General features: G+C 64.9%; 45 protein-coding genes (1 of these 45 only partly in view). 19 read left to right on the top strand and 26 right to left on the bottom strand.

Annotation, left to right across the window (positions count from 1 at the left end; all coding sequences use genetic code 11):
- Positions 1-19, bottom strand: partial view of a GMC family oxidoreductase gene (locus FFS49_RS05715; RefSeq protein WP_039356901.1) — the start only. The gene continues 1,760 nt to the left of window position 1, outside the view; 19 of the gene's 1,779 nt are visible here — the first part of the coding sequence; its start codon is at positions 17-19; its stop codon lies beyond the left edge, outside the window.
- The gene (locus tag FFS49_RS05710; RefSeq protein ID WP_039356908.1) at positions 19-756 is read right to left on the bottom strand and encodes a gluconate 2-dehydrogenase subunit 3 family protein; all 738 of its coding nucleotides are present in this window, start codon (positions 754-756) and stop codon (positions 19-21) included. The genes FFS49_RS05715 and FFS49_RS05710 overlap by 1 nt, the downstream gene beginning before the upstream one ends.
- A gap of 603 nt (positions 757-1,359) precedes the next feature.
- Here FFS49_RS05710 and FFS49_RS05700 point away from each other — a divergent pair.
- The gene (locus tag FFS49_RS05700) at positions 1,360-1,947 is read left to right on the top strand and encodes an RNA 2'-phosphotransferase (protein ID WP_105815343.1); all 588 of its coding nucleotides are present in this window, start codon (positions 1,360-1,362) and stop codon (positions 1,945-1,947) included.
- Between the two features lie 9 nt (positions 1,948-1,956).
- On the opposite strand, the gene FFS49_RS05695 is transcribed toward FFS49_RS05700, so the two are convergent.
- Complete coding sequence (locus tag FFS49_RS05695) at positions 1,957-2,373, bottom strand: DUF3995 domain-containing protein (protein WP_039356909.1); 417 nt, start codon at positions 2,371-2,373, stop codon at positions 1,957-1,959.
- A 339-nt stretch (positions 2,374-2,712) separates the two neighbouring features.
- Here FFS49_RS05695 and ald point away from each other — a divergent pair, with 339 nt between their 5' ends.
- Positions 2,713-3,828 (top strand): alanine dehydrogenase, encoded by a 1,116-nt coding sequence (ald, locus tag FFS49_RS05690; RefSeq protein ID WP_105815344.1) that lies wholly within the window; start codon positions 2,713-2,715, stop codon positions 3,826-3,828.
- Positions 3,829-3,882: 54 nt separating this feature from the next.
- Here ald and polX read toward each other — a convergent pair whose 3' ends face one another.
- The 5 genes from polX to FFS49_RS05665 form a co-directional block, all read right to left on the bottom strand.
- Complete coding sequence (gene polX, locus FFS49_RS05685) at positions 3,883-5,652, bottom strand: DNA polymerase/3'-5' exonuclease PolX (RefSeq protein ID WP_105815424.1); 1,770 nt, start codon at positions 5,650-5,652, stop codon at positions 3,883-3,885.
- 155 nt (positions 5,653-5,807) lie between these two features.
- Positions 5,808-6,200 (bottom strand): TraR/DksA family transcriptional regulator, encoded by a 393-nt coding sequence (locus FFS49_RS05680; RefSeq protein ID WP_039357354.1) that lies wholly within the window; start codon positions 6,198-6,200, stop codon positions 5,808-5,810.
- A 312-nt stretch (positions 6,201-6,512) separates the two neighbouring features.
- Positions 6,513-7,553 (bottom strand): glycosyltransferase family 1 protein, encoded by a 1,041-nt coding sequence (locus FFS49_RS05675; protein ID WP_224755739.1) that lies wholly within the window; start codon positions 7,551-7,553, stop codon positions 6,513-6,515.
- A gap of 283 nt (positions 7,554-7,836) precedes the next feature.
- Positions 7,837-9,222, bottom strand: a complete 1,386-nt coding sequence (locus FFS49_RS05670; protein WP_105815425.1) for an undecaprenyl-phosphate glucose phosphotransferase — start codon at positions 9,220-9,222, stop codon at positions 7,837-7,839.
- Positions 9,223-9,254: 32 nt separating this feature from the next.
- A complete protein-coding gene (locus FFS49_RS05665; protein ID WP_046547644.1) occupies positions 9,255-10,037 on the bottom strand; it encodes a Crp/Fnr family transcriptional regulator in 783 nt (260 codons plus the stop codon).
- A gap of 919 nt (positions 10,038-10,956) precedes the next feature.
- Here FFS49_RS05665 and FFS49_RS05660 point away from each other — a divergent pair.
- The 6 genes from FFS49_RS05660 to FFS49_RS05635 all read left to right on the top strand — a co-directional run bounded on the left by FFS49_RS05660 (position 10,957) and on the right by FFS49_RS05635 (position 17,879).
- Positions 10,957-11,739 carry a Crp/Fnr family transcriptional regulator gene (locus tag FFS49_RS05660; protein WP_039356917.1) on the top strand — a complete coding sequence of 261 codons (783 nt, stop codon included), beginning with the start codon at positions 10,957-10,959 and terminating at the stop codon, positions 11,737-11,739.
- A gap of 189 nt (positions 11,740-11,928) precedes the next feature.
- Positions 11,929-12,180 carry an acyl carrier protein gene (locus FFS49_RS05655; RefSeq protein WP_039356919.1) on the top strand — a complete coding sequence of 84 codons (252 nt, stop codon included), beginning with the start codon at positions 11,929-11,931 and terminating at the stop codon, positions 12,178-12,180.
- On the top strand, positions 12,177-13,373 hold the full coding sequence (locus FFS49_RS05650; RefSeq protein ID WP_039356921.1) for an acyl-CoA dehydrogenase family protein: 1,197 nt from the start codon (positions 12,177-12,179) through the stop codon (positions 13,371-13,373). The genes FFS49_RS05655 and FFS49_RS05650 overlap by 4 nt, the downstream gene beginning before the upstream one ends.
- Positions 13,370-14,344 (top strand): amino acid--[acyl-carrier-protein] ligase, encoded by a 975-nt coding sequence (locus FFS49_RS05645; protein WP_105815346.1) that lies wholly within the window; start codon positions 13,370-13,372, stop codon positions 14,342-14,344. The genes FFS49_RS05650 and FFS49_RS05645 overlap by 4 nt, the downstream gene beginning before the upstream one ends.
- The gene (locus FFS49_RS05640; protein WP_105815347.1) at positions 14,341-15,399 is read left to right on the top strand and encodes a DUF1839 family protein; all 1,059 of its coding nucleotides are present in this window, start codon (positions 14,341-14,343) and stop codon (positions 15,397-15,399) included. The genes FFS49_RS05645 and FFS49_RS05640 overlap by 4 nt, the downstream gene beginning before the upstream one ends.
- Positions 15,396-17,879 carry a glycoside hydrolase family 2 protein gene (locus tag FFS49_RS05635; protein ID WP_105815348.1) on the top strand — a complete coding sequence of 828 codons (2,484 nt, stop codon included), beginning with the start codon at positions 15,396-15,398 and terminating at the stop codon, positions 17,877-17,879. The genes FFS49_RS05640 and FFS49_RS05635 overlap by 4 nt, the downstream gene beginning before the upstream one ends.
- 52 nt (positions 17,880-17,931) lie before the next feature.
- Here FFS49_RS05635 and FFS49_RS05630 read toward each other — a convergent pair whose 3' ends face one another.
- Both FFS49_RS05630 and FFS49_RS05620 read right to left on the bottom strand, forming a co-directional pair.
- Complete coding sequence (locus FFS49_RS05630) at positions 17,932-19,323, bottom strand: sigma-54 dependent transcriptional regulator (protein WP_071332711.1); 1,392 nt, start codon at positions 19,321-19,323, stop codon at positions 17,932-17,934.
- A 690-nt stretch (positions 19,324-20,013) separates the two neighbouring features.
- On the bottom strand, positions 20,014-21,237 hold the full coding sequence (locus FFS49_RS05620) for a glycosyltransferase family 4 protein (protein ID WP_224755729.1): 1,224 nt from the start codon (positions 21,235-21,237) through the stop codon (positions 20,014-20,016).
- Positions 21,238-21,441: 204 nt separating this feature from the next.
- Between FFS49_RS05620 and FFS49_RS05615 the strand changes: the two genes are divergently transcribed.
- On the top strand, positions 21,442-22,104 hold the full coding sequence (locus FFS49_RS05615) for a drug:proton antiporter (RefSeq protein WP_105815352.1): 663 nt from the start codon (positions 21,442-21,444) through the stop codon (positions 22,102-22,104).
- Entirely contained in the window at positions 22,101-23,681 is a 1,581-nt protein-coding gene (locus FFS49_RS05610; RefSeq protein WP_105815353.1) for a mannose-1-phosphate guanylyltransferase/mannose-6-phosphate isomerase, read from the top strand. The genes FFS49_RS05615 and FFS49_RS05610 overlap by 4 nt, the downstream gene beginning before the upstream one ends.
- A gap of 51 nt (positions 23,682-23,732) precedes the next feature.
- On the opposite strand, the gene FFS49_RS05605 is transcribed toward FFS49_RS05610, so the two are convergent.
- The 4 genes from FFS49_RS05605 to FFS49_RS05590 all read right to left on the bottom strand — a co-directional run bounded on the left by FFS49_RS05605 (position 23,733) and on the right by FFS49_RS05590 (position 30,148).
- Positions 23,733-24,980, bottom strand: coding sequence for a right-handed parallel beta-helix repeat-containing protein (locus FFS49_RS05605; RefSeq protein ID WP_105815354.1), 1,248 nt, complete (start codon positions 24,978-24,980; stop codon positions 23,733-23,735).
- Positions 24,981-24,986: 6 nt separating this feature from the next.
- The gene (locus FFS49_RS05600) at positions 24,987-26,132 is read right to left on the bottom strand and encodes an acyltransferase (RefSeq protein ID WP_105815355.1); all 1,146 of its coding nucleotides are present in this window, start codon (positions 26,130-26,132) and stop codon (positions 24,987-24,989) included.
- 202 nt (positions 26,133-26,334) lie between these two features.
- On the bottom strand, positions 26,335-27,759 hold the full coding sequence (locus tag FFS49_RS05595) for a DUF6418 domain-containing protein (RefSeq protein ID WP_071332716.1): 1,425 nt from the start codon (positions 27,757-27,759) through the stop codon (positions 26,335-26,337).
- Positions 27,760-27,832: 73 nt separating this feature from the next.
- On the bottom strand, positions 27,833-30,148 hold the full coding sequence (locus FFS49_RS05590) for a GNVR domain-containing protein (protein ID WP_105815356.1): 2,316 nt from the start codon (positions 30,146-30,148) through the stop codon (positions 27,833-27,835).
- 569 nt (positions 30,149-30,717) lie between these two features.
- Here FFS49_RS05590 and FFS49_RS05585 point away from each other — a divergent pair.
- Entirely contained in the window at positions 30,718-31,899 is a 1,182-nt protein-coding gene (locus tag FFS49_RS05585; protein ID WP_105815357.1) for a polysaccharide biosynthesis/export family protein, read from the top strand.
- A gap of 127 nt (positions 31,900-32,026) precedes the next feature.
- On the opposite strand, the gene FFS49_RS05580 is transcribed toward FFS49_RS05585, so the two are convergent.
- The 3 genes from FFS49_RS05580 to FFS49_RS05570 form a co-directional block, all read right to left on the bottom strand.
- Positions 32,027-33,280 carry a flippase gene (locus FFS49_RS05580; protein WP_071332718.1) on the bottom strand — a complete coding sequence of 418 codons (1,254 nt, stop codon included), beginning with the start codon at positions 33,278-33,280 and terminating at the stop codon, positions 32,027-32,029.
- Positions 33,281-33,319: 39 nt separating this feature from the next.
- Entirely contained in the window at positions 33,320-34,510 is a 1,191-nt protein-coding gene (locus FFS49_RS05575; protein ID WP_071332719.1) for a glycosyltransferase, read from the bottom strand.
- Positions 34,511-34,934: 424 nt separating this feature from the next.
- Positions 34,935-36,710 (bottom strand): alpha/beta hydrolase, encoded by a 1,776-nt coding sequence (locus FFS49_RS05570; RefSeq protein WP_105815358.1) that lies wholly within the window; start codon positions 36,708-36,710, stop codon positions 34,935-34,937.
- A gap of 1,403 nt (positions 36,711-38,113) precedes the next feature.
- Here FFS49_RS05570 and FFS49_RS05565 point away from each other — a divergent pair.
- Positions 38,114-40,315: a glycoside hydrolase family 3 C-terminal domain-containing protein gene (locus FFS49_RS05565; protein ID WP_105815359.1), complete on the top strand. Its 2,202-nt coding sequence runs from the start codon at positions 38,114-38,116 to the stop codon at positions 40,313-40,315.
- A gap of 246 nt (positions 40,316-40,561) precedes the next feature.
- Here the strand turns inward: FFS49_RS05565 and FFS49_RS05560 are convergent, their stop codons facing one another.
- The gene (locus FFS49_RS05560) at positions 40,562-41,140 is read right to left on the bottom strand and encodes a DUF4865 family protein (protein WP_171026723.1); all 579 of its coding nucleotides are present in this window, start codon (positions 41,138-41,140) and stop codon (positions 40,562-40,564) included.
- A 127-nt stretch (positions 41,141-41,267) separates the two neighbouring features.
- Between FFS49_RS05560 and FFS49_RS05555 the strand changes: the two genes are divergently transcribed.
- From FFS49_RS05555 to FFS49_RS05545, 3 genes are all read left to right on the top strand, one after another.
- Positions 41,268-42,125, top strand: a complete 858-nt coding sequence (locus tag FFS49_RS05555) for a LysR family transcriptional regulator (protein WP_105815361.1) — start codon at positions 41,268-41,270, stop codon at positions 42,123-42,125.
- 254 nt (positions 42,126-42,379) lie between these two features.
- Positions 42,380-42,967, top strand: coding sequence for a YigZ family protein (locus FFS49_RS05550; RefSeq protein ID WP_105815362.1), 588 nt, complete (start codon positions 42,380-42,382; stop codon positions 42,965-42,967).
- Positions 42,968-43,233: 266 nt separating this feature from the next.
- Positions 43,234-43,524, top strand: coding sequence for an H-NS histone family protein (locus tag FFS49_RS05545; RefSeq protein ID WP_039356963.1), 291 nt, complete (start codon positions 43,234-43,236; stop codon positions 43,522-43,524).
- A gap of 55 nt (positions 43,525-43,579) precedes the next feature.
- On the opposite strand, the gene ppk2 is transcribed toward FFS49_RS05545, so the two are convergent.
- From ppk2 to FFS49_RS05530, 3 genes are all read right to left on the bottom strand, one after another.
- Positions 43,580-44,530, bottom strand: a complete 951-nt coding sequence (ppk2, locus tag FFS49_RS05540; RefSeq protein ID WP_039356966.1) for a polyphosphate kinase 2 — start codon at positions 44,528-44,530, stop codon at positions 43,580-43,582.
- A 14-nt stretch (positions 44,531-44,544) separates the two neighbouring features.
- A complete protein-coding gene (locus FFS49_RS42500; protein WP_224755730.1) occupies positions 44,545-44,751 on the bottom strand; it encodes a hypothetical protein in 207 nt (68 codons plus the stop codon).
- A gap of 67 nt (positions 44,752-44,818) precedes the next feature.
- Positions 44,819-45,268 carry a helix-turn-helix domain-containing protein gene (locus FFS49_RS05530; protein ID WP_105815363.1) on the bottom strand — a complete coding sequence of 150 codons (450 nt, stop codon included), beginning with the start codon at positions 45,266-45,268 and terminating at the stop codon, positions 44,819-44,821.
- Between the two features lie 352 nt (positions 45,269-45,620).
- Between FFS49_RS05530 and FFS49_RS05525 the strand changes: the two genes are divergently transcribed.
- Positions 45,621-46,544, top strand: a complete 924-nt coding sequence (locus FFS49_RS05525; protein WP_105815364.1) for an alpha/beta fold hydrolase — start codon at positions 45,621-45,623, stop codon at positions 46,542-46,544.
- Positions 46,545-46,631: 87 nt separating this feature from the next.
- Here FFS49_RS05525 and ggt read toward each other — a convergent pair whose 3' ends face one another.
- Positions 46,632-48,353: a gamma-glutamyltransferase gene (ggt, locus tag FFS49_RS05520; RefSeq protein WP_105815365.1), complete on the bottom strand. Its 1,722-nt coding sequence runs from the start codon at positions 48,351-48,353 to the stop codon at positions 46,632-46,634.
- A gap of 397 nt (positions 48,354-48,750) precedes the next feature.
- Here ggt and FFS49_RS05515 point away from each other — a divergent pair, with 397 nt between their 5' ends.
- From FFS49_RS05515 to FFS49_RS05505, 3 genes are all read left to right on the top strand, one after another.
- Positions 48,751-49,275: a metal-dependent hydrolase gene (locus FFS49_RS05515; protein WP_039356977.1), complete on the top strand. Its 525-nt coding sequence runs from the start codon at positions 48,751-48,753 to the stop codon at positions 49,273-49,275.
- A gap of 201 nt (positions 49,276-49,476) precedes the next feature.
- Entirely contained in the window at positions 49,477-53,997 is a 4,521-nt protein-coding gene (locus FFS49_RS05510) for a DEAD/DEAH box helicase (RefSeq protein ID WP_105815366.1), read from the top strand.
- A gap of 135 nt (positions 53,998-54,132) precedes the next feature.
- Positions 54,133-55,398, top strand: a complete 1,266-nt coding sequence (locus FFS49_RS05505) for an amino acid permease (protein WP_105815367.1) — start codon at positions 54,133-54,135, stop codon at positions 55,396-55,398.
- 219 nt (positions 55,399-55,617) lie between these two features.
- Here the strand turns inward: FFS49_RS05505 and FFS49_RS41890 are convergent, their stop codons facing one another.
- From FFS49_RS41890 to FFS49_RS05490, 4 genes are all read right to left on the bottom strand, one after another.
- Complete coding sequence (locus FFS49_RS41890) at positions 55,618-55,791, bottom strand: hypothetical protein (protein WP_171026722.1); 174 nt, start codon at positions 55,789-55,791, stop codon at positions 55,618-55,620.
- A gap of 5 nt (positions 55,792-55,796) precedes the next feature.
- On the bottom strand, positions 55,797-56,357 hold the full coding sequence (locus tag FFS49_RS05500) for a hypothetical protein (RefSeq protein WP_137909817.1): 561 nt from the start codon (positions 56,355-56,357) through the stop codon (positions 55,797-55,799).
- A 62-nt stretch (positions 56,358-56,419) separates the two neighbouring features.
- The gene (locus FFS49_RS05495; RefSeq protein ID WP_137909816.1) at positions 56,420-56,638 is read right to left on the bottom strand and encodes a hypothetical protein; all 219 of its coding nucleotides are present in this window, start codon (positions 56,636-56,638) and stop codon (positions 56,420-56,422) included.
- 184 nt (positions 56,639-56,822) lie between these two features.
- Positions 56,823-57,617 (bottom strand): hypothetical protein, encoded by a 795-nt coding sequence (locus tag FFS49_RS05490; protein WP_137909815.1) that lies wholly within the window; start codon positions 57,615-57,617, stop codon positions 56,823-56,825.
- Positions 57,618-57,671 lie beyond the last annotated feature (54 nt).

The raw sequence follows: 57,671 nt of genomic DNA, 5'->3' as shown, positions 1-57,671 counted from the left end.
GCTTTTTCTCTGCGGCCATCAGCTGCGCTCCCCGTTGATCGAGACGGGGCCGTACGGATACGACTTGCCGTTCTGGTTGACGAAATCCATGAAGTCCGCGCGCGCGCCCGGAAAGCCGATCATCTTCCACGCGGCCATGTCGTGATTGCCCCCATGCACCGGGTCGCAGAAGTAGCCTTCGCGCGTGTTCTGCAGCAACTGACCGAAGAACACGCCGGGCGGCACGTCGTCGATCTGTGCGCCGCCCTTTTCCAGCGCGCCGAGCACGGTGTCGCGCGTCGGCGCGTCGAGATCCGCGAACGCCTTGCCGTGGGTCTTCTCGCAATACCGGTTGACCGCCGCGATGCCGAGCCGGTAGATGTCGCGCGGCACCAGCTTCAGCTGGTAGCCGAGCTCGGGCACGCCTTGCTGGAATGGCCCCTGCATGTACCAGGTGGCGCCGTGCGCATACGGCGTCTCCATCTGGCGGTCGATGAATTCGGGCACGCCCGATTCGAGCGCGCCGGGACCTTCGGCGTCGGCCGGAATCAGCCGGTCGACGGCCGCCTGGACGAACGCCCACTCCTTCGCATCGAAAAAGGTCGGCTTGTACGGAGCGCGTTCGGCGTTGGCCGATGCGCCGGGCGCGTTGCCGGTCGTCGCGGAAGGCGACGACGAACGCAGGTCGCAGCCGGCGACCGACGCGATCGGCACGAGCGCGACCGACGTGCGCAGGAAACGGCGGCGCGAGTTGGGTTTGTCAGGTGGCGTGGACATGGTCGGATGTTGATCGTTGGGGATCGGGGCCCGGACGCGCGCACTCCGCATGCGGCATGCCCGGCATGGCAGCCATGCCGCATGCGGCTGGCCGTCCTGTTCTTTCGTCTGTTGCGAACAACCTCGCTGCAGGCGCCGCCCGTGCAACGCACGGCAGCGCGCTTCATGCAGCCGCGCATCGCGCCAATTCAGGTTGCGCTGCACGGATCGGCTTCTTTGCGAGCCTTATCGTCTGACAAATACCGGCATCTGCCGGCATCTGCCCCTCATCGCTCATGACCCTCATTCAACTTAGACGCCGCATTTGCCGACAGCAAGCGCGACGTGCACGACCCTCTTTCGGGTCCGGCGACAAAGTGCCGCGAATTATATATGGAACCGGTTCCATTAAGTGTCGCATCAATGCAATTCAATGCCTCGAAAATCGCAACAATTGAAAAATCCGGGAGTCGGAATCGACAAGGATCGCGTGATGACCGACTGATGCGGGCGTCAGGTAGACGATTGCGGTGTGGCGAGTCGCGCCGACGGATGTCTCTTTCCAGCTACACGGGGTACCCGGGACCGCCTGTTCGCGTGGCGCTCTGGTAGCCTCCGCCTCTCATGAAACCACACAAGAAGAATGAACCGCCGGCGACCGACGCGACCGGCATCAGCCGATATCTCAGCTACGTGCTGCGCCACGCGCCGCAGTCGATCGGGCTGCAACTCGACCCGGAAGGCTGGGCTTACATCGACGCACTGATCGCCGGTGCCGCTCGCCAGGGGCACCACCTCGATCGTGCGACGCTCGAAACCGTCTGCGCAACCAACGACAAGCAGCGCTTCGCCCTCTCCGACGACGGGCATCGCATCCGTGCGGTACAAGGCCATTCGACACCGGTCGTGCAGCGCCGCTATCCGGTCGCGCAGCCGCCCGAGCGCCTCTATCACGGCACTGCGACACGCTTCCTGGATTCGATTCGAGCGCAAGGGCTGAAACCTGGTGCCCGTCATCACGTGCATCTGTCGCCGGACATCCGCACGGCGCTGTCTGTCGGCACGCGCTACGGCGTGCCCGTGATACTCGAGGTCGATGCGCGGCGCATGCATCGGCAAGGCCACACGTTCTTCGTCGCTGAAAACGGCGTATGGCTGACCGACACCGTGCCGGCGGAATTCCTTGTAGAGATGGACGGCCCCGCGCGCTGAGACGCGCGCTCACCACGGCCAGAACATCGACGCGATGGACAGCGCCAGCGCCGCGCAGAGCGGCGAGTAACACAGCGTGTCCATGCGCGCGAAACGCGACCCGCGAATCCGCTTGAAGAAGCCGACGTATCGGAAATCGCCGACGGCACGCACCGCGAAGATCAGTGCGAACGCAACGACCGCGAACGAGATCGTACCGGGATACGTGTTCGGCCCCAGCCAGCCGGCACGCGCGGCAACCACGCACGCGCCGCCCAGCAACGCCACCGCGATCGCGAGCGTGCCGACGGCGGTCGGCCGCAATAGCGGCTCGCCGTCCTGCTCCGGAATGGCGGCCCCCTTGCCGCGCCGCCCGCCCAACGCCCAGTAGACGTGAACGAGCGCGATTGCGCAAAGCGTCGGCACGCTGAAATACGCTCCGGTCATGTCGGTCAATGCCCTCGTGTCTTTGTCTCGTCGTCTCGATGTGTTGGCGGCAGAGTGCCGGCACGCGGCCCCTATCCGCGCCACACGTGACGATACCGAAACCCGGCACCACGTGCATTGCGACCTCCGGTCGCAATCCGCCACCCGCGACGGCGCATGTTGCGATGCAGTGCGCGCGCCAGTGCACGCGGTCCGGCCGCTTGACTTCCCTCCGCGCGCTACTACGCTGTTACTCCAGTACTGCCGTCGATACGCCCCCTGCGCGATCGGCCGCACGTGCAATCGGTCGCCGCATGCGCACCTGCACGAAAACGATAACGAAGGCCATGGAGGCGACTCATGCTGATCGGTGTGCCGAAAGAGATCAAGAACCACGAATATCGCGTAGGCCTCACGCCGGCCGGCGCGCGCGAGCTGACGCGGCACGGCCATCGCGTACTGGTGCAGCGCGGCGCGGGCACGGCGATCGGCCTGCTCGACAACGACTACACGGCCGCGGGTGCATCGCTCTGCGACGGCGCCGACGAAGTCTTCGCGCGCGCCGACATGATCGTCAAGGTCAAGGAGCCGCAGCCGGCGGAATGCGCGATGCTGCGACGCGGCCAGATTCTCTACACGTACCTGCATCTCGCGCCCGATCCCGACCAGGCGGCCGCACTCATGAAGTCCGGCGCAGTCTGCATCGCGTACGAAACCGTGACGGGCCCGGGCGGCGGCCTGCCGCTGCTCGCGCCGATGAGCGAGGTGGCCGGGCGCATGTCGATCCAGGTCGCGGCGACCCACCTCGAAAGCCCGCGCGGCGGGCGTGGCCTGCTGATGGCCGGGGTGCCCGGCGTACCGGCCGCGCATGTCGTCGTGCTCGGCGCGGGCGTGGTGGGCACCGGCGCGCTGCAGATGGCAGTCGGCCTCGGCGCGCGCGTCACCGTGCTCGATACCAACGTGAACCGGCTGCGCCAGCTCGACCTCGTCTTCGCCAACCGGATCACGACCGTCTGCTCGAATGCACACACGATCGACGAAGCCGTGCGCGATGCCGACGTCGTGATCGGCGCCGTGCTCGTGCCAGGCGCATCGGCACCGCGGCTCGTCACGCGCGACATGATCGCGACGATGCGCACGGGAGCGGTCGTCGTCGACGTCGCGATCGACCAGGGCGGATGCTTCGAGACCTCGCATGCCACGACGCACGCGGCCCCCACCTTCGTCGTGGACGGCGTCGTGCACTACTGCGTCGCGAACATGCCCGGCGCCGTCGCGCGCACGTCGACCTTCGCGCTGAACAACGCGACGCTCACCCATGCGCTCGCGCTCGCCGACAAGGGCTGGAAGCAGGCAATGACCGACGATCCGCATCTGCGCGCGGGCCTGAACGTGTGCGACGGACACATCACGTACGAAGCCGTCGCGCTGGCGCTTGGCCTGCCCTATGTGCCGGCGACCGGCGTACTGGCATGAGGTGACCGCATTCATGACCGGCCAGCAACTGACGGCACGCGCCGCCGGCTGCGTTCACGCACCCTTCGAGCCGCCGCCACGCTTTAACGAGCCGCCCGCTCCCATCGTGCGTGCAAGCAGCGGCCTCAATTGCGCGAGCGTGCGCGTGTTCAGCACGTCGGGCCGCGTGAGCCAGCCGCGTCGCGCCTGATCGACGCCGTACGCAAGATTGTCGAGTTCGTCCGCACTGCGCGCATCCGAGCCGATCGCCACCGGCACGCCGGCCTTCGCGGCTTCGCGGCACCAGACGTCCGGCAGGTCGAGCCGCCGCGGCTGCGCATCGAGTTCGACGAAGCAACCGCGCGCCGCGGCATGCGCGATCACGCGCGGCACGTCGAGTTCGCAGGCATCGCGCTCGCCGAGCACGCGGCCCGTCGGGTGCGCGAGAATCGTGAAATGCGGGTGGTCCATCGCGCGCAGCATGCGCGCGGTCTGTGCGTCGCGCGACAGGTCGAAGCCGTCGCGTACCGCACCGACCACGAGGTCGAGCCGGCCGAGCATCGCATCGGGCACATCGAGGCTGCCGTCCTCGCGAATGCCCGCCTCCACGCCCTTGAGCAGCACGAACCCGTCGAACGACGCGTTGAGGCGATCGATCTCGTCGAGCTGCCGGGAAAGCCAGTCGAAGCCGCCGCGGCTACCGCCGGCATGCGGAGCCCGGTCGGTGATGGCCAGGTACGCGAACCCGCGTGCGCGCGCCGCATCGGCCATCGCACGCAGGCTGTCGCGGCCGGCCGACGCGTCGGTATGCGCATGCAGATCGCCGTGCACGTGCTTGCGCTCGACCAGCGCCGGCAGCGTGCCCGCGCGCGCGGCGTCGATCTCGCCGCGATCCTCGCGCAACTCGGGCGGCACGTCGTGCAACCCGATCGCCGCATAGACCGATGTCTCGGTCGCGCCGGCAATCCGTTCGTCGCCGCGAAACACGCCGTACTCGTTGATCTTCAGCCCGCCGGCCTGCGCGATCCTGCGCAACGCGATGTTGTGCGCCTTCGATCCGGTGAAGTAGACGAGCGCCGCGCCGAACGCATCGGCATCGACCACGCGCAGATCGACCTGCAATCCGCTGGCGAGCACGACGCTCGACTTCGTCCTGCCGTGCGCGAGCACGCGCGCCACCTCGCCATAACCGACGAACGCTTCGGCGACGGCGCCTGGATCACGTGCGGTGACGAGGATGTCGAGATCGCCGACCGTCTCGCGGCGGCGGCGGAAACTGCCGGCCGGCACGGCCTTGCCGACGCCCGCAATCGCACGCAGGCGTTCGAGCAGCGGCAGCAGCGAGTGCGCCGCATCCGGCAGCAGGAAGCGTTGAGGTTCGCGCTTCAGCCGGTCGTCGATCGCTTCGAGCAGATGCGCTTCGGTTTTCGCGCCGAAGCCCGGCAAGTCGCGCACGTGCCCGCTCTTCGCGGCCGCGCGAAGCTGCTCGAGCGAATCGACGTGCAGCGCGTCATGGAGCGCCTTCACACGCTTCGCGCCGAGCCCCGGCACGTCGAGCAGCTCGACGATCGCGCCAGGCAACGCGTGACGCAGCGTTTGCTGCAGTTCGCAGGTGCCGGTCGCCGCGATCTCGCGCAGCTTCGACGCGAGATCGGGCCCGATCGACGGAATCTTCCCGAGATCGTCGCCGTTCGCGATCATCGTCGGGATATCGCGCCCGTAGTCGCCAATCGTCCGTGCTGCGTTGCGATAGGCACGCACCCGGAACGGATTGGCGCCCTGGATCTCGAGCATGTCGGCAATCTCGGTGAACACGGCCGCACACTCGGCGTTGTGGATCGGCATGATCGGCGTGGCTCCCTTCCACGTGGATGGCGCCGCGCGCGTGCGCGACGGCGTCTGCCCGCCCGGCACCGCATGGTGACACCGCCGGGCGCCCGTTCATCATCGTACGCCGGCCGCGCCGCGTGTGCAGCGTCGTGATGGAGACGTTGTCGGCGTCAGAGGGAGGCGCGCGGCGTCGTGGCGTATTGCCGCTCGTAGATCGACTGGCAATGCGTGCAGCGTTCGGCGGCCGGGCGCGCCAGCAGGCGCTCGTAGCCGACCGAGCCGTCGCAGTCGATGCACTCGCCGTAGCTGCCGTCGCGCATCCGCTGCTGGGCGCGGCCGATCGCGCGCAGCTCGGTCAGTTTCATGCCGATCAACGCATGATCGACGTCGACGAACAGATCCGCATTGGCCTCGTCACCCTCGTCCGGCGCCGCGCCGGCGAGGTCTGCATAGGACTCCGACGCGCGCTGGTCTTCGCTGGTGCGGATCTCCGCACGCAACGTCTGCTCGCTCTCGTTCAGCCGCTGTTTCAGCGTCTGCCGTTGTTGTGGGTCGAGCGCCATGGCCGTCTCTCCTGTTCCGGGTTGCGCGCGGAGCATTGCGGCGCGCAGTATCGCGCCGGTGCGCGGCGGGCCGGCATCACCGCCTGCCACCGTGTCCGGATCTGCGCCCGGCAGCACGAAGTGCCGGATGCATTCGACGCAGGATAAACCCATTGAACGCGCGTGTGTTGACCGGAATCAGCGTGCACTGCAGCGCTCGGCCTACGCGCGCCGGAACTGGGGACGGACGCGAAATCGCGACGTCGTCGAATACGGTTATCGCAGATGCCACCGGGATCGCTCGCCCCGCGAGCACCATTGCCTCATCACGCGTCAAGCATCGGCACGGACGATGTCGAGCAACATGCGCGCCGAGCGCTGCCAGCTGTATCGCTGCGCGTGCTCGCGGCCCAGCGTGCGCAACCGTGCCCGCAGTTCGGGATCGTCCATCACGCGGGCGATCGCCGCGGCGATATCCGGCGGTGAATACGCATCGCAGAACAGCGCTGCACCGCCGCAGACTTCCGGAAGCGCCCCTTCGTTCGACACGATGACCGGGCAGCCACACCGCATCGCCTCGAGCGGCGGCAGCCCGAATCCTTCGTACAGCGACGGAAACACGAAGCAGCCAGCATGCTCGTACAACGCTTTCAGTTCGCCGTCGGTCACGTAACCGGCCCATGTGACGTACGGATCGTCTTCGCGCAGGCCGGCCGCCCGTGCACCGAAGATCTTCGCATTGGCGCCCCCCGCGATCACGAAACGCAACGTCGGGTGCGACTCGCGCATCAGCGCCACCGCGGCCAGTGCGCGCACGAGATTCTTGCCGGGTGCGAGGGACCCGACGAACAATACGTAGCGATCCGTCTCGAGATTCAGGCGCGACAGCACGCCGGGATCGGCATCGATGCGGTCGATATGATCGACCGCGCCCGGCACGACCGACAGGCGTGCAGGCGGCACGCCAAGCCGCGCGGCCAGCCGCGCCCGCGAAAAATGCGAGACCGTCACGATATGGCGCGCACGTCGCTTCATGATAGAGAACGCGAAGCGGTACCAGAGGCGAAACGCCATCGAATAGCCGGCCGGCAGATCGAAAATCGCCGCGTCATGAATCATCAGCAGTTGATCGCGCTTCACCAGCGGGCCGATGTTGCAAAGGCTCAGCAAGGTCCGGCCGCGCGTCGTGCGCGGCAGCGTCCATTGTTCCCACAGCGTGCCATGCCGGCGCCCGGACGTCTGCGACCGCGCGCCGGCAGGCATGGCCGCCGGATCGTGATCGGACGGCACGACGAGCGACGGTGCATCGTCGGCGCTCGCGATCCGCGCAAGTTCGGCCGTCAGTTCGAATGCCACGCGCTGAACGCCCGTCATGCGCTGCGCGGTGAATTTCCCGTTGATCGCGAGCCGGCACGGCCGCGCGGTATACGCGGCCGTGCCGGCGCCCCGCTCCGCGCGCGCTTCCTGCAGTACCGGTGCGCTTCGCTCTCGAATCGACGTTGACATGATCGTGACCATTCCGATGGCTGCGGCGCCTTCGCGCCGCCGGACATCCCGTTACACGGGATGCTGCTGTGCCGTCAGTGTGTTCGCCACCTGCGCTCCGGTCAGTACGTTCGATCGCACAACGCACCGCTTCCCGGATGATTCGTCATCCTCAAAAAGCATTGCGTCCGATGAATCCCCGCACGACCGTCAACAGGATGATCTTCATGTCGAACCAGAAGCTCCAGTTCTGCATGTAGAACAGATCGAATTTCACACGCGCTTCCATCGCCTCGACCTTGCGCGTCTCGCCGCGATAGCCGTTCACCTGCGCCCACCCGGTGATGCCCGGCCGTACGCGGTAGCGGTACATGTAGCAGTCGATCAGTTGCCGGTACAAGTCGTCGTGTTCGATCGCATGGGGGCGTGGGCCGACGACCGACATCTGCCCGAACAGCACGTTGAAGAACTGCGGCAGCTCGTCGAGCGACGTACGCCGCAGGAACGCACCGACGCGCGTGATCCGCGAATCGTTCCGCGACGCCTGTCGCAAGACGCCCGGTTGTACACGATGCACGCGCATCGTCCGGAACTTCAGAATGTCGAACTCCCGGCCGTCGACGCCCTTGCGGCGCTGCCTGAACAGCACGGGCCCCGGCGACGACAGCTTGACCGCGATCGCCAGCATCGACAGCAGCGGCAGCAACGGAATCAGCACGCCGAATGCAAAGAGCCGGTCGAACGCGAACTTCGCCCACAGCTCCGGCGCCGAGCGCGGCGTAGTCGCGAGGTTGATGGCCGGCATGCCGAGCACGTCGGTCGCCGAGCGATCGACCACCGCCATCTGCCGCACGTCGGGCAACAAACGCAGTTCCACGAACTCGTCGCGCAACTCGCGCACGATGCGCTGGATCCGCCACTCGTGCGACATCGGCAGCGTGAGCCATACCTCGTCGATCTCGCCGCCGCGAATCAGGTCGCGCAGCACGTTCCAGTCGTCGATCACCGGCACGCCGCCGATGCCGCCGGAGGCAGCCTGTGCGTCGTCGTCGAATACGCACGCCGCCACGAAAAGCCCCTGCGGCGCCAGCTGCATCCGCTCGACCGCGACACGCCCGTACGCCGTTGCGCCGACCACCGCGACGCGGCGCTGCCGCGCGCGCGGGTCGTCACGCGTCAGCGCGAGCGCCAGCAGCGCGGCGCGGCCGAGCAGCAACGCGGCGTCGCCTGCCAGCACCGTGCGCACGATCCAGTGTGTCGTGATCGTGCCGCCACGGTTCATGATCCACATCGCGGCAGTTACCGTCAGCACGCTCGCGCAAACGAGCGCCACCATCGTCTGCGTCAGTGCATGCGTGCCGCCTTGCGGCGCCACGCTGCCACGCACGGTGCGCAGGTAGCGCGGCAGCAAGGCCACGGTCAGCACGCACAGCAGCGCGATCGCGCCGCGCTGCGCGTCGGACAACTCGCGCCACGCGAGGCCCGATGCCGCCTGCGCGGCAAGCGCGCCTGCCAGCACGAGCACGGCGTCGGCAACTGCGATCACAGAACGCCGCATCGCATTCGTCCCACCGGACTTCGATTGCATCGTCACGCACCATGTGCCGGGAACCCGCGATGCGCGTCCGGCATGCGGGGCCGAACCGGTGTCGGCCTCGCCGTCCCGCGCGTGCCGAGCAGCCTGCGATAGTCCGCGCGAATCAGGTTGTAGCATTCACACGCGTGATGTTCGAGGCCGTCGCGGTCGAGCACCGTGATGCGGCCGCGACGCTGCCGGATCAGCCCGGCTTCCTGCAGGTTGCCCGCCGCTTCCGTCACGCCTTCGCGCCGCACGCCGAGCATGTTCGCGATCGTCTGCTGCGTGACGGCCAGTTCGTCACCGTCGATGCGGTCATGCGCAAGCAGCAGCCAGCGGCTGAGCTGCTCGCTGACCGAGTGATGCCGGTTGCACAGCGCGCTGCGCGAGATCTGCGCCATCGCCGCCTGGCAGTAGTTGAGCAGCAGCCGGTAGGTTGCGGGCGAGCGCTCGAATTCGGCGCGCATCACGCAGCTCGGCACGCGATAGGCCATCCCGCCGATACGGACCTCGACCCGGTGCGACGCCGCGGCGCCACCGACCAGCGTCGCGAGCCCGACCACGCCCTCGCGGCCGACCTGCGCCACCTCGACCATCGCACCGTCCTCCATCAGGTGCTGCACCGACATCATCGACGTCGTCGGGAAATGCACGTGGCGCATCGGCTCGCCGACCCGGTCGAGCATCCCGGCCTTGATCCTGACCAGTTCGAGATGCGGTGCGATGGTGCGGATGCTGTCCTCGGGGAGGGCATCGAGGATGGCGTTCGCCGAATAGCTCGAGTGAAGATGAAGCATGTCTGTATCCCTTTTATTGTCCGCGCCGCCTGCAGCCGCGTGCACGAAACTCGTTATCGCGATGCGCGCCCGGACTGATCGTGGTTGCGGCCCACAACCCTGATTCCGACCGACCGTCGGCTTATCGCCGCCGGATCGAGTCGACCGTTCCGTTTCAACACGCCAGCCCGAATAAGCGATTTACGTGCCAATACATGCCCATCCTTAATATATGAATCACACCTGATTTAGATCGACCGAATAACCAGCCAAAAAACAAAAAAAGCGTCTCATTTTCGGACACTCTTCCCGGGGGCGGACACTGCATGCGATTTGACTGATCAATTCACCTGCGTCGCACCGAGGCAGCCGCACCGGTGCTGCACGGCTTGTCGCTCATATACTTACAGTCGATTTTCAATTGTTTCCATGATGTGCCGGATAACATTCCGTTACGGCTGAGCGCCTCACATGGTTGTTTGAAACTGTCTCAAATCTGAATCGGCACACTAATTTTCGCCTCTGTCATCCATCGCACAATTCTCATGCAAGCCATTGATTATTTGAGACATTCTTGCGAACACCATTTATTTGCCAAACAATGTTCAATGCCCATCGGGCACTTTCCCCGTGCGATGCGCGCTGCCACCCGATTGATTCGCGGCCGACATGGAATGAATGCCCGAAGTTGCATTCAACTTCCGGATGATTAATTTCACGGAAATGAATCATTAAATCCGGATGACGTTTGCACCCGCCAAAATCGTCAAACTTTGTGAAATGACGCAATGTGCAATTGAACGATTTCAATGGCGTGCTAGCCTTTTCGCCAGTATCGTCACTCCATTTTTGACGAACACAAGTCCGCACGATCGTGCGAATTTCCCATTCCCGGGATATCGCCGAGACAACGCGTGACCGCCACCTACGAGGATGCGCCGTGACTCACCAGGCCCCTGACGCCGTCGCGTACGCGAACGGCATGATCGAGCTTTCCCACAGCTTCGATGCAAACCGCTTTCTCGCGGCCATCGACCGCGACGAGCTCGCAACGCTGGTTCCCCATCTTCAACTCGTCCACCTGAAATCCGGGCAAGTGCTCTGCGAGCCCGGCGAAATGCTCACCGCGGTCTACCTGCCCGTCACGACTGCAATTTCGCTGCAGTACGTGTCGTCCGGCGGCATGACGCTGGAAGTCGCCGAGATCGGCAGCGAGAGCGTGGTGTGCGACGACGTGATCGGCGGCAGCGGGCGGATGCCCTGCCGTGCCGTGGCCTGCCGCGACGGTTTCGTCTACCGGCTCGACCGGCGCGTATTCGCCGCCGCGTTCGACGCATCGCCGGTGATCCGCCATCTCGTGTTCGTCTGCGTGCGGCTGCTGATGGCGCAGGTCTCGCAGATCACATTCTGCAGCCGTCATCACGTGCTCAAACATCAGTTATGCAGATGGTTCCTGCTCGCGTACGACCGGACCCGCAGCATCGAGATCCAGGTGACGCACAGCATGCTGGCGCAGATGCTCGGCGTGCGGCGCGAAACGGTTACCGATGCCGCCGGCGAAATCCAGAAGCTGGGCCTGATCCGGCAGTACCGGAGTTCGATCGAGCTCGCCGACCTCGACGGCCTCGAAAAAATGTCGTGCGGCTGCCGCGCGATCGTGCGCGACGAGATGAAGCGCATCCTGTCGGCCGATTCGGGTGTGCCGGCCGCGTCGCGCGCCTGATCGGCGTGCCGCATCGGGACGGGGCGCCGCCGCGCGTGCCGTCCGCTGCCTGCCGGGTCAGTTGTTTGTAGGGTGGCGAACAGAACGCCGCGTCTGCCAATGGTCTACTGATGCCGGACTGCCGGGGGGACGTCAGCGCGTGTCGCGCGTCTGCCCGAGCGGACGACACCACGCACGCCGGAGCAGCACGTGAAAAACGAAATCAAAACCATCCTGAAGCACGTCGCCCATCTCGAAGCCGCGATCGATTCGATCGGCGACGGGGACGACCTCTACGAAGCCGGCCTTTCGTCACTCGACACGATCCAGCTGATGCTCGCGATCGAGAAGCAATTCAACATCGAGATTCCCGACGAGATGCTGAACCGCAACCTGTTCCGCAGCATCGACGCGCTCGCGGACACGATCACCACGCTGCAACGCACCGAGCATTCGGCATGAGCGCGCTGCTTCCCGAACTCGCGGCCGACAGCGATGCGCGTCGGCTCGACGAGGCCGCGCATGCCGTCGCGCAGATCGCCGCGCAGCACGCGGACGCGGTCGACCGCGACGCGCGCTGCCCCGTCGAGGCGATCGAGGCGATGCGCGCGCGCCGCCTGCTCGGCGCGATGGTGCCGACCCATCTCGGCGGTGTGGGCGCGTCGCTGGAAGACATCGCGTCGGCCTGCTCGATTCTCGGCCAGGCCTGCGCATCGTCGGCGATGGTGTTCGCGATGCACCAGATCCAGGTCGCCTGCATCGTCGATCACGCCGCCGACCAGGGCTGGCACAAGCTGTTCCTGCAACAGCTCGTGCGCCACCAGTGGCTGCTCGCATCGGCCACGTCGGAAGACGGCGTCGGCGGCAACCTGCGCGCGAGCCAGTGCGCGCTCGAAACCAGCGGCGGCGAATTCCGGCTGCGCAAATCTGCGCCGACGATCTCGTATGGCGACTATGCAGACGGCATCCTCGCGACCGCACGACGCGATGCGGACGCGCCGGCTTCCGAGCAGGTGCTCGTCACGCTGCTGCGCGACGGCTACACGCTCACGCGCCGCGGCGAATGGGACACGCTCGGGATGCGCGGCACCTGCAGCAACGGCTTCGAGCTCGATGCGCACGGCGCCGCCGTCCAGTGCCTGCCGGTACCGTTCGCGAAGATCGCCGAGGAAACGATGGTGCCGGTGTCGCACATCCTGTGGGCCGCGGTATGGATCGGTGTAGCCGGCGACGCGTTCCACCGCGCGCACCAGTTCTTCCGCGCCCAGGCCCGCCAGACCGACGGCGCACCGTCGCCCGCGTCGCGGCGCATCGCCGAATCGCTCGCGCTGATGCAGGCGATGCAGGCCCGCGTCGACAACGTGTTGCGCCTTCACGCGAACCCGGCGTCCCGCTCGTGGTCGGCCGGCATGGCCCGGGCCGCCGAGATCAACACGCTGAAGACCTACGTGTCGACGACCGCGCTGGAAGTCGCGCACCAGGCCATGATGATCTGCGGGATGGCCGGCTACAAGCAAGGCACGCCGTTCAGCATCGGCCGCCACATTCGCGACCTGCATGCGGCGCCGCTGATGATCAGCAACGACCGCATTGCCGTCAACACCTCGAACCTGCTGCTCGCGCTGCGTCCTGCGACGCTGGAGAAACATACGTGAACGATCGCCTTGCCGTGCCCTCCGCCGCCTCCGCTCCCGCCGATGCACCGATCGACCGCGCGGGCGTCAACCCGCTGCGCGACGAACTGATCGACGCGGGCCTGCTGGTCTCGACCGGCATCCAGGGTTTGTTCGGCCGCAGCGAACGGTTCGAGCGCGTCGTGGAAGCGCTCGACGCGTTCGTCACGCGCATCGGCGCCGACCAGCAGGCCGAAGTGCTGCGCTTCCCGCCGGCGATGAGCCGCACCGAGTTCGAGCGCAGCGAATACATGAAGAGCTTCCCGCAGCTCGCGGGCAGCGTGCATGCGTTCTGCGGCGACGAACACCAGCACCAGCGCGTACTGCAGTGCCTCGATCGCGGCGACGACTGGACGGAAAGCCAGAAGCCGACCTACGTCGTGATGACGCCCGCCGCGTGCTACCCGGTCTACCCTGTCGTCGCACGCGCGGGTAAGCTGCCGGCCGACGGCCGGATCGTCGACGTCTTCTCGTACTGCTTCCGCCACGAGCCGTCGCTCGACCCGACCCGCATGCAGCTGTTCCGGATGCGCGAGTACGTGCGGATCGGCACGCCCGAGCAGATCGTGTCGTTCCGCGAGACCTGGATCGAACGCGGCACGCGGATGATCGAGGCGCTGCGCCTGCCCAACGCGATCGACCTCGCGAACGACCCGTTCTTCGGGCGCGGCGGCAAGATCGTCGCGAACAGCCAGCGCGAGCAGAACCTGAAATTCGAGCTGCTGATCCCGATCGAGCACGACGATCGCCAGACCGCTTGCCTGAGCTTCAACTACCACATGGACCATTTCGGGCTGCTGTGGGACATCCGCACCGCGACGGGCGACGTCGCGCACACGGGCTGCGTCGGCTTCGGCCTCGAACGGCTCACGCTCGCACTGTTCCGCCATCACGGCTTCGACATCGACGCATGGCCGCGCGAAGTCCGCGACGTGCTGTGGGGCACGCCATGAGATTCGTGTCCCGCGACGGCGAAGACGCGTCGTTCGAGGATGTGCGCCACCGCGCGCGCCACTACCGCCCGCATCCGCTGCATAGCCAGGAGATGGTCTGGAAACAGACCAACTGCTACGTCGACATGTGGCTCGAGGTGCTCCGGTGGTGGGGCTTCAATCCGTACGCGGCGCTGCCGTTTACGATTGCGCTCGATTTCGAGGGCGACCAGTTCACGTTCTTCAAGTTTCCGCACGACGAACTCGAGCGGCTGTACGGCATCGTCGTGCAGGAACACTCGATCTACGAACCGCTCGACCAGCACATCGAGACGCAGGTTGCGCGCGGCCACCTGATGATCGTCGAGGTCGACGCGTGGTTCCTGCCCGATACGCGCGGCAGCAGCTACCGCACGCAGCACACGAAGACGACGATCGGCATCGATGCCATCGACCGCGCGAAACACCAGATCGGCTACTTCCACAACAGCGGGTATTACGTGGCCGAGGATTTCGACTACAACGGGCTCGTCGGCGGCAACTCGCCGATGACGCTGCCGCCTTACGTGGAATGCGCGAAGCGGCGGTTTGCGCCGCTCGACGAGCGCGAGCTGTGCGAAACGTCGCTCGCCGCGCTGCAGCGCCACCTGCGGCGCCTGCCGGTCGTCAACCCGATCGCCGCGTTCCGGCGGCAGTTGCAGACCGATGCGCGGACGCTCGCCGATTCGCCGCTCGAGCATTTCCATGCGTACTCGTTCAACTCGGTGCGGCAGCTCGGCGCAAATTTCGAGCTGTTCGGCCATTACGCGCGCTGGCTGCAGGCCAGCGGCTGCGTCGGGCCGTTCGCCGAGATCCGTGCCGCATGCGACCGCATCGCGTCCGAAGCGATGGTGCTCGAATTCCGGCTCGCACGCGCGTGCGCGCGCGGCAAGGAGGAGCGCGGCGACTCGACGCTCGAAGCGATCGAGGCCGCCTATACGGATGTGGTGGCGTGCGCGCGGCAGATCGCGTTGCCGCTGCGGCACATGAAGCCCGTGCGCAGCGACACGGCGGCACCCGTGCCGGCCATGCGGTGACGCGCACGCGTGCCCTGCCCGCGTGGTCGATGCTGGCGACGGCCGCGGGCGCCGCGCGGGAACCGCGCGATCTCCCGGCGGCCGGCGACGGCTGGATCCCGGCGACCGTGCCCGGCACGGTCGCGCAGTCGCTCGCGCTCGCGGGCCGGCTCGACGAAGCCGCATCGCTCGACGAGCGCGACCACTGGTACCGGATCGAACTGCGCGGACACGGGCCGCGCGTGCTGCGCTTTCACGGCCTCGCGACGCTCGCGCAAGCGTGGCTCGACGACACGCCGATCCTCCGCTCCGACAGCATGTTCGTCGCACACGACGTTTCCGTATCGCTCGACGGTACGCACCGGCTGACCGTCTGCTTCCGGGCGCTCGCCGCGCACCTGCGCGACACGCGCGCGCCGCGCCGCGCACGCTGGCGGACGCGGCTCGCGGAGCCGGCGGCGCTGCGCACGGTCCGCACGTCGCTGTTCGGACACATGCCGGGCTGGTTTCCGCCGCATGTGCCGACCGGCCCGTGGCGGCCCGTGGACGTGCTCGATCCCGCTGACGGGCCCGTGCTCGTCGATTGCGACCTGCACGCGCGCATCGAAGGCGACACGGGCTGGCTCGACGCGGAACTGACGTTCGCCGCGCCGCTGCCCGACGCGCTCGCCGCACGGCTGTCGTGCGGCAAGCACCACGCCACGCTCGAACGCGCCGGCCCCGACCGTCTGCGCGCGAGCGTCGCGGTGCCCAACGTGTGCCGCTGGTGGCCGCATACGCACGGCGAGCCGGTGCTGTACGACGTGGCCCTGCATCTCGGCGACGCATTGCGACCGCTCGGCGCAACCGGTTTCCGCACGATCGAAGTCGACGCCGGCGCCGACGGCAAGGGCTTCGAGCTGCGCATCAACGGCGTGCCCGTGTTCGCGCGCGGCGCATGCTGGAGCAGCGCCGCGCCGCGCACGCTGCACGCGGACGACGCCACCTACGCCCGCCTGCTCGGGCTTGCGCGCGACGCCGGCTTCAACATGATCCGCGTCGGTGGCACGATGACCTACGAGGCCGATGCCTTTCACGCGTGGTGCGACCGGCTCGGGCTGCTGGTCTGGCAGGATTTCATGTTCGCGAACTTCGACTATGCGCTCGACGATCCCGCATTCGCGGACAACGTCGATCGCGAAGTCCGTCAGTTCCTGTCGCGGCACAGCGCGTCGCCGTCGCTTGCCGTACTGTGCGGCGGCAGCGAGATCGCACAACAGGCCGCGATGTCCGGGCTCGGGCCGAAGCAGCGCTTCCTCGAGCTGACCGCCGACCGGCTGGCCGGCCACGCGGCCGCATGCCGACCCGACGTCCCGTACGTGCCCGATTCGCCCGACGGCGGCGTGCTGCCGTTCGCCCCGCGCGAACGCGTGTCGCACTACTACGGCGTCGGTGCGTACCTGCGCCCGCTCGACGACGCGCGCCGCGCGGACGTGCGCTTCGCGAGCGAATGCCTCGCATTCTCGAACGTGCCGTGCGACGCGACGCTCGCCGAGCTCGGCTGGCCCGGCGTGCACGAGCCACGCTGGAAGGCAGCCGTGCCGCGCGACCCCGGCACGTCGTGGGATTTCGAGGACATTCGCGACCACTATCTGCAGACGCTCTACGACGTCGTGCCCGACCGGCTGCGGCGCGAGGATCCGGCGCGCTACTTCGAGCTGTCGCGCGCGGTGATCGCGGACCTGATGCGCGAAACGTTTTCCGAATGGCGGCGCACCGGCTCGCGCTGCGCCGGCGCGCTCGTCTGGCAGTTCCAGGACGTGATGCCGGGCGCCGGCTGGGGGCTGATCGACGCCGCGCACCGGCCGAAATCGGCGTGGCATGCGTTGCGCCAGGTCCTGCAGCCCGTGCAGGTGCTGCTCGTCGACGAAGGCTTGAACGGGCTCGACGTGCATGTCGTCAACGAGCGCCCCGCGCCGCTGTCGGCCGCACTCGAGCTGGTCGCGCTGCGCGACGGCCGCACACCGGTCGCGCGTGCCGGTTGCCCGGTGCGGATCGCCGCGCACGACACGGTGCGAATCGGCTCGGCCGAGCTGCTCGGCCGGTTCTTCGACTGGACCTACGCGTACCGCTTCGCGCCTTGCGAACACGACACCGTCGTCGCGACGCTGCGTGCCGACGACGGCACGCAGCTGTCGCAGGCGTTCCATTTCCCGTCCCGCACGCATCCGGCCGTGCTGGCGCGCCGTGAACTCGGGCTGGAAGCGTGCGTGTCGCGCACCGGTGACACGTGGCACGTCGACATCGATACACGGCACGTCGCGCGTCATGTGCAGATCGATGCACCGGGCTACGTGCCCCGCGACGACTGGTTCCATCTCGCGCCCGGCACGCCGGCGCGCGTCGCGCTCGTTCCGCTTGAAATGATCGGGAAGCATGCGGCCGCGACCGATGGGCCGCCGACCGTGGAAATCCGGGCCGTGAACGCCGCGCGCACGGTGCGCGCCACGCAGGCCGGTTGACGCGACACTCGCGGCCTTCGGCAACCGCGAGTGTCGCCTTGTCGAATGAATCTCAGTCGGACGAGCCCGTGCCGCGCGGCCGCTCGATCCCGTATGCCTCCATCCAGCGATACAACGTCGCGCGCGACACGCCGAGCTCGCGGGCCGACGCGGCGACGCGCCCGCGCGTGCGCAACAGGGCGGTTTCGATCGCCTCGCGTTCGATCGACTTGCGGATGTCGGCCACCGACGGTGACGCGGCATCGAGACAGTATTCGAGTTCGAGATCCTGCGCGGTAATCAGGCGCCCTTCCGTCATCACGACCGCGCGGCGCACGCGGTTGATCAGCTCGCGGACGTTGCCGGGCCAGTCGTGCTTGTAGAGTGCCGTGATCGCATCCGTCGAGAAGCCACGCACGCGATGGCGCGCGTCGCCGCGGAAGCGTTCGAGCATGTGATGCGCGAGCAGCTCGATGTCCTTGCCGCGCGCGCGCAGCGGCGGCTGGTCGATGCGCATCACGCACAGACGGTGGAACAGGTCCGGCCGGAAACGCCCTTCCTCCATCGCTTCGCGCAAGTCGACGTGCGTCGCCGACACGATCCGGACATCGACCGGCACCGGATCGCTACCGCCCAGGCGATGAATTGCACGTTCCTGCAGAAAGCGGAGCAGGCTCGCCTGGCTCTCGTGCGGCAGGTCGCCGATCTCGTCGAGCAGCAGCGTGCCGCCGTTCGCCGCTTCGACATAGCCGATCTTGCGCGCGTTCGCGCCGGTAAATGCGCCGCGCTCATAGCCGAACAGTTCGGATTGCAGCAGATGCGGCGGAATGGCGCCGCAGTTGACCGCGACGAACGGGCCGTTGCGGCGCTCAGAATGGCGATGGATCGCGACGGCAGTCAACTCCTTGCCCGTCCCTGTTTCGCCGAACACGAACACCGGTGCGTCGGTGCGCGCGAAGCGCCGCACCGTATCGAACAGCCGCAGCATCGCGCTGCAGGTGCCGACGATGCCTTTTTCCTCCGATTCGAGCCGTTCGCGGTCGCGCGCGAACAGGCACTCCATGCCGTACGCGTGGCCGACCGTATCGGCGATGCGCTGGTGCGAGGCGGGCAACGTGACGTAGTCGAAGCAATAGTCGCGCAACAGCGCGCGAACGTTCGGAGAAGCGGTCTGGCCGACATCGATGAGTGCGACCCAGACGACGTCGCGCATCGACGCGCAGGTCGACGCGATGCTGCCGATCGCGTCGGCATGGCCGCCGCTCAGGTCGAGGATGCCGCAGGTGATTTCGCCGGACGTGTCGCGCAACTCGCTCGCCTGCGCGACGATCGACACTTTCCAGTCGCGTCGCGCCAGTTCCTTCCGGAGCATGACGGACGGCGACTGCGTCCAGTAAATCAGCGGACGCTGCCCGTTACCACTCCCCGCGTCGGCGCTCTTATCGCGCGTTATTGGCATATTCATAACGAACCATCACTTTCTCCACTCCGCGAACCGTTCGCGTGCGCTGCGGCCGGCGGCGCATGGCCACCTTTCCGCGCTGCGTTTCCGCAGCCTTGGCGAAGATCGAAACTGCACACGGCGAGAACCCCCGGAGGTCGAGCCGGATGTCATCCGGCCTCGTTGTCATCGAACTCAAAGGGAACGCGCGGCTGCGCGAGCCGCGACGTTCCCGCTTTGACGCGACCCGCCGGCAGGCGGGGCACGTCGACAAACGGAGCATCCGTCCGAGCGTGCGTCGCGTCGTACACGACGATCGCGCCCGATACCGAACCGGATGGCGGCCAACCCACAAGCGGAATGACCGCCGCACTTCATCCGTTCGTGAATTTACACCTCGTTTCGAGATGGTCTTGTTACCAAAAGATAATCCTGAATCAGCCGGTTACGCAGCCGGTCGCCCCGCGCGATACACCTTTGGCTACCAAGATTTGATTCTCTCTCAACAATCGCGTCAATCAGTGCCAAATACTACATTTCCGCCAGATCGGCCCCCTCGATTGCGCGTGATTTTCACCGCAATCCTTTAAAAAGACCGGCACCGCACGCCGCACGCCACATAATCGCGCGCGCCGCCGGCCGGCGGCGCCGTCCGGGCACGGCGCGCGGGCCGCCCGGCGGTTACACTCCGTAATCATCCCGCGCGATCGCCGCTCAGGTTCGCAGCGCCGTCTCGCCCTCCCGATCCCGCAGATCGCCCATGGCGCCCTCGATCGACGCATCGCCGTGCGGCGCGAAACCGGCGGGACCGGCCATCTCCTCCTGCAACGCGGCATAGCCATCCATCACGAAGCGCGTGAACGCGTCCCGAAAGCGCGCCGAGCTGAAGCGCTCGGCATTCGCGCGACACGCGTGCGGATCGATCGCCCCGCGCGGCAGCGCTTCGAATCGGGCAAGCGCATCGACCAGTGCATCGACCGTCTGCGCGCGGTAGAACAGGCCCGTTGCGCCGGTGCCAGGCCACGCCCGCACCGACTCGCGCACGCCGCCCTTCCCGTACGCGATCACGGGCGTGCCGCATGCCTGCGCCTCGACCGGCGAAATGCCGAAATCCTCTTCCGCGGCGAACACGAATGCGCGCGCACGCTGCAGGTGGTCGTGCAGCACGTCGAACGGCTGGTAACCGAGCAGCGTGACGTTCGGCCCGGCCAGCGCGCGGATCTTCTCCATCTCCGGCCCGTCGCCGATCACGACGAGGCGGCGTTCCGGCGTGCGCGAGAACGCGTCGACGATCAGGTCGATCCGCTTGTACGGCACGAGCCGCGACGCGGTCAGGTAGAACGCCTCCTTGTCCGCGCGCGGCGACAGGTGGTCGACGTCGACCGGCGGATAGATCACGGTCGCATCGCGCCGGTAAGTCTTGCGGATGCGGCGCGCGATGAAGTGCGAATTGGCGGCCACGCGATCGACGCCGTTCGCCGAACGCGCATCCCAGTTGCGGATGTAATGCAGGAGCGCACGCGCGATGACCGATTTTGGCCCGCGCGCGAGGCCGGCCTCGTTCAGGTACTGGTGTTGCAGGTCCCACGCATAGCGCACCGGCGAATGCACGTAGCTGGCGTGGAACTGGTCCGGGCCGCTGAGCACGCCCTTCGCAACCGCATACGAGCTCGACAGCACGACATCGTACGCCGACAGGTCGAACTGTTCGATGGCCAGCGGAAACAACGGCAGGTAGCTGCGGTAGCGCGTGCGCGCGAACGGCAGCTTCTGGATGAAGGACGTGCGCACCGCGCGGCCGCGCAGGCAGTCCCGATCCTCGAGGAAATCGACGAGGCTGTAGACATCGGCCTGCGGAAAGCAGTCGATCATGTGCGCCAGCACGCGTTCGGCGCCGCCAGGCACGACCAGCCAGTCGTGAACGATCGCAATCTTCAAGTACCGCTCCCGATTCTCCATTGACGTTCGACAGGGATGGGCCGCGCAACGCGGCCACCTCGCCATGGCAATTATCGGGAAACACCGGCACCGCCGATGTGTGCTGGCGGACATTACGGCGCTGTCGGCAGATGGCGCCTCGCCCGGGCGAACCCCGAGCATGGGTAAGCTTTCGAACAGACCGGCGCGCGCCGCATCCGCATCATGATCATCGCCGCTTCGCACCGGACGAACGTATCCGTGCGACATGGCGTGCTGAAGGTTTCACACGAGGACCGCATCATGGAATGGCATTGTTGTGAATTCGAACATCTGAGCGCCGTCGATCTCTATGCAATCCTGCGCGCACGCAACACCGTGCTGGTCGTCGAGGATGCGCATACCCATCTCGACATCGACGGCAAGGACGCGGGTGCATTGCACGTCTATGCAACCGTACGCAACGGCGACACGGCGGAAGTCGCGGCCTACGCACGACTCCTGCCCGGCGACGACATCGATCCGGACGTCGTGATCGACAAGGTATTGACGAGCGAAGCGTGCCGCGACGGCGATACGCTCGAACACCTGCTCGAACGTGCAGTGACCGCCGCACTGGCCGCATGGCCGGACGCCGCGCTGCGCATGCACGTTCCCGCGTCGCGCCAGGCGTTCTACAAACGCTTCGGATTCCGCAAGGCGTACGGGCCGTATCTCGAGCAGGGTGCACCGTTCGTCGGCATGATCCGGCCGGCCGACCGCACCGCCGGCGCGCTGCGCCAACTGCTGTCCCGGACCGTTTCGTCGGCCCGGCCCAGGAACGAAGACGCGCGTGCCGACGGACGCGTGCACAACCGGCTGCCCGCCGATACCGGAGCCAATCGATGACACGCACCCTACGCCCGGTTCCCGCCCCCGACCTTCCACGCATCCTGCCGGTCATCCTCGCCGGCGGCTCCGGCACGCGCCTCTGGCCGCTGTCGCGCGAACAGTTTCCGAAGCAGCTGATCGAGCTGACCTCGAACGAATCGCCGTTGTCCGCGACGGCGCGCCGCCTGAACGGCATCGCGAACGCGGTGCTGGGCGACAAGCTGTTGCTGGTGTGCGGCGAACAGCATCGCATCATGAGCGCCGCACAAGTGGTCGACCGTGCGGCGCCCGCCCGTATCCTGCTCGAACCCGCTGCGCGCAACACGGCACCGGCGCTCACGCTTGCCGCACTCGACGCCAGCGTGTTCGAGGACGACCCCGTGCTCGCGGTGATGCCGGCCGATCACGTGATCGCCGATGCCGGCGCATTCCAGGATGCGATCGCGCGCGCGGCACGTTATGCGCAAGAGGGCGCGATCGTGACGCTCGGTGTGCTGCCGCGCCGCGCGGAAACGGGCTACGGCTATATCCGGGTCGGCGAGCCGCGGACGAGCCGCCACGGCGGACAAGGCGGTTATTCGATCGGACGCTTCGTCGAGAAACCCGACGCGGCGCTCGCCGAGCGCTACCTGCAGTCGGGCGACTACTGGTGGAACAGCGGCATTTTCGTTACACGCGCATCGGTCTGGCTGAAGGCGATTCACGCGCTAGCGCCCGAAATCCATGCGGCCTGCGAGTCGGCGTGGCGCGCGGGCGTCTCCGACGATCCGTTCTTCCGGATCGACGCCGCGGCGTTCGACGCCTGCCCGTCCGACTCGATCGACTATGCGGTCATGGAGCGCCTGGCCGACAGCAGCGAACTCGGCATCGAAGGCATCGTGGTGCCGCTTTCGGCCGGCTGGTCGGACGTCGGCACGTGGGATGCGATCTGGGAAATCATGCCGAAGGACGACCAGGGCAACGTCGCCCGCGGCCCGACCGTGTTCGAGGACACGCAGGACAGCCTCGTGCGTTCGGAGGGCCGTCTCGTCGCGTGCGTCGGCATGAAGGATGTCGTCGTGATCGAGACGCCCGACGCGGTGCTCGTCGCGAACAGGCACGACGTGCAGCGCGTGAAGAACATCGTCGCGCGCCTGAAGAGCGACCGGCGCCCACAGGCGAGCGAACACCGCAAGGTGCAGCGTCCGTGGGGGCACTACGATTCGATCGATCTCGGCGAGCGGTTCCAGGTGAAGCGGATCGTCGTCGAACCGGGCAAGCGGCTGTCGCTGCAGATGCACTATCACCGCGCCGAGCACTGGATCGTCGTGCACGGCACCGCGAAGGTGACGCGCGGCAACGAGACCTTTCTGCTCAGCGAGAACGAGTCGACGTATATCGCCGTCGGTGAAGTCCATCGCCTCGAGAATCCCGGCCGCATTCCGCTCGAAATCATCGAAGTGCAATCGGGCAACTATCTCGGCGAAGACGATATCGTGCGCTTCGACGACCAGTACGGGCGCCCCGTCGTCGACGCGCTGCCGGAACAGCACGCGGTCCCGCTCGCTGCGCGGGAGCCGCACGTGCCGGCGGTAGAGGGAGACGTCGTGCGGTAATCGCGTGCCGCGCACGCCGGCGCGTGCATCGATTCGTCAGTCGATGCCGCGCTAGCGCGGGCGCGCCTGCCTGAGCGCTTCGCGCACTTGCGGCAACGCCGACGTATCGGCCCCGACCGCGTCGATCGACGCGGGCTGCGCGACCGGCATCCTGCACTGCGCGGCATTCGTGCCACCCGAGGGGCAGCCTCCGCCCCCGCCCACCTGCACCGGCTCCCCGCCGATCGCGGACAACCGGTTATCCGCGATCCGGTACTGCGATACGTTTCCCCACACGCGAATGCCGGCAAACCGCGCGCGCGACACGCGGTTGCCGATCACGACCACGCGCGTCACCGAGCCCGACCACGTACTGACGTCGATCGCGGCCTGCTGTGTCAGCGGGCGCGGATCGGTGCGGCCGGCCGCGGTCTGGATGGACGAAATCACGTTGTTCTCGACCCGGACGTCGGATGCGCCGTAGGTTCGGTAACTGTCTTCCTGTGCGACGAGGATGCCCGCGCTGACCTGCACGTCACGCACGATGTTGTTCGAGATCGTCACCTCCGTGCCGCCGACCACCGTGATCCCGCGCCCCCACGTGTTGCCTTCGAGCGAGTTGCCGGTAATCAGTACATTGCGGCTCAGCACCCCGTCGGCCAGGTAGCTCACCACGGCAATCATGTCGTCGCCGGTACCGCGCACGACATTGCCCTGGACCAGCACGTTGCGCGCACCGTGCGTCATGTGAATGCCGTCGGCGAGCATCGAGTGCACCTGATTGCCGACGATCGCGACGTCGGATCCGCCAAACACGAAGATGCCCGCGCTGGCACCGCCGTCGATGACGTTGTCGAGCACTTGCACGTCGTGCCCCGTCACCTCGACCTTGGTCGACTCCGGCGTGTCGAGACGCGTCGTGCCGGTTCCCTCGAAATGAAACCCGGCGAGCGTCGTACCGTCGCCCCGCATCTCGATCGTCTGATTGCCGGGGGCCGTCGCGATCAGCGTTGCGCCGAAACCCGACAGCACGACATGCCGCTGCCGCACGAACAACGAACAGCCGACGACATACCGTCCGGGCATGAACACCAATCGCTGGCCCGGCTTCAGCGCGTCCAGCGCGCGTTGCAGCGCATCAGCCTGATCGGCTGCATCCGGGGCCGGATGAACGTACGCATCCGGTACGGCCGCGTGAATCGCACCCGGTGCGGGCGCGCCGGATACGGCCTCGACGAACCCCGGCCACATCAGCCCGCCAGCCATCATCACGCCGGCTATGGCGGTGCATACGCGAAACTGGCATTGCGATCCGTGCATATCGAATCAGCCGGTCGCATCACCCGATGCGAACACACGCCTGCCCCGACGCGACGTGAGCGCATGTGCCAGTTTCACGAACGGCGCCTCGCACAGTCGGTAGCCGGCCCACGACAACGGAATCAACGGCACCATCGGTACGATCATGTAAAGACCGAGCGGCCATCCGATGATGTGGAAACGCTGACACAACCAGAAAGCCACGAAAAGCGGAAGACTGTGCAACAGGTAGATCGAGTAACTGATCTTGCCGATCCATGAAAGCAGACGGATACGAAGCTTCAGCAAAGTTGCCAGTATCGCGAATGTCGCGATCCCGATCATGTACGCGAGCGAAATAGGAAGATGGAACGCGTTGTGGTGTCGCCAATCCTCGATGGCCCCCACCAACGCAATGCCGACGACCGGTATCGTCACGTAGACGACGGCCGATCGGTAAGTCAGCGATAGTCGTGACAGCACGCCGCTTCCGGCCAATCTGACATGCAGCGACTGCGAGGGATTGTCATACGCCATGCGAAAGCAGGCGCCCCAAAACATGATGCCGAGATGATACGGCATGGTCTTGTACTGACTGAGAAGATCGGTCGGGAAGAGCTGTAACTTGAGGGTCAACACAAAGAGACCGCATAACCCGATCGTGACAAGACACAAATGAAGCATCCGGTGAAGCGCCCCGCACCAGAACAAGATCAGACACAACGCGTAGAAATACAATTCCGTTTCCAGCGTCCAGCCATGAGGCAGGATCAGACTTTCCCCAAACGCCGCCGGTATCATGGTCACGTTTGCCAGCAAGCCACGAACGTCCATGCTTTTATCGAACAGATACCAGTGAACAAAATACCCGGCAGGAAGCGCCAGCCAATACGCGGGATACAGTCGAAAGAACCGTCGAACGAGAAACCGCTTGGTGCCCGCGCCGATCTCGCCATGCAGGCTAGTTGGAATCAGCATCCCGCTGATCGCGAAGAACAAGACTACGCCGATTCTTCCGAAATTCACGGAACGCTGCAGGGTGTCCAGTACATGCTGTGAGCCGGCGAGCGGGACAAACCGTTCAGCATAGTGCGTCCAGATGACTAGGATCACCGCAACGGCACGCATTGCGTCGATATGGTCAAACCGCTCCGAATGCTTTGCTTTTGACATGACGGAAATGATGAAGACTCAGGGTACAAGGCTGCTCGCATGCATGACCGGATGATCCATTTCCGAAATCGACGAAGCAGACAGAGGCGCACTGCACGTGCTCACATACAAGCGATCGACGCGATGGTCGAGCATGCTTCGGCAACTTTGCCGCGGCCCGCACCGCTGCACGACGAAGGGCTCCGGGATTGCCTGGCCGGGTTCATTTGAGGTCTGAATTTTTCGCATCGATCCAATACCACCAGACAAGCGCGAGAAGCGCATAAAAAACCGTACGCGAGCCGAACATCATCCAGTATTCACCTTGCTGAACCGCGAAGGTCGCGTATGAAAAGACCTTCGCCATCAGCCATAGCATCACGACACCGCCGCGCATCGCAACCACGATCTGCAGCGCACCGAGCGCGCCGTATACCAGGCCGGTCATCGCGACAAAGAGCGCGCCCCCGGCATAGCCGAACCAGTACACGGGCACGGCCATGTTCCCCATCGTGAACGTGACGTCGTCGAACATGTAGGCCCGGAGAACGCTCGGTTCGGTGTATGACTTCATCAAGTCACGCAAGCCGCTCGGCTCGGATTCGTCGAAAAACGTTGGCATGGTCCAGGAACCGAGCGAGTTCACGAAACGCCAGAATGCATCCGTGCCACCGAGCCTCGGTGCCGTGAACAGTTGGGCATCGTTGTCGACCACGTACCACGGTTGGCCCTGCAGCAGGAACCGCGAAGAGAGCATGTCGGCCACTTCAAGCCCCTGCCCCCTGTAGGAATAGACGATGGAGACGGCGCCGAGCAATAGCGCCAGGCCCGCACCGATACCCAGATAACGAACGACCGGCTTGCCGTTCATCGCGTGAATCGAAATGAACGGGGCAAGCGAGCACAGCCCGATGTGCAGCACTGCCATGAATTGCTCGCCATGCATCACATTGAGCGCCAGGTCGACAGCCATCGTCAGGATCGCCGCCGCCCGGATGCGCTTGTCGGAGCTGGTGGCGATGGTGCCCAGCAGAAAACCCATGAACGACTGATTGTTCAGGAACAGGTTGAACATCATCCCGTTCGATGAATCATTTCGTAGCGCATATCGATTGATGCCGGAGAACAACGAGAACCCTGACGTCAGACCGGCGATCACACCGATCGCGATAATGGTCGCCGCGAGCCCGAACCCCATCGCGATGCTGATCGGTTGCAAGGCTATCCGCGCCTTGATCGACGCTCGCACCGGGCGCTCGTCCAGAAATCGACTGAAGGCAACGAGCGCACAGACGACAAAAATCAGGTAGAACGACAGGAGCCGGCTGAACGCCCCGGTCGCGTCACCGATGACATCGGTTTCCGTCAGATAGCCGCCGTCCTCCAATCCCACGCCTGCAAGAAATGCGGTCATTCCGATCGCCAGCACGTATAGCATCGACACGGCAAACACCGGACGTGACCTGACCAGGCCGACGAGCCCCAGCGTTGCCAGCAGCAACGTGCACACAGCGCTCGACTTCGCCATTCCGAGCGCCGGCATCACCGCGTTGAACAGCAATGCCAGCGTGAATAGCGTCAATACGATCACGCCGGTGGCGGATACGAAGCCGCCGTTGCTTCCCAGTGTTCCCGTCACCTTACCCATCGTGCCGCAACCCGAAATTCGTTCCTTCTTTCACGCACCTGCACCGTGCAGCTACGCTCCGCGCCAATCGATCTCACGCAACGTTCCTGAGCAACTCCTTTCTCACTCGCATCCATGCCCTGAACAAAAACGTCTCGGATGGGACACGACGAGGATTGCTCTGCGTCTGGGCTTCCTTCGCAGGTCGACGCGCGTTCGCGTAATAGCCGTAGCGGAACGGAGATGGCTCGAAGCCGTTGAACACCAGGCCATCCACATCGGCTCCGAATTTCTTCAGGTTCCCGATCGCATCCGCCACGCCGCCGGAGCTGACCGAACCTTGCCGCACCACCATCAGCGTGATGTCGGTGAACCTCGACAACATGGCGACGTTTGCGGCCGGATGAGCCATTGGCGCGTCTACGATGATCAGGTCGTATGCGCCTCGCAGTGAAGTGAACAGCGCCTCCAGCTTCTCGGTGCCGTAAAGGTTCCGCAAAGGCTTGCCCTCTGCTCCGGCGGGCAGCACGTCAAGATTGTCATGAACGCGCGAGATTACCTTCTTGAGATCGACCGAGCCTTTCAGCACATCCGACAAACACTTCTCGACTTTCACCGGCAAGCATCGCTCGATGCTCGCCTCGCCTGCATGGGCACGCACAAGCAAGGTCTTGACGCCGCTGTCCGCGGACAAACACGCAAGATTGGCGGTGATCATCGACTTGCCCTGCCCCGGCTCGGGCGACGTAATCAGAACGGTCTTTGCGCCGTCGCGCCCGGTGGTCATCTTGCAATGCAACAGCAAGGCCAGATCTGCGATCGCTTCGGCAAACGGCGTATCAGGGTGCTCCCTCACGGCCATGAAAGCCGGCCGGCCGTTCGAGTCGGCCTCGATCTGTTGAGGCGACGACGGGAGTACGCCAAGCAGCGGAACGCCCACCATCGATTCCAGATGCTTCGGATCGCGAACACGCCCGAAAAACAATGCATAGCCTTGAGCCACGGCAACGCCCAGTATCAGCCCGACCGCCGCGCCCAACACGATCACGAGCATTCGCTTCGGCCGAATCGGCTTGACGCTCACATCGGCCTTGTCGATGATGGACGCATTGCCGACCGTGCCTGCTTTCGCAATCTGCAACTGCTGCGTGTTGTTCAGCAAGCCGACATAAAGCTGGTTATTGACTTCGACGTCCCGCGCCAAACGCAGATAGGTCTGCTGCTGCGACGGCAAGTGCGCCACTTTGCTTTTCAGTTCGGCCGACTGCTGATCGAGCGTCTTCAGCTTGTTGACGACGGCCGCGAGCTGGGGCTGTCCGGCAACATACTTGGATGACAGGTCCTGGTACTCGAGCTTGGCGTCGAGCCGCGCCTTGTCGACCAGCGCCAATTGGTCAATGAGCAGCCTGACATCGCCCTGCGAATCGATCGACCCTTGCGCGTTGCGGAACGTGTTCAGCGCCTGCTCCGCCTGTTCCAGCCGCGCCTTCACGGCCGGCAGTTGCGCGTCGAGGAATGCCTGGCTGCGTTCGGCATCCTCCGAACGCCGCTTCGCGTTGACATCCAGATAAGCCGCGGCAATGGCGTTGAGCAGTCGCGCAGCAAACACCGGATCGGGATCCTCGAGATTGAGCTGCATGATGCCCGACTGACGTTTCGTTTCCGCCCCGGTCAACTTGGTCAGGATGGCGTCGAGTCGCACGGGCGTGGCAACGCGCCGTACACGGAACTCCGTGCCCGCGCGCGCCACGATCCGCGACACATTCACGCGATAACCGTTACCTTCGCTCGGCGTGCCGATTACGCCCTTCAACACCTCCTGCCCATCGCTGTCCTTCAACACGAACCGATCGCCGTCGAGATAATCAAACTCCAGCTTTTTGCCAAGCTGTGCATTCGGAACATCGAACTTGGTGAATTCGATTCGTTCACCGCCCCACGCCCAGAACGGGGTATTGAACAGCGGAATGACGAGGCCATTCGCATCTTTCGACAAGATCGAACCAAGCAAACCCGCGACGAGCGGAATCCGATTGCTGACTGATACTTCCGCCTGCGCGGCGGTTGCCTCGATCGCCTGGGTGACAACCGTGCGCGAGCGAGCGATATCGATTTCGCCGACCACGGCAGAATTCTGAATATCCAGCGCATTCGAAATCTCGGAAAGCGAACCCAATGCGCTATGCTTGTTTTCCTGAACCTGAATCAGCGTATCAACAGAGTAAATCGGCGTCGCCGAAATAGCATATAAAAATGCCAACAGCAGACACCCCAGAAATACGGAAATAAACGCCCCTCGATAATAAAATACATTTTCGAGTAATTCGGCCAATGTAAAGCGGGACGCGTCGCGAGAAATATTTCCCGCTCCGTCTCGATACTCATTAGGCGAAGGTCGATCCAATGCCATGCATAACTCCCAAATTGCCACCTTGCCAGGCATCGCGTGGAGGTGCGTGCGCTTGGCCATGCCTGCCGTGCAACGCGTACCAGGTCGCGCCATCCCGGGCGCCTGCCCTGCATCCGACCTCAGATCGGCAAAAAGTACGTCACTGAACCGTTGCCCCAGAAACGCCAGTGATTCTGTTTGTCCCGGCCACTATGCGATAAATGCCAGGTACGCTAAGTGCGATGGCTTACATTAATAAGCACTAGTAGTGCAAATCACTGGGTTGCCAACCTGTCTCGTGCTATGTTAAGTGCGCGTTGCTTCGACTTCCGGCAACCCATGACAATACCGTGGCTCGATCATGCAATCAGACATATGACGTAAACACGTCTTTTCATGTCGTTCCCCGCGCCACCTCGTTTTGACGATTTTTATCAAACGAGGTGACATGGAACCATTTAGATCGGGGTGCCGAGGCGAAGGATCTTCCAACCTGGAAGGCACGGCGAGTATTAAATTTATTTAAATTGTTTCTGAATACAGGCCTACCTGGCCAGCAAGTCGGCCGGTTTACCATGCTCAATGACGATATGAACAACTCCCAGCTATTCGATGCGCTCGCGCTGAAAAAAAACGACCTTGCAGTGCGTCGAATGCGCGCCGCGCTCTCCCTGGCGATGGCCACCCTGCTTTCGGCGTGTGCGTTTGCGCCCGGCCAGCACATGGCAGAGCGGGCTGCATTGCCGGTCACGACCAACGACGATGGCGACGTGACCAGTGACATGAAGGTCCCGGTCAAGCAGATCGATCTGACGCTGATCAACCAGATTCACGCGGAGCAGAAGCACCATACCCCGTGGTCGATCCCGAGCAATTTGCTCGGCAAGCCGAGTAGCTACAAGCTTGGCCCGGGTGACGTGCTGCAAATCACGGTGTGGGACCACCCCGAATTTGCTGCCGCGGTCGGCCAGCCCACGCAGAACACGAAGGCCTCCGACGCAGCGCCTGGTTTCGTTGTGGATAGCGACGGTAACGTGCAGTTTCCCTACGTGACGCGACCGATCCACGCGGCCGGAAAGACCGCGGCGCAGATCCAGCGGGAACTCGATGCCGCACTCAGGAAGGTATTTGTCAAACCGCAAGTGACCGTTCGCGTGGCATCGTTCCGTGCCGAGCAGGTGTATGTAGACGGCGAAGTACGCGCCCCCGGCTCGCAGACGATCAACGATATCCCGATGACACTGGTCGAAGCGGTCAATCGCGCGGGCGGCTTCGCGCCGACCGCGGATCAGAGCCGCGTGACGGTCACGCGCAACGGCGAGATCTATCCGGTGAATGTCGCGCAGATGATGAAGACCGGCAAAAGTCCCGCCACCATCATGCTGCAGCCAGGCGACCTATTGCATGTGGGTGCGCGCGACGACAATCCCGTCTACGTCATGGGTGAAGTGAACAAGCCGCTGGCCGTGCCGCCCCAACGCGACGGCTCGCTCACATTGAGCGCGGCGCTTTCGGAGGCTGGCCAGCTCAACCAGCAGACGTCGAACGCCCAGCAGGTTTTCGTGCTGCGCAAGGCCGCCGACAGCGAGCCGGTCATCTTTCACCTCGACCTGAAGTCGCCCGTCTCGATGCTGCTCGCGAATCAGTTTCCGCTCGCGTCGAAGGATATCGTGTACGTCGACAACACCGGGCTGGTCCGCGCGAGCCGCGTGTTGAACCTGTTGCTGCCGGCGATCAGCGCGGGATTGACCGGGGCACTTGTCACCAAGTAATCGGCATTTCGGCAGGACGACAACGGCGACGCCTGCCGACCCGTCTCTCGCACTGGCAGCAGCGTGGAAGGATGGCAAGTCCGACGCGCCACGCTGCCATCGCCGCCGCGACAGCGCGCGAATCGCGTCAGCCCGAACGCGCCGACAGATTGATCAGGCCGACCCGGTCACGACAGAGTACATACGCGAGCGCGACAGCGACGGCCGTTTCGGCGATCAACACCGCAATAGCCGCCCCGCGCTCCGCGAACAGCATGGCAAGCGGCGGCAGCAGTGTCACGTTCAACACACCGGACGAGATCAGGATGATGCTGAAGGCGCGCTTCATGCCCATCGGCAACATGGTTTGAACACCGAACAGATCCGTCATGCATGCCATGAACGGCACCAGCGCCAGGCAACGCAGTACGCCGACCGTCGGCGCAAACGAGCTGCCGTACAGGATCCGAACGACGAACGGCGCACAGGCATAGATCGTTGCCGACATGGCCAGCACCAGCGTGCCCTGCAGGACGATCAGCTTTCGCAAGAACGCAAACGCGTCGTCACGGGCGTGATGCATCAGGTATGTCACGTGTGGATACGTTGCGGCTCTCAGCGGTTGAAGCAGTCCGACTGCGGCCCGAATCAACTTGTCACCCGCGGCAAAATAGCCGGCGGCGACACTCCCCGAGACGATACTCAGCAGAACGGTATTGGTCGACGCGTAGAACGAGATCGACGTCGATGCCAGAAATACCTGCGAGCCGCCTTTCAGGGCGGCTGCGATATCGGCGAACCGCACACGGACAGTTTCGATCTCGCGACGCAAGAACAGATAGGCAAGCAACGTCACCCCGCAAAGCAGCGGCACCGCGGCGTTGATGACAACCGCGTGCAGGAGATCGTCCGGCGTGCGCACCCACATGAAGAAGGCCACGACACTGCATGCACGGTACACGACCACCGTGGCACTGTAGACGCTCAACTTCTGGATGCCCTGAAAGTACCAGCCCGGCGTAAGCGCAGCGCCCACCGCCATCCCGAACCCGATCAGCAGGGCCGTGCGCTCTGCCGCGAAATGCGGGACGAGCAGGGTCAGGATGACGAGTACGGCGAAACCGACGACCGTGATCGCCCATTGGGCACACACCGTTGCCCAGAAAATCCGGGATCGTTCCATCCTGCCGTCCGCCAGTGCGACACGCGGCGTCGCTGTCAGGTCGAAGCTGTAATTGGCAAGATTGATGAAATACGTCGTCACCGCCAGCACGAACGACAGCCGTCCGTATTGCAGGGGGCCGAGCACGCGCGTCAGTAGGGGCAACGTGACGAGCGGCACAACGTACGTCGAGATTTGCAGCGCGAACAACAACGCAAAATTTTTTCGGACAGCGGTCATCGTGCTTTCTGGGCTGGAGTAAACGGTGTGCCGCGACTGTCAATGTGTCCACGTTCGCGGTACATCCCCGCCGATGCCGAGTACGGCGCACAGCGACGACGCGTAGCATTCGACCGAGTAACGCGACCAGTCGTAGTGACGATTCTCGCTATCGAGGTGCGCGCGCAGTTCGGCGAGCGCGCGCGCGAAGCCTTCGGACGTGTTCCGGTAGAGAATCTTGTTGCCGATCTCGTCCCCGAAGGTTGACAGGCTTCCGATGTCATGCACGAGCGCCGGCAGCCCGAGCATCGCTGCCTCGACGATCACGAGGGGAGCGTTTTCAACCCAGATCGACGGCAACACGAGCGCATCGTGCTGGGGCAGCGCGGCGAACAGCGTTGCATGATCGAGGCGCCCGGCGAAACGCAGCCGCCCCGATTCGACGAGTGTCGCGTAACGTTTTTCCAGGTCGGTCAGCTCCGATCCGTCGCCATAGACAGTCAGCGACGCAGTCGCATCGCCGGCCGATTCGCTCATGAGCGCGAGAAACCGGCCCAGGCCCTTGTCCGCGTCCACGCGACCGACGAACGCCAGATCGAGGCGATCACCCCGGGCAGGTTTCGGCGGTCGGGGAACCAGCGTCGAGTCGATCGGATTCGGTACCAACGTGGCGCGTGTTCGGCCAGACTGCGCAATGAGGTCGCGCATGAACGGACTCGGACAGAGAATCTCGTCAAACAAGCCAAGCGGATCGAAAAGCGCATTGACCGCATGCCAATGCAGCTTCTTCGCGACATCGTGAAGGAAGCCGCGCGGGCTCGCCGCAAGCGCGATGCGCCGGCCGCGATGCAACTGGTCGATCGGCAACGGTTGCGCGCGTCCGCGGGAATAGACAAGCAGGCTCGGGTTGTAAAACAACAAATGGTAATCGTGCGCGGTCATGAACAGTCCACATCCCGAGTGCCGCTTGTAGCGAGCGAGCACGGGCAGAATCGCGCTCGACAGCAGGTTGTGGTAGTTGTGCACGAGAATTCGTTGCGGGCGAAATCGATCGAGCAGCGTAAGGAGCGCACGCGCTGCGGCAGGCGACCATGCCTGCGCGCGCCCGCCGCCTTCGACGTCGGGCAATGCACGCTCGTCGAAGGTTTCGACCACGACGCCCTGGCAAGCACGAAGCACGTCGACGGACACCCGGTAGACTTCCTCGGCTCCCCCCTTCCGGACGAAGTCGTTGATCACCAGCACATGCATCACGATCGACCTCGATGGGCGCCATGCCGCGCGTGCGATGCGACCTCGTCGCCTGCATGACCGGGCCGGGCTTTCGCTCGCTCGTTTCGCGAACCGGCGTCATCCCGCGTCGCGAGTGCAAGATCGTGCGTTACCCGCTGGCGGTGACGCCTGCCCCACTTTCGATGTGCCCGACACGCTTGCTTCATGGTCATTCCTGGATGGAGTCGCGATGGCGCTTGCGCACAGGCAACCCCATGAAAACTCGACACCATCAGGATAAGGTGACCGAAGCCGCGGATCTGTTCGTCCGGTTACGTTGGCGGGAGACTTTGGCAAAACCACCACCGGCCGACGCCCCGGAGCTGCGCTCTCGAGACGCTCGCCCGGGAGAGACGCGGTGATCGCCGCCCGGCCGGGCCGGCGTGCGACGTCTGTGCGAACGTCATGAAGGCGCGTGCTCCGGTTGCGCGGGTACCGCGAATTCGGCCGGCGCGTACCAGCCGGCAAGCAGCTCGGCGCAGCGGGTGACGACGTACTGCGCAGCGGCGTTGCCGTGCAACGAATGGTCGAGCCCGTCCCGCATGTCGACGGATACGTTCGGCCAATGCGCGAACGCGCGGGATGCGGGGCCGAAATGCCGGACGAGCGCGTCGACGCCCGTATCGAATGTGCCGTAGATGAGATGGGTACGGATGCCGCCGGCCGACATGTGATGCAGCAATCCCCGAGGCGTCTCGTGACCCGGCCGCCAGCCGAAATGCTCGCCGACACGCTTGACGGGCACGGTCATGGCGCCCGTGGCCAGACGAAACGCGGCACGCAGTACCGGCCGCGGGTCGCGCCCTTCGAGCAGCAGCCGACGAAGCTTGTGGCGGCTGCGCAGCGATGCCCAATAGCCGCGCATCGAGTTTGTCTGGTTATTGACGGCATTCGCGAGCGTTTCTCCGCGTGGCCAGATGAAAACCGGCAGATTGACCGCAATCACGCCGGCGAAGTGCTCGCGCGCGGCGGCATGAAGCGACGCGTACGCGCCAGAGCAAATCCCGAACGCAACGATCTCGCGATGCCCCTGCGCCTTCAGCCAGTCCGCTGCGGATGCGATATCGACGATCACCTGATCCGAATACGGAATGTCCGACTGATCGTCTCTCGCACGCGGGCCGCTGTCGCCGATGCCGCTCGAATCGATACGCAGGCTGCTGATACCCGATGCCGCGAGCGACCGCGCAAGCCGCACCGCAAACCGACCGTCGGCGACATGCGGATTGGCCGCCGTATTGGTAATCAACAGGGTCGGCGCGGCAGCGCGTCGGATGCTGCCGGCCGGTTCGCACAGCACGCCGACCAAGCGCCCTGGCCCCACGGAGATCATCCGTTCGATACTGCCCTCCCCGGTCAGCGTCACGGCCGACCCGGCATCCCGCACGGAAACGCGACCAGCCGTATCGGAACCGTCGTCGATCCAGTTCGCAACCGTGTCGAGCAATCCGTCGGGTAGCCGCGACCACACCGGCTCCCTCATGAGGCCGCCCCAATCGGAGCAGGTCCGGACATCGACCGAAACACTGCGTGCCTGCAGCGCGTCCGACAGGGCGGAAGCGTCGCCGTACGGCGTATCGACGAGCAACGCGTGCGCCGGCAATGTCTGAAATCGTCCCGCGGACTCGCACAGGTTGATGCCTCGGAGCGACGCGACGAGATCATCGGGATACGCATGCCCCAGTACATGGAGAGGCTGTTCCTCTCGAACCGCATCCCGCACGGCCGGCGGCACGTTCTCGAGCCAGCGTTGCGCGACGAGAGAAAGCTCGCGCAGGTAGCCGCGGCCGCGCACTACTGGCGCCAGCGCGACGAAGCGCGTGAACCCGGGGATGCCGTCCGCGGCGAGAAGCGCCAAGGCGGCACCGGCGCGCACGCCGACGAGCGTCAGCGTGTCCGACACGACACGCTCGCGCAATGCATCGACGGCATGCCGAACGCTCGCGAGCATGTGTTCGAAACGGTCTGCGTCGTGTTCGTCGCCCAGCGAGTCGCCGCTCGCCGGATAGTGGAATCGCAGCACCGGAAAGCCGCGATCGGCGAGATGCTCGGCGAGCGCGCGCACGAGTTTGTGAAGCCAGAGCGCCTCGTGACCGAGCGGCTCGCAAATCACGATGCCATGCGGGCGACTCCCTGGGTGAAACCAGCCGACGCATCCGTTGAACTGAATGGGCGTCATGATCCGGTCCTTGCGCTGTGCGCCTGATGGCCCGATGCGCTGCCGAATACCTGACGCATGCCGCGAAGCAGGCATCCAGATACCGGAAACGCCTGCGCGTGCGTGCGTGCGAACTTCAACTTGCGGCCGAAACGAGGGTGCCTGTACGCTCGGCCGCTTAAAGCAAATCGGGAACGACTGACGTTGCGACGATGCGAGCCGATTCCCCGTAACCGGCCCCGTCCTTGCGTATCGATTTGGGTTCCCACGAAAACGCCTGTATGTGAAAACACCCGCATGCCCGACCGGGGCCGGCGAGTGCCTGTCGAGGATCGCCTGACCGGCAAGCGCCTCTGGGTTGAAATTGGTCTTGGTAATTTTTTGGTCGGATGACGTTACATTTCCGTTCCCTACCCCCGAATCAGCTCGGCACACCGGATATGGCGTGCCCGTTCGAATATCGACGATTAGGCCACTCAATCCCGACAGATTTCGTACGTCACATTACATTTTCACAACGCGCTTCCCGGACTTGCGGCGCCACGGCCACGCAAGGCTCTCCGCCGATCGCGCACGGGCGAACCATGCCGACGTACCCCGCCGACGTGTAGACCTGCACTCGACTGCCGGGCCCGCGGCGCCTCGCACGGATTCGCCGCGCACCCAACGCCGCCCATGTGACCAAGCGCGTCACCTGGATTCTTCGTCCGTCGGTCAAGGCAAGCGTTGCCGGACGGGGCACTTCGCCCGGCACGAACACCTTCGCGTCGCTTGCTGCATGTCCGCGCACCAGCGCCCTGGTCAGACAACGCGCACGGCAATACTCGATTGAACACCGTCCGGCACTGCAGATATGTGAGCAACCTTACTCAACACATCACATGAAAGTGGGCCCGCGTTGCTTGACTCGGCGCAACCGCCATTTCCCCAGCCCCGGAATCAAAGCTGCATTCACGACGAGCAGTGGGCGCAATGACCGAAGCACGATTGGATGCGCACGCAACGAAACGGGACGCACGCATCACCACATGACTGCCGTACAAAAACGCTTTCTCCCAGGTACTTCTTACCCGACCACACCCCGGCCATCGGGAACGATGACCGCCTTTCCACCTCGTAGCGCACCCGTGCCGAAGAAAGATCGGACATATCGGTAGAAACACCGATGCTGTAGTCAAACTACATTCATACCATTAGTCGCTGCAGAGAATCGCTACATCCGATTCGGCAGCGCCGGGCGGTCCGCGTCGCCGTCCTCGATGTTCGATCGGGCCCAACCGGCCGTAACGATTCCCCGCCTGGCTTGGCATGCCGACGCGCAACCACCCAGCATCGCCAGCCAATTGCGTCCGGTGCGAATCCACCGGACGTGCGCAGCTCCAGACATCATTCGAACAACCGGCAATACGATCATGGAGAGCAACATGCGGGACACACTCTGGCCGGCCGTCGTGCTGGCAGCGACCCTCTGCACCAGCGCCTACGCGGGCGACACCGATTTCAACGCGCAAGGCGACGCCACCGATGCGTTCGCGTCCGCCGCGGCGGTCCGGCGCGCTGACTCGCTCGTGCGCAAGATGACGCTCGACGAAAAACTTCAATTCATTCATTCGCAATACGAAATGTCGAAAGTGCCGGGCGGTGGCGCCGGCTACATCCAGGGCGTGCCGCGGCTCGGCATTCCCGACCTGAACATGGTCGATTCAGCGACGGGTTCCGGCAGCACGTCGCAGGCCAGCACGACGTTCCCTGCGACGATCGCCGTCGCTGCGAGCTGGGATCGCCGCCTGTCGTACGACTACGGCAAGCAGGTCGCGATCCAGTTGCGCGCGCAAGGCTTCGGCATGGGCCTCGGCGGCGGCACCAACCTCGCGCGCGAGCCGCGCGGCGGCCGCCTGTTCGAGTATCTCGGCGAGGATCCGCTACTGGCCGGCGACCTGCTCGCCGAACGCACGCTCGCCACGCAGCGGCAGAAAGTCATCGCGACCATCAAGCACTACGCCGGCAACGAACAGGAGCACGGCCGGATGGGCGGCAACACGCAGATCGACGAGCGCACGCTGCGCGAGCTCTACCTGCTGCCGTTCGAGATCGCCGCGAAGCGCGGGCGGCCCGGCAGCGTGATGTGCAGCTACAACCGCCTGAACGGTGCGTATGCCTGCGAGAACCCTCACCTGCTGAACGACGTGCTGAAGAACGAATGGGGCTTCCAGGGCCAGGTGCAGTCCGACTGGGGCGCGACGCACAGCACCGCTGCCGCGATCAATGCCGGGCTCGACGAGGAAGAAGACGTCGGATCGACCGTGTACCTCACACCGGCGGCCGTCAAGCAGGCCATCGCAAACGGGTCGGTGTCGACCGCGCGTCTCGACGACATGGTGCGACGCAAGCTCGCGGTGATGATCCGCGTCGGCGTAATGGACGATCCGGCCAAGGGCGGCGGCACGATCGATTTCGCGGCCGCGAACCGGTTCGCGCAGGCCGCTTCCGAGCAGTCGATCGTACTGCTGAAGAACGACGGCAACCAGTTGCCGCTCGCCGCGTCGGCGCTGTCGCGCATCGCGGTGATCGGCGGCCATGCCGATACGGCCGTGCTGTCCGGCGGCGGCTCGGGCAACACGCGCGACCCTGTATCGGGATCGTTTGCGGGCTGCGGTGGCCTGACGTTCGGGTCATCGACAGGATGCAGCTGGTGGCGCAATCCGTGGCTGAAGGTCGACGTACCGATCGTCGCGGCGATCCGCGCGCTCGCGCCGGCCGCCCAGGTCACGTTCGCGGGCAACACCGACCAGCAGTCGCCGTTCCGCGCGTACACGCAGCAGGAGATCGACCAGGCCGCCGCGCTCGCGGGCCGCTCGGACGTCGCGATCGTCGTGGTCGCGCAGCCGGCCGGCGAGGATTTCGGTGATCTCCAGAGCCTGAGCCTCGCAAACCCGTCGAACCAGGATGCGCTCGTCGAAGCCGTCGCCCGCGCGAATCCGCACACGATCGTCGTGGTCCAGAGCGGCAACCCGGTGCTGATGCCGTGGAAGGACCAGGTCTCCGCGATCGTCGAGGCGTGGTATCCCGGCGAAGCCGGCGGCAAGGCGATCGCGAACGTGCTGTTCGGTGCGGTCAATCCGTCCGGCAAGCTGCCTGTCACGTTCCCCGCACGCGATCAGGATTCGCCGACCTGGGGGCAAAACGGTGCGTTCGACAACGATCCCGTCTATGCGGAAAAGCTGAACATGGGCTATCGCTGGTATGACGCGCACAACATCAAGCCGATGTTCGAGTTCGGCTATGGGCTGTCGTACACGCACTTCGCGTATTCGGGGCTGTCGGTGTCGAAGCAATGGGACGGTGCGCTGAGCGTCGCATTCACGGTGCGTAACGACGGGCGCGTCGCCGGCGCGGAAACGCCGCAGGTCTATCTGGGCGTGCCGTACAAGGACGAACCGCCGAAGCGCCTGGTCGGCTGGGAGAAGATCCGGCTGAATCCGGGCGAGACGCGGCGGGTGCGCGTGACTGTATCGCCGCGGATGCAGAGCGTGTGGGACACGTCGCGTAACGGCTGGCGCGTGGTGCCGGGCGGAACGGTGTACGTCGGCGCATCGTCGCGGGATATCCGGTTGCAGGGGAACTGAGCGGTAGTGAAGGAACGGAAGCGCCGCGCACATCGTGCCCGGCGCTTCCGTATTCACTCATCCGCAAACGCGCCCCTTACCGGAACAACAGCGCCAGCAACGTCGCGAGCGCGGTAATCGCGGCGATCCCCGCCGCCATCCCGGCCAGATGCGCGGCGACCACCAGGCCAGCCGGCAATCGCGCGGATGCCGGGCCGCAGGCCCCACCGGCCGGCCCGGCCCGCGATCGGACCGCGCCGCCGGCCATCACTCCCCACCCCCTTCAAGCGTATCGAGCAACGGCCGGGCCAGATGCAGCACCTGATACACCGTACCCGCGCCGCCGTCGTCCAGCTCGTGTTCCGTTACGAGCGAGCGCGTCAGCCGCCAGCGCAGCGGATCAAGGCTGACGGCGGCCGCAACCGTACCCTGCCTCGCCGCCACGTCGCGATTGCGCTCGACCTCCCGCGCCAGCGTCGCATCGAGGTCGGCATCCGCCGGAATATCCACGGCTTCCAGCCGCACGAAGCGCCCCGCCGATGCGCTGCCCTTGCGCGCATCCAGCGCGACCTGCACGTCGATCGGCGCACGCCCGAAGCTGTCCGTCACGACCCGGAAGCGGCCGTCCGTGACGAACCGGGCGAACGCCTGCTCATTGCGCCACACATAAAGCGATGCATAGCCGTTTTCCGTCGCACCGTAGCGGCCCGCCTCGCGCAGCAGGAACCCCTTGAACACGAGATCCGGCGTGTCGTCCCAGAGCCTGCCGCGCTCGCGCACGCGATTGCGGATGATGTCGAGGTCGTAGTCCGCCGGCAGGCGGTGCGCGTAGTACGCGGTCAGCATGATCGACTCCTGGAAACGGAAAGGGAGATTCCGAGCGGCTCGAGAACAGCGTAGAAGACCTTGAATCATTTGAAAAGTCGATGGCAGAATATTTCAATGATTCGATTTCTAAATGGATGATTGCGCGATGAAAACGCTCGACATCGAAGCCGTGCAGGCGTTCGTGCTGACTGCCGACCTCAAGAGCTTCACACGGGCCGCCGAGGCGATGGACACCACGCAGTCCGCGGTGAGCCTGAAGATCAAAAAGCTGGAAGACAGCCTCGGACGACGCCTGCTGGAACGCACGCCGCGGCAGGTTCGCTTGTCAGCCGACGGCACCGCGTTCCTCGAACCCGCGCGTGAGCTCGTGGCCGCTCACCAGGGCGCGGTCGGTGCATTCGGCGTCGGCCAGCGGCGGCTGGTGATCGGCGTGAGCCATCATGTCGTCGGCGCCGATCTTCCGATGCTGCTTCGGCGCATGAGCGAAGCGGAACCGGGGCTCGTGCTGGAGATCCGGGTGGCCGCCTCGCGCGATGTGCTCGATGCGTTCGACCGCGGCCAGCTCGACGCCGCCGTCGCGCTGCAGCACGACAGCCGGCGGCTCGACGGTGAAACCCTCCTGTCGGAGTCGTTCGGCTGGATGGCTGCGACCGATTTCGAGTACCATCCGCCGCAACCGCTGCGCCTCGCGACGCAGGCCGAGCCGTGCAGCGTGCGCCGCATGGCCGTCGGCGCGCTGGACGAAGCCGGTGTCGCATGGACGGAAGTATTCGTCGGCGGCGGCGTGGCGACGATCGGCGCGGCAGTGTCCGCCGGGCTGGCCGTCGCCGCGCTCGGGCATCGCGTGGCGCCCGTCGGGACGGTCGACGTGGGCATGCGATACGGGCTGCCGCCCTTGCCGACGCGCGACGTGGTGCTCTACTCGAACCTGACCGATGCGCGGGCACGGCAAGCGCTGCGCACGCTGGGCGCGGCGTTGCGGTCGTCGGTCGGTGTGCGGTGATGTCGCGCGCGAATCGTCGTAGAAAAAATCGGAACGGCCGCTGCCGCACCCTTCACATTGGCGCTTCGCCATTCCGTATCCAGCACCGCACCCCGGCCGGGCGCTGACGGCATCGAAAGTCAACGATGCGCGCCACGGTAAAATTCAGTCTTCATCCCGGCCATGCGGCCGGCCGCTGCCCGCCCGGGCCGGCACCCAAAGAACCGACACGCCATCATCACCTTGATTTCCTTACTGTTTCCCCCTCGCGACGCATGATGTACTCGCTCGCCACCACCTACACCCGCGAACTCGAGATCCGCAAGAGCCGCTTCATCGCGTACGCGATTCCCGTCGACGACCGCGACGCCGCAATGCAGGCCCTGCAGCGCCTGCGCGACGACCATCCAGCGGCCACGCACGTGTGCTGGGCCTTGCTGGCGGGCGGTCAATCGGGGATGTCGGACGACGGCGAGCCGTCGGGCACCGCAGGCCGCCCGATCCTGGAAGTGCTGCGCCATCACGATCTCGACGGCGTGCTCGGCGCGGTCGTGCGTTACTACGGCGGCGTGAAGCTCGGCGCGGGCGGGCTGGTGCGCGCGTACACCGATGCAATCGCGTCGGCGCTGCTCGATGCCGAGCGCGTCGAGCGCATCCGCTACACGCGGCTCGCGATCGAGATCGGCTATCCCGAGGAAGCGCGCGTGCGCCGCTGGATCGAACAGGCGGGCTACGAACTGGTGGACAGCGCGTACGGGATGACGGTCAAGCTCGTGATCAAGCTGCCCGAGACAGCCGACGCGCATGCGCGAACCGAGTTGTTCGACCTGACGCAAGGGCGATCGGGCTTTCCCGATCTGTAACGAGCGGCCGCTATCGTCCCCTCCGCGCCACCCCGCTGCCCCAAAATTCCGCCGAAATTTCAGATACGTCCGATAGAAAAACCGCGCGCCGCCACTTAATCTCACCGAGTTCCCGGCGATTCGTGCCGTGTACGTTCTATCCGCAGGCCGGCACAGGCGACATGCAACCGCCACCGGCCGAGGCGGCACGCCTAGGCCGGGCGTGCCGACGTGCGGTTCGTCACGCGTCGCCAATAATCAAAACTCGACTACGGGATAACGGACGCATGCATCAACTGCAGACACTGCAAGCCCAGCTTGCGGAACTCGATCGGCGCATCAAGGCGGCACGCAGCCGCGAACGCCGCGCGGTGCTGGCACAGGTACGCGAGCTCGTCACCGGCTACGCGCTGACCGCACGGGAAATCTTCGGGCAGGGTTACAGCGATCGCGCGAAGCTGTTTACGGTCGGTGCGAAGTATCGCGACCCGGCAACCGGCGCAACATGGAGCGGCCGCGGCCGTGCACCCGCATGGATCGTCGGACGCGACCGCACCGCGTTCCTGATCCGGGAGTAACGCGCGCCGCGTTGCGCGGCGCGCCCCTTCATCGCATCGAACCCGCCACGACCGCTCAGTAGATATCCGGCACGATCATGTTGTCCGGCGTCGGCCGACGGATGTAATCCTCGTGATGCTCGCGCGGCGGCAGGTCGATCGGTGCGTGCGGCACCTCGTGATACGGCACCTGCTGCAGCAGGTGGTGAATGCAGTTCAGCCGTGCGCGCTTCTTGTCGACGGCCTGCACGACCCACCACGGCGCTTCCGGAATGTGCGTACGCAGCAGCATCTCTTCCTTCGCGGCCGTGTAGGCTTCCCAGCGGCGGCGGCTCTCGAGATCCATCGGGCTCAGCTTCCACTGCTTGAGCGGATCCTCGATCCGGCTCTGGAAACGCACTTCCTGCTCGTGGTCGGTGATCGAAAACCAGTACTTGACGATCTGGATCCCGCTGCGCACCAGCATCTTCTCGAACTCGGGCACCGAACGGAAAAACTCCTCGTATTCCTCGTCGGTACAGAAATTCATCACGCGCTCGACGCCCGCGCGGTTGTACCAGCTGCGGTCGAACAGCACGATCTCGCCGCCGGCCGGCAGATGCGCGACATAGCGCTGGAAATACCATTGCGTGCGTTCGCGGTTGTTCGGTGCCGGCAGCGCCGCCACGCGGCAGACGCGCGGGTTCAGCCGCTGCGTGATGCGCTTGATCGCCCCGCCCTTGCCGGCCGCGTCGCGCCCCTCGAAAATGACGACGAGCCGGTGCCCCGTGCTGACGACCCAGTCCTGCAGCTTCACGAGTTCGCCCTGCAGGCGGAACAGTTCGCGGAAATATTGCTTGCGCGCCTCGCGGCGCTCCTGCGAAAACAGCAGGTCGTCGCTGTCGTCGAAGCGGCGATCGTCGAGCTCCATCTCGAGCTCTTCGTCGTAGGCGTCGACCAGATCTTCCTCGAAGCGGCGCTGGCGCGCTTCCATCGATTCCATATCGGTGCGGTCGTCGGTCTCGGTGCGGGTATCGTTGTCGCCCATGGGGCCTCCTTCCATCATTGACGCAGCCAAACTCCTCCATTATCCCAGTGTCGCGCGTCAAATTCATGAAAAAAGGGCCGGCGCACCGGTCGGGAGCGGAATGCGAGCAGCGCGCTGGCCAGTACGGGGTTCGCGGAAATATCGAACGTGTTCGACACGAACTGCCGGTTCGGCTGGTCGATGTCCAGCGTAATCTTCATAAGTAACGGAATATAGGTCACCAGCTTCCTCGAAAGCAACGCGGCGAGCGACCGGAGTCGAACGCGGCACGAGCCCGGTCGCCGCTCGTCAGTCCGGCGGCGGCAGTACGACCGTATCCTCCGGCCCGAGCACGCGCCCGTCCTGCGAACGCAGTTCGAGCTTCCTGACCGGCAACCCGCTCTTCCGGTCGACGAGCAGCACGTGTGCGTCGTCCGGTTCGAAGAAGAAATCCTCGCCCCACTGCCGCAGCGCGACGAGCAGTGGAAACAGGCCGCGCCCTTTCTCGGTCAGCACGTACTCGTGATGCGCGCCGCCGTCCGCGGCCGGCACGATGTCCATGATCCCGTGCGCGACCAGGTTGCGCAGGCGCGCGGCCAGGATGTTCTTGGCCAGCCCGAGATTCTTCTGGAATTCGCCGAAGCGGCGCAACCCGTCGAACGCATCGCGGACGATCAGCAGCGACCACCAGTCGCCAATCGCGTCCAGCGGGCGGGCAACACCGCAAAGGGAATCCTCGTGCGTGGTTCGTCTGTTCATCGATGCATGGGGCGATGCCGTGCCCGGAATGCGGGCGGAGCGGCGGTCGTTTCCGGTGAAATAAATGGTTGCAATATAAAACTCGTCGAGCGAAAGATCAATCGCACGACGCCCGACTGTTCGCGATCGACGAATGGAGCAGCCGATTCGGGCCCGATTGGCTTTTCAACTCATGCGTCTCGCCAACTAATTCCGGCAACGCTGTTTTCCGGCACGAAATCACGCACCATCAGCCAGTCATTCCGGTGATTTGTCCACGCATTTTTTGGTTGCAACTTGAAACCGAATATCCTACGCTTCGATTCGGTTTCACCTTGAAACCAAACTATCCGACTATCCGAAGGAGCGTTCGATGATCCGGCCCGATGCCACGTTCGATGGCACCTTTCCCTTCGCCCCGCATTTCGACGACGCATCCGGCTTCCGGATGCACTACGTGGACGAAGGTCCGCACGACGGCGAAACCCTTCTGTGCCTGCATGGCGAACCCACGTGGGGCTATCTGTTCCGCCATCTGATTGCCGCGCTGAGCCCGACGCACCGTGTCGTCGTGCCCGATCACATGGGCTTCGGCAAAAGCGCGACGCCACACGATCGCAGCTACTGGCTGCAGGACCATGTCGACAACCTGGAGCGCTTCGTGCTCGCGCGCGACCTCGATCGCATCACGCTCGTGATGCACGACTTCGGCGGCCCGGTGGGCATGGGGCTGGCCGCGCGGCATCCGGATCGCATCCGGCGGATCGTGTCCGCGAATGGGCCGACGCCGTTCGGCCAGCCCGACCTTGTCGAACGACTGAACGCAAACGGTCGCGATGCGCCGTGGTTCCAGTGGATCGTGCGCGCGGCGGCGGACGACACGCTGGAGACGGTGCTCGGTCAGCTCGGCTTCAATATCCTGAGCACGCTGAAGCTGAACGGATTCGAAAATCACGCGGTTATCAGCGACACGTGGATCGCCGCATACGGTGCCCCGTTCGCGCAGCCGGAGGACTGCGTCGGCGCGATCGGATGGGCCCGCGGGTTTGCCGCCGGCGCGCATCGGTTCGAGACGCCCGATGCAGCAGCGCTGCGTGCGATACGCGACAAGCCCGCGCTCGCGATCTGGGGAGACGCCGACCGAACGCTCGGCGCCGAACACTTCCTGCCGCTCTTCACGGCACTGTTTCCGTCCGCGCCCGTCGAGCGGCTGGCGGGCGTCGGGCACTACTGCTTCGAGGATGCGCCCGACGCCATCGCGTCACGCATCGCCGAATTCATCCGGGCCACCGGTTGAGCGCGGTCCGCAGCCGATGGCACGGCGCCCGGCTGTGGAACACGGCGTGCGCGGCCGCCTTCGCCACCGCGCACGCGCCACTTCACGTCACCGAATAATCCGCGTCACACCCCGCCCGCGCGGGTCGGCCATCGCCTCCGGCGTCTTGCCGTCGATCTTGATCACCTGGATGTCGCCGCTGAAATCCTGCCCCTTCAGCGTATAGCCGCGCGCCTCGATCTGCTTCGCGAGTTCGCCTTCGATCGGGTGGTACGGCTCCCAGAAGATCGTGTTCGGCGGCAGCAGCTGGTGATGGAAGCGCATCGCACCGACGGCCTCCTTCAACGGCATCTTGAAGTCGTAGATGTTGTTGATCACCTGGAAGATCGACGTGAAGATGCGCGAGCCGCCCGGCGTGCCGATCACGAGCGACACCTTGCCGTCCTTCGTCATGATCGTCGGCGACATCGACGACAGCGGGCGCTTCTTCGGTTCGATCGCGTTCGCGTCGCTGCCGACCACGCCGAACATGTTCGCGACGCCCGGCTTCGCGGAGAAGTCGTCCATCTCGTCGTTCAGCACGATGCCGGTGCCGTCGGCGATCACGCCCGAGCCGAAATAGCCGTTGATCGTGTACGTGTTCGACACCGCGTTGCCCCCCTTGTCGACCACCGAGAAGTGCGTCGTTTCAGCCTTCTCCGGCATCGTCGTGCCGAGGCCCGGCTGCACGCTCTTCGTATCCGACGGCTCCTTCGGGTTGACCTCGCCCGCCCGCTTCGCGATGTACGCGTCGTCGGTCAGCTGCGCGATCGGCACCTTGTAGAAATCCGGATCGCCGAGATACTGCGCACGGTCGGCGAACACGCGCTTCTCGATTTCCGCGACGAGGTGGATGTACTGCGGCGAGTTGAGCTTCACGCCCTCGAAATCCTGCTTGAGGTCGGCCTTCATCTTCAGCAGCTGCACGAGGCCGATGCCGCCCGAGCTCGGCGGCGGCGCGGTGATCACGTCATAGCCGTTCCACTTCGCCTGCACCGGCTGGCGCCACACGGCCCGGTACTGCGCAAGATCCTCGGTGGTAATCAGCCCGTTGCCGTCGCCGGTCTTCATCGACGCGGCGATCAGCTCCGCCGTCTTGCCCTTGTAGAAACCTTCCGCGCCGTCGTTCGCGATGCGCGTGAGCACGTCGGCAAGATCCGGCTGCTTGAAGTTCACGCCGGCCTTCAACCCGGAGAAATACTTGTCGAAGTTGGTCTTGCCGCCGAACTCCTTCGATGCATCGACGCCGCGTTGCGCGAGCTGTTCGTCGACGACGAAGCCGTCGCGCGCATAGTGGATCGCCGGCGCGAGCACCTGCTTCCACTTCAGCTTGCCGAAGCGCTTCTGCGCTTCCCACATGCCCGCGACCGTGCCCGGCACGCCGGCCGCGCGCGGGCCGTACAGGCTCATGTCCTTGACGACGTTGCCGTCCTTGTCGAGGTACATGTCCTTCGTCGCGGCGAGCGGCGCGCGCTCGCGATAGTCGATGAAGTACGGCTTGCCGTCCTTGTAGATCGTCATGAAGCCGCCACCGCCGATGTTGCCGGCTTCCGGATACGTGACGGCCAGCGTGAACGCGATCGCGACGGCCGCGTCGATCGCGTTGCCGCCTTCCTTGAAGATTCGCTCCGCGGCATCCGCGCTGTACTTGTCGGCCACCGCGACCGCCGAGCTCGTCAGGACGGCGGGCTGCGGCCCCTTCGCATAGACGGGCGCGTTCGGCAGGAAACCGATGCCGGCCACCGTCGCGAGCGCGACAGCGGATGATTTGAAGCGATTCAGCGTAGTCATTGCATGTCCCCCATGTGGATCTCCTTCAGCCAGGAAAAGCACCTGTTCCGCTCATGGCCGCCGGCGCGCCGATGGTCATATCCGGTTTCATAGTATAGGGGGACAAAAAGGGTCGAACACGGGCTTGCATTGAAAGCGTATTCGTCATGTGCGCAAGGTCATACCGAGGCTTCGAAACAGGTACGCGGATCGGTCGAAATGACACGCGGCACACGTCCTCACGCAACGCACAAAAACCGAAAGTTGCGAACTGCGCGGAAGACCACGTGCTACGTGCAAAAAAATCTGCGAACGTCCCTCCCGCTGCACGGACCGATCTGCGAAGATAGCGCCCCGCTTTCGCGGTGCATCAATTTTTCGTGCACGCACCGCTTCACGTTTCTTCGTCTCGCTTCCTATGGCATCACACAATGCGCATCATGCATCCGGCTTCGCCGCCGGTGTCGCCGCCGCTGTCCTCGTCGCGCAAACCGGCGCAACCGGCCCGTGGCATTCGGGTCTGTTCGCCGCATTCGCGGCGGGCGTCGCGGGCGGCACCGCTCCCGACTGGCTCGAGGTCGCATGGTGGAGCCGCAAGCGCCGTTTGTGGATCACGCATCGCACCGTCACGCACTGGGGCATCGGCTGGATCGCGCTGCTGGCGCTTGGATGGCACGGGCTCATCCATCATCCGCACCCGCTGTGGGCCGCGCCGCTGTTCGGCTTCGCATGCGGCGGCATCATGCATCTGCTCGCCGACTGGCCGAATCCGCTCGGCGTACCGTGGATCTGGCGGCGTCACTCACTGAACCTGTGGAACAGCGGGCATTGCGACCTGATCGTCGTGGCCGCCGCATGGGGCGGCACGCTGTGGCTCGCGCAGTCGTTGTGGTCGCGCGCGCCGCTGCTCGAACAGTGGCTCGGCTGGCTGCACCGCGTCTAGTTGCAATTCGTCACCATTCGAGGCGCGATCGGCATGCCAACGCGCATGCAACTTTTCGTTCGTTGAAAGTGCGATGCACGCCCCCATCTGGATCTGGATCGCCGACACACCTGCCCGGCACGCACGCGCGACGTCTGGCACACTGACGATTCGATTCGCAAGCGCACCCTCCGCGCGCTTGCACCCCATTTCAACGCTCCGATGGACGTCACAGCTACCCGCCCTGCCGCCCGTGCGCTCGACGTGTTCCACCCGGCTGTCGCCGCGTGGTTCCGGCGCACGTTCGCCGCGCCCACCGGCGCGCAAGCGCTCGCTTGGCCGCACATCAAGGCCGGCCGATCGACGCTCGTTGCGGCACCGACCGGCTCCGGCAAGACGCTCACCGCCTTCCTGTGCGCGCTCGACGATCTGGTGCGCGATGCGCTGGCGCACGACGGCACGCTGCCCGACGCGACGCTCGTCGTGTACGTATCGCCGCTGAAAGCGCTGTCGAACGACATCCACGTGAACCTCGATGCGCCGCTCGCCGGCATCGCCGAATCGCTCGCGCAACTCGGCCTGCCGGTGCCGGCGATCCGCACCGCCGTGCGCACCGGCGACACGACGCAGGCCGAACGTGCCGCACTGCGCAAGCGCGCGCCGCACATCCTCGTCACGACGCCCGAGTCGTTGTACGTGCTGTTGTCGTCCACGTCGGGGCGACAGATGCTGTCGAACGTGCGCTCGGTCATCGTCGACGAAATCCATGCGCTCGCATCATCGAAGCGCGGCAGCCATCTTGCGCTGTCGCTCGAACGTCTCGACGCGCTGGCCGGCCATGCGCTGCCGCGTATCGGTCTGTCGGCCACGCAAAAGCCGATCGACGCGGTCGCGCGCTTCCTGGTCGGCGGCCCGGCTGACGCGCCTCGCGACTGCACGATCGTCGACACGGGCCACACGCGCGAGCGCGACCTCGCGCTCGAATTGCCGAACGTGCCGCTCGAGCCCGTGATGGCAACCGACGTGTGGGAACAGGTGTACGACCGCATCGCCGGCCTCGCGGCCGCGCATCGCACGACGCTGGTGTTCGTCAACACGCGGCGCACCGCCGAGCGCATGGCGCGCCATCTCGCCGACCGGCTCGGCAAGGAAGCGATCGCCGCGCATCACGGCAGTCTCGCGAAGGAGCACCGCTTCGACGCCGAGCAGCGCCTGAAGCGCGGCGAATTGAAACTGCTCGTCGCCACCGCATCGCTTGAACTCGGCATCGACATCGGCGACGTCGATCTCGTCTGCCAGGTCGGTTCGCCGCGCGGGATCGCACCGTTCCTGCAGCGCGTCGGCCGTTCGGGGCACCATGTCGGCGGCGTACCGAAAGGCCGGCTGTTCCCGCTGTCGCGCGACGAACTTGTCGAGTGCGCGGCGCTGCTCGATTGCGTGCAGCGCGGCGAACTTGACGCGCTGCGCATTCCCGAAGCGCCGCTCGACGTGCTCGCACAGCAGATCGTCGCCGAAGTGGCGTGCGCGGAATGGCAGGAAGATGCGCTGTACGCGAGTTTCACGCGCGCAGCGCCGTACGCGCGGCTGACGCGCGAGCGCTTCGACGAAGTGATGAAGATGCTCGCCGAAGGCTTCACGAGCCGGCGCGGCGTGCGCGGCGCCTACCTGCATCGCGACGTGGTCGGCGGCACCGTGCGCGGGCGCCGCAACGCGATGATGACCGCCACTACGTCGGGCGGCACGATCCCCGACATGGCCGACTACGCGGTGCTCCTCGAACCGCAGGGCATCCAGGTCGGCACGGTCAACGAGGATTTCGCGATCGAGAGCCTGGCCGGCGACGTGTTCCAGCTGGGCAACCAGTCGTACCGGATCATTCGCGTGGAAACGGGCCGCGTGCGTGTCGAGGACGCGCAAGGCCAGTCGCCGAGCATTCCGTTCTGGCTCGGCGAGGCGCCGGGGCGCAGCGACGAGCTGTCGGCGGCGGTCGGCCGGTTGCGTGCGCGGCTCGACGGACTGTTCGCCGACGGCGACCGGCTGGCGGCACATGGCAAGCGCCGCGAAGGCACCGGTGACGGAACCGGCGGGAGGTCCACACCTCGAACCGACGCCAAAGCCGGCGCGAATGCGAAGTCAAAGGCCGGGATCCAGGCCGATGCCTCGCTCGCCTTGCCGCACGACACCATTGCCGCCGGCACCGCTGAAAGCCGCCTCGCGCCGGCATTGCGCTGGCTCGTCGACGATCTGCACCTGTCGCCCGACGCCGCGCACCAGATCGCCGACTATCTCGCGCGCACGCGCGCTGCGCTCGGCGCGTTGCCGACGCAGGACACGCTCGTGATGGAGCGCTTCTTCGACGAATCGGGCGGCACGCAGCTCGTGATCCATTCGCCGTTCGGCAGCCGCATCAACCGCGCGTGGGGGCTCGCGCTGCGCAAGCGCTTCTGCCGCAATTTCAACTTCGAGCTGCAGGCGGCCGCGACCGACGACGCGATCATCCTGTCGCTGTCGCTCGCGCACAGCTTCGCGCTCGACGAAGTGTGGCGCTACCTGCGTTCGGCCAGCGCCGAGCACGTGCTGGTCCAGGCCCTGCTCGACGCGCCGATGTTCGGCGTGCGCTGGCGCTGGAACGCGACGACCGCGCTTGCATTGCCGCGCTTCACTGGCGGCAAGCGCACCGCGCCGCAACTGCAGCGGATGAAGAGCGAGGATCTGCTCGCAACCGTGTTCCCCGATCAGGTCGCGTGCCTCGAGAACATCGTCGGCGAGCGCGAGATTCCGCATCACCCGCTCGTCGACCAGACGCTCGACGACTGCCTGCACGACGCGATGGACACCGAGGGCTGGCTTGCGCTGCTGCGCCGGATCGAAAGCGGCGCGATCGAGCTCGTCGCGCGCGACCTGCCCGCGCCGTCGCCGCTCGCGGCCGAGATCCTGAACGCGAAACCCTACGCGTTCCTCGACGATGCACCGCTCGAGGAACGTCGCACGCAGGCCGTGCAGTCGCGCCGCTGGAGCGATCCCGAATCGGCCGACGATCTCGGCGCGCTCGACGCCGACGCGATCGATGCCGTGCGCGACGAAGCCTGGCCACTCGTGCGCGACGCCGACGAAATGCACGACGCGCTGCTCACGCTCGCGTGCATCGCCGACCGCGAAGCACGCGAACGCGAAGGCTGGCTCGACCGGCTCGCGGAACTCGCCGAACGCCGCCGTGCGACGAAACTCGTCGCGCCGGACGGCGCCACGCTGTGGGTGCCGGTCGAACGACTCGTGTGCCTGCGTGCACTGCATCCCGACGCGCGCATCGCGCCGGCGCTCAAGGTGCCGGCCGCCTGCGCGCAGCCGTGGGAAGCCGATGCGGCGCTCGTCGACGTGATCCGCGCGCGGCTCACCGGCTTCGGGCCGCTTGCGCTCGACGCGATCGCGACACCGCTCGGCCTGCCGCCCGCGTCGATCGCGACGGCACTCGCGGCGCTGGAGCGCGAAGGCTATGTGATGCGCGGCCGGTTCACACCGGGCACGACGGTGGACGAATGGTGCGAACGCCATCTGCTTGCGCGCATTCATCGCTATACGGTGAAGCGGCTGCGCCGCGAGATCGAGCCGGTCGAACGCGCCGATTTCATGCGCTTCCTGTTCCACTGGCAACACCTGACACCGGACACGCGCGGCACGGGCCGTGACGCACTCGCGGCCGTGGTCGAACAGCTCGAGGGCTACGAGGCCGCGGCGAGCGCCTGGGAAGACGCGCTGCTGCCCGCGCGCCTCACCGACTACATGGCAGGCGGGCTCGACGAGCTGTGCCGCTCGGGCAAGCTCGTGTGGACACGCATCGGCGCACCGGCGCGCGCGGCCGGCACACCCGTGAAGACGACGCCGATCGTGCTGCTGCCGCGCCGCCACCTGTCCGCATGGCAGGCGCTGCGCGATCCCGATGCGCAACCGGCGCTGTCCGCGCGGGCCACGCAGGTACGCGACGCGCTCGCCGCGCATGGCGCGATGTTCTTCGATGCGCTGCTCGACGACCTGCACATGCTGCCCGTCGAACTCGAACAGGCGCTCGGCGAACTCGTGTCGGCCGGCCTCGTGAATGCGGACAGCTACGCGGGCCTGCGTGCGCTGTTGAAGCCCGCCGTCAAGCGCAGCGCGACCTATGCGCCACGCACCCGGCGCGGCGGCGCGCTGATCGGCGGGATGGACGACGCGGGCCGCTGGGCACTCGTGCAACGTCACGCGCCATCGGACGATGCGCCCGCGCCGAAACGCAGCCAGGCCGCGACCGACCCCGACGCGCTCGAGCACATCGCGTGGACGCTGCTGCGCCGCTACGGTGTCGTGTTCTGGCGGCTGCTCGAACGCGAAGCCGACTGGCTGCCGAGCTGGCGCGAACTCGTGCGGGTACTGCAGCGCCTCGAAGCGCGCGGCGAAATTCGCGGCGGACGCTTCGTCGCCGGGCTCGCGGGCGAACAGTTCGCATTGCCCGAGGCGATTCCGATCCTGCGCGAACTGCGGCGGCAACCGGGTGACGGACAGTACGTGTGCGTGACGGGCGCCGATCCGCTGAATCTTGCCGGCACGCTGCTGCCCGGCGACAAGGTGCCGGCACTGGCCGGCAATCGCGTGCTGTTCCGCGACGGCGTGCCCGTCGCCTCGCTGGTTTCGGGAACGTTCCACTACGCGCCCGAGCTGTCGCCCGCCGCGCGCGAGTATGCCCGCCTGCGACTCGCGCGCCACTGCTGACATCGGCTGACACGCGACACCGCACGGACTACTGATCGCCGGGCCGCGCGGCCGCCGTCGTTCGGGTAGCATCGAACGATTTTCCACGCGGGCGCCCGCGCTCGAACACGACAAGACTTCCGGAGACTGCTGTCCATGCCCTCGCATGTCGAATCACCCGCCGCTCATCACGCGGGCTCGCTGACCATTTTCCAGGGCGCCGCGCTCTATATCGGCGCCGTGCTCGGCACCGGCGTGATTGCGCTGCCCGCACTGGCCGCCGAGGTCGCGGGCCCGGCCTCGCTGCTCGCATGGGCCGCGCTGGTCGTGCTGTCCGGACCGCTCGCGGCCACCTTCGCCGCACTCGGCGCGCGCTATCCCGACGCGGGCGGCGTATCGACCTATGCCCGGCGCGCATTCGGGCCGAAAGCCGCGGCAATCGTCGGCTGGTGCTTCTATTTCGCGGTGCCTGCCGGCGCACCGGCCGCCGCCATGTTCGGCGGCGCATACGTCGCGGCCGTCACGGGCGGCGGGCACACGACGGTCATCGTCACCGCTGCCGCGCTGATCGCGACCGTGTCGGCCGCGAATGCATTCGGCGTCACCGTTTCGGGCCGCATGCAGCTCGTGTTGTCGGCACTGCTCGTCACGCTGCTGCTCGCCGCGGTGCTCGCCTCCGCGCCGCATGCGCGCACCGCGAACCTGCATCCGTTCGCGCCGCATGGCTGGCTCGCCGTCGGCCAGGCTGCCGCGCTGCTCGTGTGGAGTTTCGCCGGCTGGGAAGCGATCACGCATCTCGCTGCCGAATTCCGTCGGCCCGCGCACGACATGCCGCGCTCGGCGGGAATCGCGGTCGTGGTGGTCGGGTTGCTGTATCTGTCGGTAGCGGCCGCGAGCGTGACGGTGCTCGGGCCTTCCGCGGGCGGATCGGGTGCGCCGCTCGCCGAACTGATCGCGGGCGGCATCGGCGGCCATGCGCAGGTGCTGGCCGCCGCGGCCGCACTGTTGCTCACGCTCGGTACGATGAACGCGTATTTCGCGGGCGCGGCGAAACTCGGCGCGGCGCTCGGGCGCGACGGCGCATTGCCCGCATGGCTCGCGCAAGGCAGCCAGGTCGGCGGCGTGCCGCGCCGCAGCCTTGGCGTGATCGCCCTGCTCGCAGTGGTCGCACTGGCTGCGACGACGCTGTCGGACGTCGGGCCGAAGCCGCTCGTGCTCGTCACCTCCGGGTGCTTCGTGATGGTGTACGGGCTCGGCGCGGCCGCCGCGCTGAAACTGCTGCCGCGCGGCGGCATCGCGCACCGTTGTGCATGGGTTTCGCTGGTTGCGGTGGCCGGGCTGTTTCTGACGACCGGGTGGTATATCTTGTGCCCGCTGCTGCTCGCGGGCGGTGCGCTGATTTATCTGCGGATGGCTCGCTAGTCGTAGAGCAGAATACAGTCGCCATCGCTTGCAAACGCAAAAGTATCACCGCTCTAGCCGACGTTGACTGCAATGCAAAATTTCCACGCCAGTTCTCAAGCTTTTACGAAACGCATTAACGTTGTCACCGCTTCGAATCGGCGAATCCCGACGTCAAAAAGTCAGATGCCGCCGCAGGCATGCCCTGGGCGAAAAATACCTGCGCGTACATTGAATCAATCAGATCTTGAAATCCCAATTCCATTGAATAGGGCGAACCTCCTCTTTCAACACATCGTTATTGTATTTCAAAAATTGATCCACAAGCGCGGGACTCCGATTGATCAGATCGATTTCATCCTGAGTTATATTGACGTTGGCAAACATCGCTTCTTTTCCGGTAATGGCTGACATATTATCTATTCCTTTTTGTTATTTTTGAAAAATCCAAAACCACGAAGACACTCGTCCTCTCCAAACCGGAAGTAAGCTCTGACACCCTTCGCCTTCGGACTATCGTAAGAAAAGGACGACCACGAAGCATGTGGGTTTACAGATCGATCGACCTCATGAAATACACCCCTTACATCAGCCGGACCAATACAAATCGCCGCCACATTCATTGACACAGAAATAATGACACGCTCAAAATTTCTATCGCGGGGCCGAAATATCCCATAATGAAAATTCTGGAGTTGATATTCCTTTGCACCTCCCCTTTGCTTGACTTCACTTCGGTAGCCGCGAATTAATTGGTCGGCACTTTCATAGACTGGCGTCTCAGGGCCCTTTACAAGAGCAATCTGCAATCGCTTTCCAACAAAGTCCACGTCGGTCAAATCGTTCGAGTCCGCTACAGCCTTGATGCCAAACAGAATATCGTGTGATGAACGAGGTGACACCAAGCCTGCTCCGTAATTCGCACACGCTGCAAGAGTGACTACTCCAAGCGCGAGCAAGAAAAGCGAAATCTTCCTCATTTAACACAAAGCCCTTTAGTTCAGATCAATTGATTTGGCATTTAGAAATCCCGTCAGATCGATTAATTAGAATCAACCGGATCCGAATACATTGCCGACGGATTATCCAGATGAACGAAGCCAAGACGACTCGTCATTGCAGGTAAAACTTCTGGAGGCTCAACTGACTGCGCATGACGCAAACCGCTTACTAGACGATCAGAAGAAACCTCCGGCCGAGAAAAATCGATATTACTTTTCACCACCACACCCGCAATACCGGTTACATTCATAGCCTTCATAAGAATTACTCCTTTTAAAAAAACTCAATTAATTTAACAAAAGCGCTCAACTCGGCAGCCAGAAACTGGGATTTTATGTCGCAGCGACAATTGCATTATATGGAGGCGAGTTCGAGCCAAAAAATCAGTCAGCCTCTTAAGAGCACTTTGATCAAGATGATTTTTCATTTTTACATCCCCACCTTCAACTCTTCCTTACTTCAATAAGAATATTTGAAAGATTGCCAGCAGAATTGAACCCGACAGTAATAGTCCTCTCATATTGGCCGTCCACCTGATAACATCTCCATGTTTCACTCCCATGAGGTGCTGTGGGTGCGCCCGGACCGCCATGAGGAAAAGGTTCAGACGGAAGACGGACAAATTTATTCGCGAAAATTTTCATCGCAGCATTAAAATCCGGACCACCTTTGTACATTCCAAAGTTCAGGGCCGCCGTGACCGCACCTGATTGATGAATCGTTTTACCGCCCCCAAATCGAGCACCCGCCGCCGATCCTCCAAAAAACTCCGACGTCTTTATTCTCGGAAATACTAAATCCGATACACTCCCCGAAATCGAAGTATTCCGCTCAGCTCCATCACTTTTCTCGATTACACTTGCCACTTCGAGGTTAAAAATATCCTTCAGATTGGCCTCGGTATAGAACTTATCCCGCAACAAAAGATCGCTATCAAAAATCACCTTAAGATTATTAACGATATCAACAGGAATTTTCGGTTGAGAAATCATCTGATTCACCTCTTCACTGACTTTCGAAGGAACGGAATTTTCTATTGACGAACCCGTCTGTTGCGCAGCATTTAGAATACTTTTCAGTACAGGAGGCATTTGCGGCGCGTCCTCTGGTTGGACGTAACGCCAACCTCCTGGCAACGTTGCGGACGCGTCGGACGCCGGCACCGGGTGCGCATAACTTATGTTGCTTACCACTGTGGCGGTCGCCACTGCAGTTGCTGCCATAGCTTTCATCAGCATTGCCCCTCTCAAAAATAACGTTCAATTACCAAGAGATACCGGCTGCATCGAACT

The organism is Burkholderia sp. 4NA327C6 (genome assembly GCF_005502655.1).
GTDB lineage: Bacteria > Pseudomonadota > Gammaproteobacteria > Burkholderiales > Burkholderiaceae > Burkholderia > Burkholderia contaminans.
The sequence above is the reverse complement of the archived record's forward strand: the minus strand, read 5'-3'. Positions and strand labels throughout refer to the sequence as shown.

Coding starts and splice junctions, on each gene's coding strand:
- FFS49_RS05605 (WP_105815354.1), bottom strand. CDS start 24,980: ATGCACGGATCGCAATGCCAGTTTCGCGTATGCACCGCCATAGCCGGC.
- FFS49_RS05665 (WP_046547644.1), bottom strand. CDS start 10,037: ATGCTTCATCTTCACTCGAGCTATTCGGCGAACGCCATCCTCGATGCC.
- FFS49_RS05700 (WP_105815343.1), top strand. CDS start 1,360: ATGAAACCACACAAGAAGAATGAACCGCCGGCGACCGACGCGACCGGC.
- ald (WP_105815344.1), top strand. CDS start 2,713: ATGCTGATCGGTGTGCCGAAAGAGATCAAGAACCACGAATATCGCGTA.
- FFS49_RS05570 (WP_105815358.1), bottom strand. CDS start 36,710: ATGACGCCCATTCAGTTCAACGGATGCGTCGGCTGGTTTCACCCAGGG.
- FFS49_RS05555 (WP_105815361.1), top strand. CDS start 41,268: ATGAAAACGCTCGACATCGAAGCCGTGCAGGCGTTCGTGCTGACTGCC.
- FFS49_RS05680 (WP_039357354.1), bottom strand. CDS start 6,200: ATGGCGCTCGACCCACAACAACGGCAGACGCTGAAACAGCGGCTGAAC.
- FFS49_RS05505 (WP_105815367.1), top strand. CDS start 54,133: ATGCCCTCGCATGTCGAATCACCCGCCGCTCATCACGCGGGCTCGCTG.
- FFS49_RS05510 (WP_105815366.1), top strand. CDS start 49,477: ATGGACGTCACAGCTACCCGCCCTGCCGCCCGTGCGCTCGACGTGTTC.
- FFS49_RS05580 (WP_071332718.1), bottom strand. CDS start 33,280: ATGACCGCTGTCCGAAAAAATTTTGCGTTGTTGTTCGCGCTGCAAATC.
- FFS49_RS05550 (WP_105815362.1), top strand. CDS start 42,380: ATGATGTACTCGCTCGCCACCACCTACACCCGCGAACTCGAGATCCGC.
- FFS49_RS05545 (WP_039356963.1), top strand. CDS start 43,234: ATGCATCAACTGCAGACACTGCAAGCCCAGCTTGCGGAACTCGATCGG.
- FFS49_RS05670 (WP_105815425.1), bottom strand. CDS start 9,222: ATGCGGCGTTCTGTGATCGCAGTTGCCGACGCCGTGCTCGTGCTGGCA.
- FFS49_RS05500 (WP_137909817.1), bottom strand. CDS start 56,357: ATGAGGAAGATTTCGCTTTTCTTGCTCGCGCTTGGAGTAGTCACTCTT.
- FFS49_RS05525 (WP_105815364.1), top strand. CDS start 45,621: ATGATCCGGCCCGATGCCACGTTCGATGGCACCTTTCCCTTCGCCCCG.
- FFS49_RS05630 (WP_071332711.1), bottom strand. CDS start 19,323: ATGAATATGCCAATAACGCGCGATAAGAGCGCCGACGCGGGGAGTGGT.
- polX (WP_105815424.1), bottom strand. CDS start 5,652: ATGCCGATCCACAACGCCGAGTGTGCGGCCGTGTTCACCGAGATTGCC.
- FFS49_RS05590 (WP_105815356.1), bottom strand. CDS start 30,148: ATGGCATTGGATCGACCTTCGCCTAATGAGTATCGAGACGGAGCGGGA.
- ggt (WP_105815365.1), bottom strand. CDS start 48,353: ATGACTACGCTGAATCGCTTCAAATCATCCGCTGTCGCGCTCGCGACG.
- FFS49_RS05495 (WP_137909816.1), bottom strand. CDS start 56,638: ATGAAGGCTATGAATGTAACCGGTATTGCGGGTGTGGTGGTGAAAAGT.
- ppk2 (WP_039356966.1), bottom strand. CDS start 44,530: ATGGGCGACAACGATACCCGCACCGAGACCGACGACCGCACCGATATG.
- FFS49_RS05585 (WP_105815357.1), top strand. CDS start 30,718: ATGAACAACTCCCAGCTATTCGATGCGCTCGCGCTGAAAAAAAACGAC.
- FFS49_RS05650 (WP_039356921.1), top strand. CDS start 12,177: ATGAGCGCGCTGCTTCCCGAACTCGCGGCCGACAGCGATGCGCGTCGG.
- FFS49_RS05575 (WP_071332719.1), bottom strand. CDS start 34,510: ATGCATGTGCTGGTGATCAACGACTTCGTCCGGAAGGGGGGAGCCGAG.
- FFS49_RS05610 (WP_105815353.1), top strand. CDS start 22,101: ATGACACGCACCCTACGCCCGGTTCCCGCCCCCGACCTTCCACGCATC.
- FFS49_RS05640 (WP_105815347.1), top strand. CDS start 14,341: ATGAGATTCGTGTCCCGCGACGGCGAAGACGCGTCGTTCGAGGATGTG.
- FFS49_RS05695 (WP_039356909.1), bottom strand. CDS start 2,373: ATGACCGGAGCGTATTTCAGCGTGCCGACGCTTTGCGCAATCGCGCTC.
- FFS49_RS05490 (WP_137909815.1), bottom strand. CDS start 57,617: ATGCTGATGAAAGCTATGGCAGCAACTGCAGTGGCGACCGCCACAGTG.
- FFS49_RS05515 (WP_039356977.1), top strand. CDS start 48,751: ATGGCATCACACAATGCGCATCATGCATCCGGCTTCGCCGCCGGTGTC.
- FFS49_RS05710 (WP_039356908.1), bottom strand. CDS start 756: ATGTCCACGCCACCTGACAAACCCAACTCGCGCCGCCGTTTCCTGCGC.
- FFS49_RS05560 (WP_171026723.1), bottom strand. CDS start 41,140: ATGCTGACCGCGTACTACGCGCACCGCCTGCCGGCGGACTACGACCTC.
- FFS49_RS05565 (WP_105815359.1), top strand. CDS start 38,114: ATGCGGGACACACTCTGGCCGGCCGTCGTGCTGGCAGCGACCCTCTGC.
- FFS49_RS05675 (WP_224755739.1), bottom strand. CDS start 7,553: ATGACGGGCGTTCAGCGCGTGGCATTCGAACTGACGGCCGAACTTGCG.
- FFS49_RS41890 (WP_171026722.1), bottom strand. CDS start 55,791: ATGTCAGCCATTACCGGAAAAGAAGCGATGTTTGCCAACGTCAATATA.
- FFS49_RS05530 (WP_105815363.1), bottom strand. CDS start 45,268: ATGAACAGACGAACCACGCACGAGGATTCCCTTTGCGGTGTTGCCCGC.
- FFS49_RS05600 (WP_105815355.1), bottom strand. CDS start 26,132: ATGTCAAAAGCAAAGCATTCGGAGCGGTTTGACCATATCGACGCAATG.
- FFS49_RS05595 (WP_071332716.1), bottom strand. CDS start 27,759: ATGGGTAAGGTGACGGGAACACTGGGAAGCAACGGCGGCTTCGTATCC.
- FFS49_RS05615 (WP_105815352.1), top strand. CDS start 21,442: ATGATCATCGCCGCTTCGCACCGGACGAACGTATCCGTGCGACATGGC.